This is a genomic window from Acetobacter pasteurianus (assembly GCF_009914215.2).
GTDB lineage: Bacteria > Pseudomonadota > Alphaproteobacteria > Acetobacterales > Acetobacteraceae > Acetobacter > Acetobacter pasteurianus.
Map to the genome: position 1 here is coordinate 2,397,843 of NZ_CP039846.2, position 57,671 is coordinate 2,455,513.

The window sequence follows — 57,671 nt, forward strand, 5'->3', positions numbered from 1 at the left end:
CCGGAACAGCCAAACAGTTCTGGCGCATGATGCTTGATTGTGGCCTACATAACCCCAAGGCAATACCTTACGTAGTTATGACGAGCGCGCTTTATTTACATCTCGGCCCATTTTCACGGCAGGTGGTGCGCGAAATTGATAAAGAAATTAAAGATGTAGATGAAGGGCGTTGGCATGCCCCAGCAGTACAGGTTCCGGCAAAAGTGGCAGAACTAGAGCCTGCTGCATAAACTTGGCGGATACAGGCAGGGCTTAATAAGGCTGATATTCTGGTGTGCTATGGTCAAGCGCACCAGTGCCGAATGCCAACCCAGCCGCTGCAATAAGTGCGGCGTAATAGGCATCGGAATGGCTGAGCGTTGCATCTACCAAGCCATTTTCAGCCATGGATGTTTGTACAATAGACCCAACACCATTGCGGTAGGCAGCATATGCGGCATCAAAAGCCGTTTGTGCGGCTGTTTCCAGCTTGGCGGAAGATGCATAAGCCGTCAGGCTTGTGTGTAACGCGTTTTCAGCTACCACAATTTGTTTGACGGATGAATCAACCGTTTTTTGCAAGGCGGCGTTAGCGCTATCTGCTTGATCCTGCGCCTGCTTAAGTTGTGCAGCACGCATGCCTCCATCAAAAATCGGCACGGAAACACCACCAAGGATCACGCTGCTTAGAGAATTGGAGGAGAGGTTGAGAGTAGGGGAGGAATCACTGCCTACTCCCGGCACAGAAGAAAGTGCTAAATGGCCGGTTGTATAGGCCACGTTTCCGGTTACAAAAATCTTGGGTAGAAATTCGCTTTTAGCGGCCGCAACCTGGCTTCTGGCGGCTTTTGCATGGGCATATGCTGCAAGAACATCTGCGCGCCGAGAAACAGCCTGCTGAATAAAGGCATCACTCAACCGGGTATCATCTAAAGCCAAAGGCCTGCCAGATACGTTTTCTGTTTCAAAATGTGTGCGGGGTGAAATGCCGATTGCGTTAACGAGTTCCAGATACGTGTTTTCAACATCACCTTGTGCCTGAACAAGGCGGAGTTCTGTTTGGGCTGTAGCCTGTTGGGCTTGTGTCACATCTACAATAGTGCCTTGCCCATGTTTAAGGCGCGCTTGCGCAGCTTCTTGCACGCGTTTGGCGTTTTCTAGTGCTTTCTCCAGAAAATGCACGCGGGATACGGCGGCAGCATGTGTATAAAAAGCGATCGTAACGCTGTAGATAATTTTTTGGTGTTCTGCGGTGAATAGAATATTTGCGCCAATCTGGGCTTGCTGAACGGCAGCAAGTATTGCTTCTCGCTTACCAAAATCAAAAAGCAGCCATTCTAACCCTAATGTTTGAATTTCCCCGGCACCTGAGCGCGAATTACGCATACCCCCAATAAGGTTATTAAAATTGGTAACCCCACCATTAAAGATTTCTCCCGCAGCGCCACCATTGCTGATGCTAGGGGTATCCCCATTATTGCGTGCGCGGTTGTAACCGCCCACGACAGTTGCCGTAAGGCGTGGAAGATACGTGCTTTTGGCTATGCCTACGGCTAATGCGGCATCTCGTGCAGTATCCCATGCCCGGCGTGTATCGGGGTTGGTGGATTGGGCGATGTCAATCAGTTCAGCCAGACTGTAAGCATGGCCAGCCTGTGTTGTCATGGCAGTATCAGCCGGGCGTATTTCAATCTGCTTGTTGGATGGTAGCGTATAGCCCGGAGGTAGAACCAGGCCGTGAGCATTTGCACGCCCGGGTTTGATTTCACCATTAGCAGAAAGATTTGGTTCCCATGGTGTGTTGGGCTGGGAAGGGGCTGTTTCCAGTTCCTGCGTTGCACATCCACAAAGCATCATAGCTGCACAACAGGCAACAAGACGGAAAGAGGCATGGGTCATTGTGCGTTGCGTTCCAGTTGTTCGATATGTGCGGTGGTGTGCGCTGGGGTATCTTCCAGCAAGGTGGTAGCTAAATGGTCTGCTTGTATCAATGTGTTATGCCATGTGGCCAATTGGTTCTGGAGTTGCTGGGTATCTGCGCCCGGATTTGCTGGCTCCGTCTGGGTATATTCCAGTGTAAGTTTTGCGGCGTCTAAAGCACTTTGAGCTTGCGCAAACAGGGCCTCTCGTTGCTGGAGTGTGGGAGCTGTTGCCTGTTTGCGTAAAAGCTGGAAGAGAGCTTTCAGCTTTGCGGGCACCATATTGCGGGCACTTGCAGGCCAGAAACTGGTGAAAATGGCGTACGTAATAAAATTACCAATCATAATCCCGACAATGCGGTCTCGCGCTGTTGTCATATCACTTGTTGGGCCATAGCCGTTCAGATCGGTCAGATAGAAGGCAAGGCCGATCTGAAACCCGGCATAAGCAATACGTTGATTGCCTGCTTTGACCCATGCAGCCAGAAGAGACACACTAAAAATAAGAACCAGAAATCCTGTTACGCCATCAAGGTGCGGCATAACCCAAATAATACTTAAAATACCAATAGCCCCACCAATAAGGGCACCGGTAATACGTAGCGTTAATTTAGATATCATCTCGCCCGTAGTGGGGAGGGCAACAATAAAACATGTAATGATACAGGTGTGAATACCTGGCCAGTCCAGCATTTTGAATAAAAGATAACTGCTCATAACCGCTGCTGTGCCTTTCACAGCAAAGCGAATATGGTCAGGATTGCGAAATGCATCAGGAAAGAAAAATCCTGAACTCTTTTCAGGCTTTTCAGATTCTACAGTAACCGGCGTGGTGAAGGTTGGCAGAAACGAGGCCAGGGTTCGCAGTGTTGTGCATTTCTCAGGGTTTGTAGGGGGAGTAATATTGGTAGGATAATCTCCACGCGCGAAGATGGTTGCCATTTCATTAAGCGTGTTCAGCAATTCAGCGGACGCGGTTGCTCTTGACCGTGCCGCGTTGAGTGAGAGAGCCAGCACAGCCACGCTGGCATTTGCGGCTTGTTGCAGGCAGGCCAGATCCTGCGGTGACCAGATTTTTTCCAGCTTGGCCATTTTTACATTGCGCATCATCTCAGAAGCCCCTGTGTTGAGAAGGCTGCTTGCATGATCCAGCAATGTAGGATCTGGGTTTTGTAATAAGGAAATGGAAAGCTTAAGGCGTTCCGTTATGCCTTTTGTAAGAAGCGTTTTGGGTGAGGGGCAGATAAGAAGCCCGAGCACAACCATAACCGCCCCGGGCACAGCCAGAAAAAGGTCTGCATACAGTATGGCGCGGGTAACAATTTCACCTACGGGAACCTGATCAATGGCAATAAGAGCGTAAACAATAATCAGCCCAAGCATATAAGCCACAGGTTTGAGTTTGCTGGCTGAACCTAGAAAGAAAAATCCAAAAGAGAGCAGCGCAATAACAATAATCAGCCAAAGTGGATGATCCAGCGTAAGCCGGATAAGCCCGTAAACAAAGGCCAACAGAAAAAGGATAATGATGTTAAGACCAATTGCCGCCAAAGCATTTGTAACGCGGTCTTTCTGCCACAAGGCCATGGTAACAAGAGCAGGCACAGCCAGATCAGGCACTTGCCAGATTTCCCCAACTAATACCGTGGTTGTGCATCCTGCTGCCATGCGCAGAGCATAACCAAGGCGGCCGGGAGCAGGATTACACACCAGCGCCCATATGCGGGAGAGCGTGAGTTTAGGAAAACTCTTCCTATCTTGCTCACCTTGCTGGGGGGAGGGATCAGTGGCAGGCGGCACCATACCGGATCTCAACATTAGCAGTGGCCCCCATACGCAACACTTCGGGCCGGATATCGTCTATCTGGATACGTACAGGAAAACGCTGGGCAACATGCACCCAATCCATCTGGCGTGGCACAATAGGAAGCGCGCGGGCAAGAATGGTTGTATCGGCAGACATAATGCCCCAGCCAATGCTTTCTACATGTCCACGCAAGGGCGTATGTCGATTGATCATGGAATAAACCGTGACACAATCGCCCGCGTGGATGGAGGAAAGGTTAATTTCACGGATGGGGGCTGTAACGTACCACGCATCGTTTGCAATCAAGGTAAACAGCACTTGTGATGGTGCCAGAACCTCACCGGGTTTGACTTGTAAACTCGTTACATATCCATCTGTAGGGGCGATTACCGTTGTCTGGCGGAGTTCATAACGTGCATGCTCCAGCGCGGCCTGACTTGCCGCCTGTGCCGCCAAAGAACTTTTAAGGTCACCCACCGCCATATCTGCCGCAACAGATTGTTGGTGAGCCTGCGCCAATGAAACTTCAGCATTATGCAGCGCTACTCGTGCCTGATCGTATTCCTGCCACGGAATATAGGCTTTCCCGGCCAATGGTTTCAGGCGTTCTGTGGTGCGGGCGGCAAGATCGCGGTTTGTTTGGGCGCGGGCAATCTGATCTGTAGCTACAGCAGCATGGGCGGTTTTAACACCAACAAGCCGCTTCTGGTTTTCCACCTCAGCGTTTGCCAGTTCCAGATTGGCTTCTGCCTGCCTTACAGTTAGCAAATAAGGCTCCGGATCCAGACGATACAATACGTTGCCTTTATGAACATGTTGGTTGACGTGAACCCGCAGGTCGATCAACCGCCCCCCTACGGTGGAGGCAACATGCACCAGTTCCGCATCAATGCTTGCGCTGTCAGAGCTTGGATATTTATTGCTTTTATGGGCAACAACAACGCCTAATAGGGTTGCTGCTCCAATACAGGTAACCGCAATAAGAATACCTAAGGGCTTTTTGCCTGAAATACGCACGTGCTGCATTAACCCGGCCCAAACACAAAGCCCCATAATGCCAAGGCAGTAAGAACACCCAAAGCAACATAGGTAAAAAGGCGAAAGCTCAAAAGAGCATCAATTCCCGTTAGAAGGAATATAACGCGCAGAATAAGTGCGACCGCAATACCCGTTAACCCGCACATCATCCAAGCAGGAAAATAAGCGCCAACTATAGGGAAGGAAGGCGCCCCCCGAAATGTACACCCGCTCACCAGTGGAACGAGTAAAACAGAGAGAAACCTATGGGAGGGTTTGGGTATCATACGGGCAAGAAGGCTTTTCTATAATCAATGTCAGTGTTTTTCGGTTAGCATGTTTCCAGTGAAAGAATAGGCAGAAAAAACAGATCCACTTCTAAAATCACCCAAACTTAACGGTGTTAAAATGGAGGAAGTGGGAAATAAATGTCAAGGATCAAAACATTTACGCCATGTGCGTAATCGGCATTAATAGAAAGATCAGACGTTTCTGGAATAATTGTATGAAACTGAACGGCTCTGCGCACTGCCTTTAAGAAACAGAGTGCAGAGCCGCTTAAATACTATAGTGACGTATGGAATTAAAAATCAGCAGAAAGAGTAGCCGTTACCACAAATGGTGAACCGATAACGTAAGTGGGCTGTGAGCCAGACAGGCTTTTGCCCGTAAGCACACCATGCTGTGTTTTGGCGTTTGTTGTATAACCATACATTGAAGACAGATAATGGTTATCACCAAGGTTCACGAGGTTCAGCTTGATTTTAGGAGAGACGTGGCCAATCTGCGGCAAACGTCTGCCAAAGCCAAGGTTGGCCGTAACGTAACCGGGAATGCTCTGGTCGTTCATAAGCGTGGCGTATTGGGCGCCAGTATATTGCAGCGTAAAGTTGCCGAACCATTTGCCATCATTATAAGTCAGGCCCAGTGAGCCAGAAAATTGTGGTGCGCCAACTTCCTGTTTGCCTTTTGTTGCAAGATAATCTCCTGCATAGGCAATGTTGTTCCCGTTTTTAGTGTGCATATACTGGCCGGATGCATAAGCACTTACGTGGTGCCAAGGGCGCGTGGCCAGTTCAGCCTGAATACCGTAGGCTTCCATGCCGCCAGCGTTGATCAACTGTGAAATGGTTGATGTTGATCCGGGTTCGTAGCTTACGGCCGAAACCTGATGGTTTGTCACGTTATAATGAAAGCCGGCCAGATTGGCCATAAACAGGCCGCTATAGCGATACCCTATTTCTTCCGTAATCATGTATTCCGGCTTGTAATCAGACATCGGGAGAGATGTCGCTTTGCCGGTGCTATAGCTATAGGAGGCAAGCTGTGAACTCAGGCCTGCAGGTAGGTGGTAACCGGTTGTGCCGTTCACATAGATCTGGTGGTTCGGGTTAAAGCGGTAATTGATAAGCACCTGTGGTGAAGGAACAAACACATTCTTAATGGATTTGCTTGCCGTTACGCCTGGTAGGTCCTGGGTGTATTGGCGGTTAGCCATCACCATTCTAATGCCGCCATCAATAGTCAGGCGGTCATGCAGGAACGACATTTTGTCATCCACTGCAAAGCTATTCAACTGCTGTAAGGCGTTTTCATTATCTTCGTTAATAAGCAGGCCGCCGTTGGCTGTAAGGGGAGCGCCATTGGAATTCCAATGGCCACTGCCATTTACAGGGTAAAACTTCTGGGAGGCTGCTTCCTGAGCGTAAGAATACCAATAAGTAAAGTTAAGCGTATTGAATTTATGCTTCCAATGTCCGGTAAGTGTTAAGCCGGAGGAAATTGTATACCAGTCTGAAACTTCAACAGATGTCAGCTTGCTAACTGATGGGTCATATCCAGGTAGGTTTTTATAATCATCAAGATGCGCGTATTTTTCTGCCCCCGCGTAACCATTGGCAACGGGTACGGTTTCCCCGTAATAATAAGGTCCATGAAATTCAACAGAATAGGCTTGCGCGTCCAGGCTAAGGCCATGGCCAAAGCTGAAATGGTTTTTTAATGTGCCGTAAATAGCCCCGGTATTTTTGCCGTTAAGCCCAACGTAGTGCGTATCGCCATTGTAATACTGGTTGTTCAGGCCATATTTTGTGCCGTAGGTTTTCCAGTTCGCCAAAGATGGATACAGCCATTCTCCCTGAGCGGCATCTGTAAAACCAAAAATGGCTTCTGAATGGCTACCCGGTGCCCAGCTTTTTGTAAGTGCTGCATCTACATGCCATTTGCGGATATCGCCAGCGCCACGCCACATATCACTGCGGGCGTAGGAACCCGAAACAAAGCCCCGCACGCCGGAATGCCCGATTTCTCCCGTATCGTAGCGGATAAAGTCTTTGTTGGTACCGTAAGATCCGCCTGAAGCCGCAACATGCACATTCTGGTGGTCCATCGGGTGGCGGACTGTGGCGGAAACTTCGGCCCCCGTTGCGTTATAGGTTGGTGAATTAATATCCACTGACCCCTGCATTACATTCACCTGGCCCATATTCTCACTATCAACGAGAGAGGGGGTGTAGGTGCTGTACGTAAATGGGTTGGCTGCGGGCATGCCTTCAAGCGTGACACCAATTTCTGCCTGCGCCATGCCGCGAATATGTATGGTGGAAAATGAGGTTGTAAGCGGACCTTCACTGGCAGACACCACGCCGGGCACTGTCTGGATCAGTGACTCGATTGTGGAGGTGGGAGACTGCATTTCGATATAGCTATGGGAAAGTGAGCTTATCGTTTTGGCAGATGTCTGTTTCACCATCATGCCGCCGCCTGCTGTCTTGCGCGAGACGACGTCAACATTCTCATCCTTGGCTTTCGACAATTTAGCCGATTTTTTTGCAGCAAGGGGAGCGTGATTTTTATGTTTATCCGGGTTGCTGCTCGCTTTGGCTACGGTTGCGGTGTTTTGAGCAAATAAACAAACTGTGCTCAGGATAAGGAACTTTTTCATTGCGGTGTCTCATCTCCCCATAAGGCGCCGCAACCTATCTGACTTTTCTTGTACGTTTGATAACTATTGTAAAAATTCATTTATATTACACATAGTATTCACAAAACATTCACAGATTGTGTGAAAAATGGGGATTCTACGTATATGGCAAAATATTGCCTGCTTATGTTTTGCCTTATTTGTGTGCTGGCACGCGCGTGCAGATTACTTTTGTGAGTGGGGTAGGGAGCCAATGGAAGCATCAAGAAATATATCTAGATATATCTTGATATACGATATATCGGAATGTATATCGGAATTATGAAACACAGACATAAACACGCAGGCGGTCGGAACCGCCAGGTTTTCTCCCCTGAAGGAACAGTAGGTTCTGGAGGGAAGCATCGTCACCAACACGGTCGGGGTGGTGGCCGACACGGTGGCCGCAGCAGGCTTTTTGATTATGGCGAAATCCGCCTGCTGGTTCTGAAGATGATTTCAGAAAAACCGACTTACGGTTATGAACTTATCAAGGATATCGAAGAAAAATTTGGGGGAAGTTATACCCCAAGCCCCGGCGTTATTTATCCAACACTCACTTGGCTGGAAGAAGCCGGATATATCCGCCCGGCTGATGGCGAAAGCCGTAAAAACTACCAGATCACACCAGAAGGTGAGGCATTTTTGTCTGCCAATCGGGTAGGTTTAGAGGAAATCCTTTCTCGTACAGCGGCCGCGGAACCTGAAGGAAGAGGTGGGCGTAAGAATATTCCCATGCCTGTGATGCGTGGCATGGAAAACTTGAAAACTGCTTTACGTCTTCGGTTACGTAATGGTGGCCTTGATCCGGCAGCAGAAGAAAAAATTGCAGCACTCTTAGATGAGGCAGCACGGGGTATTGGGCAGGTTTAAAGGCGTAAGCTGCAAAATAATAAGAGGAAAGATGATCATGGATGATAAAATTCAGGAAGTTCTCACCCTCTATCATGAACGTATGCAGCAAGAACGCAGCCAGCCGCGTGTGGAAGCACCCGGCGGCCGTGATGGAGGGCATGACCAGCGCATGCGCTCCATCGGCCCGGAAACAGGGCAATTGCTGAATATTTTGGCCAAGAGCCTCAAAAGCCCAACTATTTTGGAACTCGGCACATCCTTTGGATATTCTGGCATCTGGCTTGCTGAAGCTGCGAGAGCAACAGGCGGCAAGCTGATTACGATGGAATTGCATGACTATAAATCTGCCTATGCTCAACAAATGGCACAGCAGGCCGGTTTGGCGGATTGGATAGATTTTCGCGTAGGTGATGCCGTGCAGATGATTGATGATCTGAGCGGGAAAGTAGATTTCGTTTTTGTTGATCTCTGGAAAGATCTTTATGTGCCTTGCCTAAAGGCGTTTTATCCACGCCTTAACCCCGGTGCAATTATTGTGGCGGATAATATGATCCGCCCCGGCACAGAAGATGTAAAACGCTATGGGCAGGCCATACGCGCATTGCCGGGTATTTCCAGTGTCTTGCTGCCTGTTGGGACGGGCATAGAAGTGAGCCGTTTAGAAGCAGAATAGAAACTTCAGCAAGCAACAGGATAAAATGGAATGACAACTCAGAATGTTTTTTCTGGTGCTCCCAATGCGCCAGAAATCCAGCGCGTGCGGCATGAGCTGCACCGTCGCTCCTTAGAGGTTGTAAAGGTAGAGCGCCTTACTCCGCATATGATCAGGGTGACTCTTGCAGGGCCAGATTTGGCAGGATTTGTCAGTGCGTCTCCTGATGATCATATTAAGATATTCATCCCTGGGTTGGATGGTACCCCAGTTCGTCGGGATTACACGCCGCGTAAATATGATTCAGAAGCAGGCACGCTGGTGTTGGATTTTGTGAATCATGAAGGAGGTCCTGCAGCGGCATGGGCGCGGGCAGCAAAAGTAGGTGACCATCTAGACATTGGTGGCCCAAAAGGGTCTCAAATTATTTCTGGAAATATCGCACATTGGCTCCTGATCGGGGATGAAACAGCTTTGCCGACCATTGGCCGCAGGGTTGAGGAACTTTCCGCTCCAAGCCAAGTAACAACAATTGTTGCTGTGCCAGGGCAGGAAGACGAACAGATATTCAAAACACCTGCGCAACATATAGCGCATTGGGTACATCGTCCCTTGGATAAAGCGGATGATGCACAAGGTATTGTGTCTGTTTTGGCAGGCATGGATATACCAGAGCGTACGTTCGTCTGGGTTGGCGCAGAAGCACGCGTTGCAAAAACAGTACGCCAATATCTTCTTGAAAAACGCGGTATTGCTGCGCAATGGATCAAAGCATCTGGCTATTGGGTTAAAGGGCAGGCAGATGCATCCGTTAAAGATGTGGGTGCATAAGGTAGAGGCCAAGGCATAAGTCGTAGATATTCATCCTGCTTATGTTACCAGCCAGACAATGGCTGAAGGCTTTAACAGGTTTTACATCATGGGCTGCTCATAATACCTGTTATCTTACTTATGATCTGTTTTGATAGTACAGGAACTTTACGTGCAGTCATCCTCTGCGGCGGAATCCTCATCTGCCTATTCTCCAACCACGCGTATCCTTGTGTTCATCGGTCTTATCATGACCATGATTATGGGGGCGCTTGACCAGAGTATTGTTTCAACGGCTCTACCCACCATTGTCAGCGATCTTGGTGGCTTGGCGCGTATGTCGTGGGTGGTTACGGCGTTTATGTTAACCTCCACCATTGCAACGCCCATGTATGGCAAGCTGTCTGACATGTTTGGCAGGCGGCCATTGCTGGCGTTTAGTATTGGGGCCTTTCTGTTTGCGTCGCTTCTGTGTGGTATCGCGCAGAACATGTGGCAGCTTATTTTGTTCAGAGGCTTGCAGGGGGTTGGGGCAGGTGGGCTGATGACCCTGTCGCAAACGGTTATTGGCGATATGGTAACGCCACAGCAACGCGGCCGTTACCAGGGGCTTTTTACCGGCGCTTTTGCTGTAAGCAGTGTTACGGGGCCATTTTTAGGCGGCGTGCTCACAAGCGCACTTTCATGGCGCTGGGTGTTTCTTGTTAACTTGCCCATTGGGTTGCTGGCTTTTGCGTTAATTATGTTCAGCCTGCCTGCGGGGCGGTCCGAAGCCAAACCTCAGATTGATTATCTGGGTGCTGGATTGCTGAGTATTGCAACAGCAGGCTTTCTGCTTCTGTTCAATTCTGTAGGCACATCTCTGGCCTGGACATCTCCGTTAACCTTTCTGCTCTTTGGTTTGAGCCTTGCTGTTTTTTATCTGTTTATCCGGCAGGAGAGGCAGGCCCCTGAACCACTTATAAATCTTGGGTTGTTGCGCATTGCTAATTTTTCCGTTTGCGTTGCTGCAACAGGTATTATGTCCTTCGCCATGATGGGATCACTGGTTTTTCTGCCATTATACTACCAGCTTGTTCTGGGGCAGACACCAGCAACTTCTGGCCTAATGATGTTGCCGCAAGTTGGTACTATGCTCGTGAGTTCCATATTGGGTGGGATAGTTTCCTCCAAAACGCAGCGTTACGAGCTTTTACTTGCGATAGGTGTGGGTATTGAGTTTTCAGCACTCAGTCTCATTGCATATTGTGCGCATCATGGTGCACCTCCTCTGTTCTTTCTCATCAGCCTTGGCTGTCTGGGGGTAGGTATGGGTATTGGCATGCCTAACGCTACCGTTATTATTCAGAACTCGGTGCCAAGTAATGCGCTGGGTATTGCCACGGCTATGATGTCTTTTATCCGTTCATTGGGCGGATCTTTGGGCGTGGCGCTATCTGGAGGGGTTATGGCGCTTACGCTGCAACACCGGCTGCAAGCCATAGCGGACAAGATTGATATTTCTGCGTTTCTGGAAAAAGGCATGGTGGCCATTCAAGCCCTTTCTCCAGCCATGCACGCACAGGTAACCGAAGCATATAAAGGTGCCATTAGTGCCAGCCTAAGCGTAAGCAGCAGCTTTATGTTTTTGGCATTTTTAATGATTGTTGGGCTGATGATACGGAAAGTCCGATCAAGCTAGAAAGCATTATAAACACACAGTAAGGCCCGGAATACACCGGGCCTTTTTTATGCTTATTTACTCTGGCTCTCAGGCGTAATGCAGGTAAAGCTGCTGGCGTCATCCATATTGCCATGTCCATCATACCGGGCAACTTTGGGCCAAGCACAAAGAGGGCGGGTGCGCACAACTTTGCCGTTGCTTACGCGGGAGGCCACAATTGCTTCAGGGGCCTGTTTGTTGCTCACCCAGTTATCAATGGCACCAAGCTTGCTGAATGTGTCACATCCTGCGCCACCGTAGCAATGGCCCATACCGGGAATGGTTATCAGCTTAACATCGTTCTGATATTCTGGCCCGGCATTATGCTGGAGAGACTGATAATAACCAGCCAACTGTTCAGGATTATGGCCATCATTCCAGCCAATATACATCAGCAGTCGACCACCATGTTGGAAGAACGGCGTGAGATTATCATCAACATGCAAAAGTGGGCCTACTTTGCGTGTGGCTTCCTCTATATCGGTATCCCATTTCAGGGTTGTCCAATCCCAATTGGGGTTTTGGAAGGCAGCGTATTTGAAGAGATCCAGCGCGACAGGAAAAGCTTTGCCATCGGCGGAAAAGCCGTCTTCGCTTCCTTTTGCAGGGCCAGGGAAAATCACTTCATGCGTTTGTGGGTTTACCGGGCCCTGATAGATGTTGTTGGCGGCCTGAACTTCATTTGCCGTCAGGCAGGATGAGGTATCATTCCCTTTGCACAAAAGCTGATCTGGCGTGAATGTGCACTTATCCGGCTCATCCAGAAAACCCTGTTTTTTGCCAACGGGAGAAGCACAGGCATTCATGACCGCTGTGTTTAACAGACGAAACTTATCGCGTGATACGCGCAAAGCCGGATTGTGATAGCTCATCCAGCCTGCCCAGAGTTGCTCGGCATTAAAGTTCACAATCGGGTTTGGGGGCGCGCCGGCAACAATGCCATCGTAATCTTCTGGGTATCTCTTTGCTTCAATCAGTCCTTCAAGGCCGCCAAGTGAACAGCCTATCCAGTAAGCATGGCTGGCAGGTTTTTTGTAAAACGCTTCAATCAGAGCTTTGGCTGTTATGGTCATTAAATGATCAGCGCGGTAAGCGTAATCAATCAGTTTTTCTGGGTGGCCAAGCGTAAAGCGCCCACCTTGGCCTTCCGGGGTAGAACTATCATGCCCGGTATCGGTGCTGGCCACGGCGTAACCTTCGCCCACACCTGTAGCCATGCCATAATACATGAGAGAGCCAGCCCAGCCAAAATTGCCAACGCCCAACAATTTACCATTCCAGCCTTTGAGGGGCAGCCAGACTTCCGTTCGGATCTGTGAATCAGCAGAGGGGTGCAGGGTAATCGCCACACGGCAGAAAGCCGGATTTGGGGCCTGCGTAGCGTGCCCCGCTACATTCATGCCCGGAGCAGACATAATGCGGCTGAGCTGATTTTGCGGCGGTTGCCATTTCCCAGCCTCCACAACTTCCACAGTGGTAAATGTTGCATTTGGCAGCGCCTGATGCGCGAGTTCTGCGCAGCTTGTGGCATGGGCCATGTGCGGCAGCATGAGTGCTGCCAGGGTGGCTCCCGTTACACAAAGGGAAAAACGGCGTGGGAGTGCCGTCAACAGCGCTGAAAGTGGTTGCGGATAAGGCATAAGAAAACCTGCAGAAAAAGTGACACAATAATATGGTGCCATGCGCTGGACAGCTTTTAAGCGGCACTCGCGTGGCGATGGATAACATTCTGGACGGGAATAGAGGCAAAAGGAAACCCTCTTGAGCCAAAATCACGGTCCATGCAGTGTTGATGGTAAAAGGCAATTATATTTGACCAAAGAGGCAAAGCAGAAAACGTATGCGAAAATTTTTTGGTATAGTAGGTGGATTGTTAAGCGTAATGCCTGCAATGGCGCAAACTTCTGCACCACCCGTATCGCCAGCTTTGGTGCGTGCGGATGAATCTGCAACAGCCCAGCAGACCTATGCCGTGGCTATGGCTGCGCAGTCTTTTCTGTCTACTCTAGATGCACAGAAACGTGCCGCTGTAGAGTTGCCTTTTACTGTGCAGAAGTCTGGCACACTTGCGCGTTTTCGGCGCAGTGCTCCAGATCAGCCTGTGCAGCCCGTAACAGATGCGCAAGCAAATCAACCAACAGTGCGGGGGCCGGGTATGGGGCCACCAGGTGGTTTTATTGGTGAACGCTATGGTGCATCAGTATGGTCCAACTTTCCGGTCAGTGATGTGCTGCGCCCCGGTTTGCAAATGGGGCAGCTCACAGCCATTCAGCATACAGCCGCGCTGCATTTATTGCAGACAGTTCTAAGCCCTAAAGGTTACCAGAAGGTGCTGGATATTATGGGGGCCGATCAGGCATTGGCCGATAGCGGAACACCGTTTGCTTCTGGCAAGGCGGTTTACACCATGGCTATTTTTGGTGACCCATCAGAAACAAAGCCGTGGATGATTCAGTTTGGTGGGCATCATCTCGGCTTGAATATTGTTATTGATGGTGGGCATGGGGTGATGACACCCACCTTAACAGGTGCACAGCCCGCTGTTTATACAGCCAATGGCAAAGTGGTGCGTGTTCTGGCTGGGGAGAACGACCGTGCTTTTGCGCTTCTGGATGCGCTGGATGTAAAGCAACGTCAGCAAGCTATTTTACCCTACAAAGTAGAAGATCTGGTGCAGGGGCCGGGCCATGATGGTGAAACCATTGTTCCCGAGGGCATAAAAGGCTCTGCTCTTACAAGCGCCCAAAAAGAACTGCTTATGGCGGTGATTGGAGAATGGGCAGGCATTATTAATGATACCTATGCGGCACCTCGGCTGAAGGAGATCAGGGAAGACCTGAACGATACATGGTTTGCCTGGAGCGGCCCAACAACACATGCGCCTGACCGCAACGGCTCATCCTATTATCGTATTCAGGGGCCACGGCTGCTGATTGAGTTTTCACCTCAAGGGGTAGGGGATGACCCGACCATGCATGTGCACACGGTATATCGTGATCCTACCAATAGTTATGGCAGCCGGTACACAGCGCAGTGAAACCAAAAGTCTCTTTTTTGCTTATGCTGGTAGGGCTAACAGCTTTTGTGGCTCCGGCATGGGCGCATCGTCTGGATGAGTATTTGCAGGCCACAGTTATTGATGTCTCGCGGCAAGAGATAGATGTTGCTTTGCGCCTGACGCCGGGAGTAGATGTGGCATCTCAAGTTCTGAATCAAATTGATGCAAATGGAGATGGTGGTCTCTCTGCGCAGGAACAGCAGAAATATGCGCAATACGCCATAAGCCAGCTGTCTTTAACGTTGGATGGCACATCTCTTTCTATCAAGCTGAAGGACTATGTATTTCCGAGTGTTGAAGAATTACGTGCAGGAAGTGGCACGATAAGTTTGCACCTTAGGGCGCAGGCTGTTTTCAAGCCCGGCAGACACAAATTGAGATATAGTAATCAGGGGTCAGGAGCATATACCGTTTATTTGGTGAATGCGCTGCTTCCGCATGATCACACCATTCACATACAGAGCCAAAAACGCTCGCCCAATCAGGCTGTTTATGATCTGGACTTTACTGTTGATCAGTAGGTTTTTTGTAAAAAGGGATATCCTGCGTTTTTAGGTGCATAGCGGAAAATTTCGGCAGGATATCCCAAGTATTATAAGCAGGTTTTAAAAGTCTACGCTTGCTCCACCCATAACCATAAAGGGTGCAGCAATTGAAAAGGTGCTGCTTCCGCTTTTAATGCTGGTGCCATACATGCCGGTAGTAGCCAGAGCATTGGCGGCGGTGCCATTTACATAGCCCAAGTAATGTCTGTCTGTAATGTTACGCAGGTTTAGCTTGAGTGTTGGAGACTTGAAAGCTCCCATATCTGGAAAACGATACCCAACATTGATGTTCATGGTCAGATAACCGGGAATGTGCTGATCATTCACAAAAGTTGAATACTGTTTGGCAACGTATTTCAGGCTGTATCCACCAAATAGATGCCCATCATCGTAATCAAGATTAAGGGCAAATTGATATTTGGGTGTCTGGGGCGCAAATTTACCTTTGCTGAAAACAAAATCTCCCCCGCTGCCTGCGGCAACATTACTATCTGTACGCGCATTTATGTATTCGGCTGAAAAATACGGGCGGATATGGTACAGAATGGGACGGGTGCCAATTTCAAAATCAACACCATCAGCATGAGAATTCCCGCCATTAAAACTGCGGCTATAATAATTGCCGTTCGGCATAACAACGGTTTGCTGATAAAGACGGTTGGTGAAGTTGTAATGGAAATACGAAACAGAGCTCATTACCGTTGGGCCCTGATACCGCCATCCAAATTCTTCTGAAATTGAGATTTCCGGCTTCATATTCGCATTAGCGCGCGTAGAATATCCCACACCAGGCGTGAAAGTTCCTGAATCATACAGGGATGTATTCATCGGAATACGGAAGTTTGTGGTGGAAGAAGCAAAAAGCTGGTTTTCATCATTAATTTTGTAGCGAATAGAAGCAGCCGGCAAAGGTTGTTGCCAGGAACCGTTTATGTATGGGCCAGTGGATGTATCTGGCAGAAAGTTATGGCCTTGGCGGTTTACTACGGCATATTTCAGGCCAGCTTCCAGGTTAAGGCGGTTATTAAGCAAGGAAATGCTATCTACAATAAACATAGTATGGATGCGCGTTTGTGTGAGCGTATCACGATACTGGGCCGTTACCCCATTGGAAAGAATAAGGTTTTGGCCACCACCTAGCAAATCATCCGGTTTGCCTGTCTCATTATCAACCAGGCTAAATGGGCCAGTCTGAAGCTGCTTTGAATACTCAAACCAATACCCAACAGTCAGCCGGTTAATGCCTGTGTGTAAGGTAAGTTTGGTGACAGAGCCCGGGCGGTAAGTTTGGGTGTTGGACGGATTATACAGCAGCAAAGATGAGGTGTTAGAAGCATTATATGGGCCAATGGAACCGGTAAGTGTTTCATTCCCGTATTGCTGAGATGTCAGACTTTCATTGTATGCGCCGCCACCATTACCATTGCCGTACCAAAAATAAGGTGTTTCCGTTAAGGTAAGATGGTCTGTAAGCGTAAAGGTAGAAGGGGCGCTCGCATAAATGTTGGTGAATGGATTACGGTGCAATTGGTAGTAGTTTTTGCTAGGGTTTTTGGGGTCCCATTTTGATTCATAGGCATTATGAATGCCCTGTTGCTGCCATGTATCCATATAAGTGGTGGGGAACAAAACGCCGGTGGACTGGTTGCCAACCAGAGAGAAGGACACAATGTTACCTTGTCCCCATTCACTCATCCATTTTGTTTCACCGTGCATTTTATTCTGACCACCTGGGCCACGCCAGGAATGTTCAGTTGCATCGGAAAATGAAACAAAGCCTTTTACATTTGTATTGCCAACGTAACCTGTATCCAGGCGTCCAAAAATACGGCGTGCATTATAATTGCCGTAAGAACCTACAATTTCGCCGCCCAGTTTATCCTTGGGGTTGCGCAAATACATGTTCACGGCACCCCCAGTAGCATTAAGGTGAGGGCTATCCAGATCTGCAGAACCCTGTTCTACATTGATGGTTCTTAAATTTTCCGGATCAACAATTTCCTGCGGATAAACAGCATAGTTGCCGATATCGTTAATGGGGAAGCCTTCAAGTTCAAAACCAATCTGGTTTTCTGTTAGGCCACGCATGCTCATATGCCCACCCGAAAGTCCCATTGGGTCTGTGGATGTGGTGTTTACGCCGGGCAGAGATTCAATAAGCTGCATGGGGTTTAGGCCGGCAGCCTGTTTTGCAATATATTCCGCCGTAACAGTAGAGCGAGATTTAGGGGCATCTTCCTTAATCATAAGGCCGCCACCTACAGCACGGTGGCGCCCACCATGCACTTCCAGTTTTTCTGCGGCCTGATCTGTTGGGGCCGTAGCTCCCATCATGGAGGGAAGTGTGACAGTAGGTTTTTTTGACGCTGCTTTTGTGTGCTGAGATGCCTTTACTGTAGAGGTTTCTGCCTTGGCTGTAGGAATATTTGCTTCCCATGCATAGGGAATGGCAATTCCGACAAGCGTCGTGCACACGAGAGACTTTCGGAAGCAGGAAGGCATAGAAAGACCTTTTAGTGAATTGAAGACCAGTTGTTGAGAACAGGCCTGTTTCTAAATGGTATTGATGAGGTTTTGGTGTGAAGGTTTTGTTATTTGTATTTTTAATATGTAATATAATATAAACAGTTTAATGTAATTGTTTTGTAACTTTATATACGTATAAAGTTATTCATGCTTTTTGAATTTTTATAAAAAATTAAGGGCGTTTGCATGACTGAATATGCAAACGCCCAGAGATATTATTCTGTATAGAATAATGAACTATATTTATTTTATAAGCCCCATTGATGGATCTGTAATGCTATGGTGCCCATTATCAACATGACCAGCAAAAACATAAGAAAACTCAGGTTCCTTAGGTGTTGTCAGCGTTAAATCATACCACATGCTGGAGTGCGCAAGAGATATTTCCTGCTTAATGCTACCGTGGGCAGGAACGTGCAGAACATGCAAAGATGGATGCTCCGGCACATTACAGTGAACTTCTAACGGATCGTGACCCATGTTTTTTAGGCAGAGAAGAACGCTTTCCTTGCCGGATGGCATATATTTACATTCTGTCAAAAGCTTTATGCCGTTCTTACGCCCGGTGAATTTGCGGTAGAAACCATTGGGTGCATGCACGGATACATCGTAAATATTGTTTTCAGATAAACCACTATCAACATTTACAGCCATATTATCCCCAGCAGCTACAGCGTAGGTGCTGGACCGCATACCGCCTTCTTGTGGCATGTTGTGGATGTAAACATTAAAAGGTGCGCCAGATGAAAGATGTTTGTGCACTTTGGTGCCCGCTTGCAGATGTAAGGATACGGTATGCCCATCTGCGCTTAAGCCGCCATCACAATACAGTTCATAGGGCAGGGCACAGGCAGGCCGTGTTCCTGGTTCTTGTTTTACATACTGCTGTATCTGGCTAGGATTGTTTTTGATCTGCGTAATTTCTGTTTCTTCAAGAGATTTAAATCCACTGGGCATAGGCCGGTAGCGTGCATCTTCAATAATTTCCAGATGCTTGTCTCTTTCAATAAAAGGAAGCTGTGGGGCAGCGCCATCATAGGGGCGGAAGCAGGATGTTAGGTCTCCACTAATGGCACGGCGCCATGGAGAAATATTGGTTTCGGTAATCTTTTTACCAAATTTGCCTTCAATAAACTTTTCAAGAAACTGCAGAGTAGAACTATGCTCGAACAGTTGAGAATTAACCCACCCGCCGCGGCTCCATGGAGATGCAATAATCATGGGAACCCGGAATCCCAGACCAATAGGGCCACTACGGGCCAATGCTGGCGGCACTCCCATAACTTCTTCATCTTTGGCGTAAGTGTATTCCAGGCCATCAGGCCCAATGCTGGGGGAGGATTTACCAGTTTCTGGGCGTTTAGGGTCTGGCGCGGTGAAGGAGCAGCAATGGTCAAAATAGCCATCATTTTCATCATAAGTCATAATGAAAATGGTTTTTTTCCAGACTTCCGGATTTTCAGTAAGAATATCCATAACTTCAGATACAAACCATGCACCATACCAAGGTGAAGCTGGGTGATCAGAAAAATGTTCCGGCGCAGCTAACCACGAAACAGTGGGGAGTTGGCCGTCTTTCACATCCTTACGGAATTGGTAAAGGATATCCCCTTTGGGGGCATCCATGTGGCGTGTGTTGGAGCCATCTGAAAATGTCAGTGTTTCAAGTGTTCTATAATTTTTGTCTGCTTTGTTGGTTACAAAAGCACGTTCAAACAGGCTGCGTTCTGCCGGAGTAAGTTGTTCCACCGTTTTTGTAGCAGAATCGCGGCGGCGTTTCAGAACAGCCAACAAGGCATTGGCTTCAGCCAATTGCTCCTCTCGTTTTTCTGAAACAAGTCTTTCTTCTGTCTGAAGTTTTTCAATATGTTTGGAACAGGCCTTTATGCGTTCATCCACCCATTCATGAAATCTGGGGTTTGCTGATGTATTGTATTTTTCAAAGCATTCCAGAATGTTCAGTGCAAAGTTGGAAAGCCAGGCCCGTTCTTTTTCGTCTAGGCCGCCAACCTGATCTGTTTCATTCTGATAGACTTTCCATGAAACACCAATTTGTTCCAACCTTTCAGGAAAGGTTGTCCATGTCAGGCCGGATTTAAGAATTTCCGGGTTACGCATGTAAACGGTTGAATCAGTGCTTTGTTTGTCACGCACTGTTCCTGTCCAGAACACCAAGCGGTTCGGACAGGTGCTGGTCATCACCCCACAGTAATTTTGGTCACAAACAGTAAAAGCATCTGCTAATGCGTAGTAAAAAGGAAGGTCTTCTCGTGTATAATATCCCATAGTCATGGGGTAATTTTCGTATTTTTTGTAATGAGACTTTTTAACGTCTACCCACCGATCATGGTGTCCGTTGTTCCACGCATCAACCTGACTTTCGCGCGAGTGGGGGATAGAGCCCATCCATGTAATGCGTGTATCATGGATATTCAGGCGCCAAGGCACATAGGTCTGCCCTTCTGTGCTGGACTGCACAAATACCGGGTTGCCGTTGGGCTGCCGCATTGCCCGTGGGTCGTTAAACCCACGAACACCTTGCAATGTGCCGTATAAATGATCGAACGAACGGTTTTCCTGCATCAGAATAACAATATGTTCTGCATCCTGATATGTCGTTCCTGGATCAGGAGAAATCGCAAATGCGCGGCTAATGGCGGAAGGCAGCATGCCTGCCGAACCAGCCGCTCCAGAAAGGAACGCATATTTCAGAAAATTACGACGTGTCGTCATGTCTCGATCCTGTCAGATACGTAAAAACGTCTAATGAGAGGGAATGGTATTTTCGTAATGGTCCCAGTGTGTTGCTATTTCTTTTACAACAACACTTCCTGCCTGATACGCGGCATCCAAGGCAGGTAGAAAACCAGAAAAACCAGATTCTTCAGTTTCAGCCTTGAGTAAATCTGCCGCAGTCTGTCCCGGCGGGGGCATGTCAAAATTGCTGCCAGCGCGTAAAACCAGAATACGGTTCATATCAACACGGCCAGCACGTGCTTGCAGGGAAAACGCCTGAAGCATGCCAATTTCTTCTTCTGCCGTGGTTGCAAAAGTGCCTTGGTTCTCTGTCCAATATTTTACCCAGCGTTCTGCCCACGCATTCATGCGCTTGCCAACCCAGAAGGTTTCAGACGCCAAGGTATCTCCCACCATGACCTGTGGAGGCATTTGTGCGTGTGAGTATCCCTTGTAGCGGCGACGGTTGGCTTGCAGAGCAGGCGTATCCATTAAGGGCAGTGAGCGCGTAAGTTGGTATGCCCATGCAACCAAATTGGGGTTAAGCGTATAAACCATATCACCCCACTGGGAATGTAGAGCGGGGAGGGGATGGATATTTGGGCCAGCACCTTGAATGGGCACCAGTTCATCTTGCCAGTCTTTGGGCATTTCACGGGCATCAATCATATGGGCCAAGCCGCCATTTACGGCGTATCGCGCCCATACGGCAGATCCGGCGGAGCCAAAATTGGGGTTTATGCCGCCAATACCGGCCAGAATAAAATAGGCTTTGCGTAGGTCAAACCTTGGATCAAGCACAAGGCCTGTCATGGCAGAGGCCATATGTTCCGGGCCTTCTCCTGCAACAATTCCCAGAACCTGAAGGTTTGGATTATAGCGCATAACGCCATGATCTGTCGCAGGGGCAGAAATTTCCTGATTAAGGGGCAGTTTTTCTACCCAATTCTGAAATTCGCCGGGCGTATCGCCTGTATCCTGACCGAGTTCAAAAGTGGTTACAACAACCACCCTAACCGGAATTTTCTGTTCCTCTGCTTTTGCTGGTACAATCGTTCCCAGAAAAGAAGCGAGTAGAGAAAACGTAATTCCAGCAGAAATTAACGAACGGATACCATGTTTGTTAGGAAAAGAGTTGTGCATTTTAAGGTGCAGCCTTTGTTGGGGTGGAACTTGCTGTTCCTTTTATAGTATCCCAATTTGGCAGCAGAAAATGCGTAGGGCAGTTATCTTGTTCCCACGGGCTGCTTATAAAGGATGAGGCATGAGGGAACTCCCCAAGTTTTTCAGGCTTAAGCGTAAACCATAGTTGCGCTAAAACCATGCGCCCGGTTGAATCTTTATTGCATTGAAACTGCAAGCCTTTTTCTGGCAGCGGCCCTGTATCGGTTTGTATAAATGCTTGCAGTTCGGATTTGGAAATAACCTGTCCAATTTTGGCTGTTATCTGGGTAGATGCTGGTAAAGCTGCAAATCTGTCGCGCAATGTAGCGGCTACGGTAAAAAACTGTTCGGCGTTCATGCCAAAACAGCTCGCATGTTTGGTATATTCATGCGCCACCAGATCTGATGGAAGATGCGCAACAACGCTGGAAAGCCGTGTAGATAGGCCAGAACTTAAGGCTGGCACCGTGGGCGCAGGGATTGCATCCGCATAGATGCTACATCCTTTTTTCCACCAGATTGTCACATCCTGATGGTTTTTGATCAGATCAGATGGGCGAGAGGCCCACAAACCATGCAAACCGATAAGTGGCGTTTCTGGTTGGTCTGGTTTGCATGTGTTTTGGCCATGTAGAAGGCAAAATCCCGGCTGCCATGTTAGTGCCAGCGTATAATGTTTGAAATCTCCATGATACGGGGCCTGAATAGTTAGGGGCGCTGGTGCTTGAGCCGTGATTGGCAAGGAGTGTTGTGCGCAACCTGCCAGTGCCAATAGCAGCAGGAAAGGCAGCGCAGGTAACCGGCAACTCATGAATATCCAGACCCCAGAAGTAAAAAATGTAAGTTATTAAAAAGCGTCTTGCGCAGCCTGCTGTTCTACCGCGCAAGTTTTTGCGTCTGGTGCTGTTTTTGCATCACGCAGGGCAAGTAGTTCCTGGCGAACTTTTGCCATTTGCTCTGTAAATGCGGGTTGTTCCTGAAGTGCCGCAAACATGGCGCTTCCGTTCATGTAACCAGCCTGTACGTCGCTTTTCCAGTGCACGCCGCAGACAATACGGCTTTCACCAAATATACGGCCGCGCTGCATAATCTGTGTTGCACGATCTGGCAGAGCGCTGGCAAGAATGGATGCCGTGAGCCATCCCCATGTTGTATGTCCAGAGGGATAGGCATAGCTGTTATCAAGCCCATCTGAATGTGCTGTGCAGATGTCTTTATTTGTTCCGACAAAAGGCCTGCGCCGCTTCCAGAAGTCTTTTTCGTTTGAAACATCTTGCTCTACAGGCTGCGCGAGCGATGTGAGAAGATTAACCATTGCGGGAAGTTTTTCTGGGGCCAGATTAAACCCGGCTGCACATGAAAAATCCTTGATGACATGGGATGGGTTAAGGTTGGCGTCATTCTGGGCCAATTTCCAGCGCGCCTTATCTTTTAATCCTCGTGTTTTTTCAAAAGCCCGCAAGTCTGCCTGTTGTGCGGGTTCTTCTGCCTGTGGTGGCGGGGGCAAAAATGCACGTCCATCAGGTAGGGTAAACTGTTGTGCCTGTGCGGTATATCCAAAAAGGCTGCTCGCTAAGGAAAGGCTTGCGGCATAAAAAAAGGCGTTACGAAAACGCATAGTAACTTATTCCCACATCAATCGTCATACTGGCGCATAATTTACCTGCATTTCACAGTTTAAACTGTGACGATTGCATGAAGATCGTGAAGAATGTGTTTTGTAAAATACAGTGCCATGCTGCAAAAAAGAATAGAAAGATAAATAGATGCCAAATGACACATTTGTTGAGCAGTTAGGGCTTATCTTACCAGTTGTTCAGGCCCCTATGGCAGGAATAAGCACTGCGGAGATGGTTGTTGCCGCCAGTAATGCAGGTTTTTTAGGCTCTCTTGGTGCAGGCATGATGTCTCCAGAAGAAATGGGGGCGTCTCTTCGTCAGATTAAATCTGAAACAACAGCAGCTTTTAACGTTAACCTTTTTATTATTGATCACCTGCCTGACTATCAGCTTGATCCTGAAGATATTTTGTTTTTGCGCAATATTTATGAAAAATTGGAATTAGATTTTATATTGCCACATCAATATGCTCCATCATTTCAGGAGCAATTTGAAGTTCTGCTTCACGCCAAGCCTCCTGTTGCAAGCTTTACATTTGGCATTCTCACGCAAGAACAGGTTTCCAAGCTGCATGCCCAAGGCATTCTGGTCTGTGGCACGGCAACAACCAGTGCGGAGGCACGTGCATGGGCAGACGTTGGGGCAGATGCTGTGTGTGCTCAGGGTATAGAAGCAGGAGGGCACCGCGGCAGCTTTCTCTCTGATGGTGGAAATGGTGTAGGATTGCTTCCTCTTGTGCGGGAGATTGTAAAAGATATCTCAATTCCAGTTATTGCCGCCGGGGGCATTATGGATGGAGAAGGCATAGTAGCGGCCATAAGCATGGGCGCTGAAGCTGTGCAGATGGGTACAGCATTTCTTGGTTGTTTAGATGCAGTATTGGCTCCGGCGTATAGAAAAGCTCTTGCTCAGCATTTGCCGGCAGAAAGCACCGTGTTGACCAATATTTTTTCAGGCAGATTAGCGCGCGGCATATGCAATCAATTTATTGAAGAATATGGAAGTTCTCAGCCGCTTCCTTATCCCGTCCAGAATGCCTTAACCCAAGCGTTACGCAAGAAAGCTGCACGAGATGGCAACGCTGAGAACATGTCTTTGTGGGCTGGGCAGGGGCTTAGGCTGATACGAGATGTCTCTTTCAAAGAGTTGGCGCATATTTTACAGGATGAAATCCGTACAGCGGTGGAAAAAGTAAATGCGGCCGTATCAGTTACAATGCACTGTGGGCGTAGCGGATCATAACGGAAAATGGCAGGCTACTTCATGCCCATTGGGATGAATGGCGTGTAAAGCCGGGTCTTCCTGCTTGCAGCGTGTTTGCACGTAAGGGCAGCGTGTGTGAAAACGGCAGCCACTGGGGCGGTTAATGGGGCTGGGAACATCCCCCTGCAAAGGCACCGGGCGTGCCAACCCGGTAACAGGCCGAGGGATGGCCGCCGTAAGGGCGGCTGTATAGGGGTGCGCAGGCGTATGTAGCACGCTATCGGTATCACCAATTTCCACAATGCGCCCCAGATACATAACAGCCACTCGGTTTGATATCTGGCGCACAACAGCCAGATCATGCGCTACAAAAATGTAAGTAAGGCCCAGTTGTTTTTGTAAATCAGCAAACAGATTGATGATCTGGGCCTGAACAGAAACATCCAAAGCGGAAACCGGCTCATCTGCAATAATTAGCCGAGGGGAAAGGGCTAACGCGCGTGCAATGTTAATGCGTTGGCGTTGGCCGCCAGAAAATTCATGCGGATACCGTGCCAGTGCTGTGATGGGCAGGCTGACCAGTTCCATAAGTTCATGCAAGCGTGCCGTAATTTCGGCAGAGGAACGCTTGCGGCCTTGGGTATCCAGGTGAACCTTAAGCGGTTCTGCCAGTAAATCTCCTATTCTTCTGCGTGGATTCAGGCTGGCGTAGGAATCCTGAAAAACCATCTGCATGCGCTGGCGTAAAGGGCGCAGGGTGCGTTCAGGTAGATGCGTAATGTCACGTCCTTCAAATACAATCTGGCCGCTTGTAGCTGGTGCCAGTCTGAGCAGGCAGCGGCCTAGGGATGATTTGCCGCACCCAGATTCACCCACAACGCCCAGCACTTCCCCCGGCATCACGGAAAAGGAAACACCATCCACAGCCTTCAGTTCCTGCCTGCGGGGGAGGCGATATGTTTTATACAGATCGCGCACCTCCAGAATGGGAGATGATGTTGCAGACGTTTTCATGGTTGGAAGTGTTCCTGCGCAGTTGCATCACTCAGGCGTGGAGGCAAAGGTTTACCTTCCTGCGGCAGAACACAGGCCGCAAAATGGTCCGCCCCTGTTTGAACGTATGGTGGCAATGCTATTGTGCAGGCTGTGTGTGCGTATTGGCAGCGTGGTGAAAAAGCACATCCTGCCGGGCGGTTTTGCGGAAGTGGCGGAGAGCCCGCAATAGCTGGTAAGCGTAATGGCCGAGGACCATCCAAAGGCGGAATAGAAGCCAGAAGCCCGGCTGTATAAGGGTGAGAAGGAGATGCAAATAGGGCAGGTGTCGGCCCATATTCTGCAACACGGCCAGAATAGAGCACCATAGTATTATCGCAGGTTTCTGCCACTACGCCCATGTCATGCGTAATTAGTAAAACGGATGAGTGATGCGTATCTCGCAGGCTGCGTATCAGTTCCAGTATCTGAGCCTGCACGGTTACATCCAGCGCCGTTGTGGGTTCGTCTGCAATCAGAAGGGAAGGGTTGCACGAAAGGGCCATGGCAATCATGGCGCGCTGGCGTAAGCCTCCGGATAGTTGGTGCGGGTAGCGATTGGCTGTGCGTTCTGGGTCTGGTACCCCCATATCACCCAGTAGTTTTACAGTCCGGGCACGGGCTTGTTTGCGCGAAACACGTTCGTGGGCACGTATCTGCTCATCAATCTGCCAGCCTATTGTGTAAACAGGGGTAAAAGCTGTCATGGGATCTTGAAAGATCATGGCAATTTCTTTGCCACGCAGGCGTCGCAGCTTTTTTTGCGGCATTGCTATCAATTCCTGCCCCTGAAAGCGGACAGATCCTGTTACCTGCACACCGGGAGCATCAATCAGGCCCATAAGTGCTAAAGCCGTGACAGATTTACCCGATCCGGATTCACCCACCAGCCCCAGAATTTCCTGATGGTTCAGGGTGAAGGAAACGCCATCTACAATTGGAATCATCTGCCCACGGGCCGGAAAACTCACGCGTAGGTCGCGCACATCCAGCAGGGCTTGGGAGGACATGTCAGCGGGCATCGCGCACTCGGGGGTCAAGCAGAAGGTAGATCATATCAACTGCTGCGTTTGCCAGCACAACAAACACGGCAGAATACATGACGGTCGCCATAATAAGGGGCAGATCCAGATTGGTAAGGGCCTGATAGGTCAGGCGTCCAACGCCGGGCAGGCCAAAAACCACTTCTGTCAGCAATGCGCCCCCTCCGACCAACTGAGCAAAATCCATACCGAATAGGGATACAAAGGTGACCATAGCGGTGCGCAGTCCGTGCCGGATAAGGATACGTGCAGGCGAAAGTCCTTTGGCACGGGCCGTGCGTATAAAATCTTCTCCCGATAGTGCAACCAGGTCAGCCCGCAGCACGCGGCTGTAAACACCGATAAACAAAACCGCCAGCACAACCCACGGAATAACCAAGGCTTTGAACCAGCCCCAGGGGTTTTGGGTAAGCGGTACATAGCCCAGAGCCGGAACCCACGAAAAAAGCCAGGTATCGTGGTAACGGTTCTGCGTTATCAGGTTTGCGACTTGCCCAAGCCAGAAAACGGGTATGGAAATACCAATTAGCCCTAGCATCATCAGCGTGCGATCAATCCATGACCCTTTCAGGGCAGCGGCTAATGTGCCCATGGCAATGGAAAGCACAACCCAGATCACGGCTGCACCACATACCAAGGAAACCGTAACCGGGGCAGCGCGTGTAATTTCGGGCACCACCAGTTCGCCTCTATCTGCGTAAGAGGCCAGATCCTGCGTGATGAACAGCTTTTTCATCATAATGGCATATTGAACGGGCAAAGGGCGATCAAACCCGTATTCCTGCCGCACTTTCTGCATGGTCTGGGGTGATGCGTTTTTACCAGCAATACGGGCGGTAGGGTCTGCACCCGGTGTGGCAAAAAACACAGCAAATACTAATGCGGAAATACCAAACAGCACAAAAACTGTTTGTCCCAAGCGGCGGAGGGCGGCCATCAACATGCGGTGGGCCTCCTATTGTTCGCGGTGGCTGGCATCACGCACATCCAGCGCATCTCGCAGGCCATCGCCCAGAATGTTCAGGGCCAGCACTACGGCAATAATAGCCAGCCCCGGTGCAATGGCTACCATGGGACGCGTGTAAATAAGTCCTTCACCATCCTGAATAAGCGTACCCCAAGATGCCGCAGGGGCCTGTACGCCAATGGATAGAAACGAGAGTGCACTTTCTGCCAGCAGCGACATAGCCATGATAAGCGGCCCAAGCACAACTAGGGTGGACGTAACGTTGGGGAGAATATCTTGCAGCACAATACGCCAGCGGGGCACGCCAAGACAGCGCGCAGCCATCACAAACTCAGCCTCCCGCAACGCCATGACCCGGCCACGAATAGGGCGTGCAGCATAAGGGATATAAACCAGCGCGATAATGCAGATAGGCAGCAGCAGGTTATCAGATTCAATAACAAACGGCCCCAGATGCAACCCATCACTGACAGTGACAATGGAAAGAGAAATAGCAAATAGATATACGGGCACAGACCACATGATATCCATCATGCGGGAGAGAATAGTATCTACAATGCCACCGCAAAAACCAGCCGCTATTCCCACAGCCGCAGCCATTATGAGGCACAGAACAGCAGAACAGAATGAAATGAGCAAAGAGTTCCGGCCGCCATATAATAGCCGCGCGGCAACATCACGCCCTTGGCTATCGGCTCCCAGCATGTAGCTTCCGTGCCATGTGGGGCCAATGGGGCTAAGGCCAAGGTGCAGTGGGTTATCATTGGGCTGCATGATATCCACTTCCTGCCCACCCACCATGATGGAGCCTGCCACGTTGGAAATAAACGGATCTGTATGTGCAACGTACCGTGCGTAATAGGGTGCAAGCACGCTGGCTACAGCCAGAAACACCAAAACGGCAAAAGAAAACAGCGCAGAGCGATTGTGGCTGAGGGACCGTAGCGCCATGCGCCAAGGGCCAGGTGGTTTGGTGTCTTGCACAGGAGAGGGGGCTGGATCAGTCATGGAACCTGTAGCTGAGAAAGCAGGATTTCATCATTAAGCGTGATTATGACATTTCGTGTGCGTTTAGAAACCAGCACAACCCTTTTGGTTTGCACCAAAGGCACGGCGGGGGCTTGTGCCATCAGGGCTTTATCAGCTTGTGCCCATGCCGCATTGCTGGCTGCGCGATCTGTTAAGGCAAGTTGGGCGGCGTGGTGCATGATGTCATCAATATGTGGGTCACAAAAGCCGGACATATTGGGCGAATTGTCGGAATGTGGGTGAAAGTTGGAGCACGCAAAAAGCGTGTCCAGAAAGCTGGCGGCAGAGGGATAATCTGCATTCCATCCCCCAATGGAAATTTGCACATGGTTGTCTGAGTTCTGCACAAATGTGAAATGGATGGCAGGGCTAATGCTATGGACCGAAGCCTTGTAACCCAGATCTTCCAATATGCTCCGCAAATCCAGTGCGGTGTTATCCGATTTGCCGCCTGAAGGGGTTACAATCGTCACCCGCATGCCTTTGGTGCCACTTTCCTGCACAAGCTGGCGGGCCTTTTCCATATCCGGTTTAGCCCATTCTGGTGCCGGGTTTTGTGGAGATGCGCCAGCAGTATAGGCACAAAAGCGCTCATACCCCGGAGTGCCTTCTGGCAGAAGCTGGCACTGAGGAGATGCAACAGCGCTGCCACCATCATAAATCACCATTGCATGCCGGTTGACCGCGTAATTGAGTGCCTGCCGCACCTTGAGGGAGGTAAACGGCGGTTCATTTACATTCAGTGTCGCGTAGTAATATAGCAACGGGGTAAAGATATGCACTTGGGCCGCATATTTACTGCCAACTTCCCCTAACCGATCTAGTGGTACGTTTTCATACATCAGATCGGCTTGGCCGTTTTCCACCGCCGTTACGGAGGCTTCTGGCTCTAGCCCAAATGTTACTTCTATGTGGTCGGGAAAGCCCGCGGGCTGCGCGTCGTGCGACCATTCATGAAAGTATGGGTTGCGTTCAAAACGCATATGCGTTGTGGGGTCGTAATCTGTAATCTGATAAGGCCCCGTGCCCGGAGGGGCTGTGTTGCCCATATCATGAGGAGGCGTACTGGCGGGTAGAATGCTTGCGTGAAGCCATGCCAGATGTTCCAGAAATTCAGGATCTGGGCGGCTGAGGTGAAACGTAATGGTATTTGTTGCTGCATCTGTTTCAATACCCTCGGCCAAAGTGCAGTGGGCAGGGTCTTTCAAGCAGATATCAGCCCCTTTGATTGCACTGTAATATGGCCCTGCAGTGGGACTGCCAGCAGCAAAAATTCGCCGGAAAGAAGAGGCCACATCCGCCACGGTTAAAAGTTGCCCATTGGAGAAATGAACGCCTTTGCGCAGGGTGAGCCTATATGTCAGCCCATTATCTTCTGGCTGAGGGACGTTTTCTGCCAGATTAGGGATAACTGGCTGTGCATCAGGTCCAGCAAATTTGGGGTAGGTTAAAAGCGTGTCGTAAACAGGTGTTTCAAAAAATTTGGTGAGGCCAATATAGGATATCTGCGGGTCAAGCGTGCCTGCCGCGCTGGAAACCAGAATGCGCAGCGTACCTCCCGTTTTTGGGGCTTCTGCTGCATGCGCTGCAACAGGGGTCAGCATAAAACCCAACAGAAGAGGAAGAACACGTTTCATCCATTGTGTTATGGCCTGTATGCGGGTGTCTTTCAAACTTTCAAGCTCTGCTTTTTTACATTCACATTAAAAAAACAGACAGAAGGCGCGTGTAATGCTTGCCTTTATGCGTGCATCATCATAAGAGGGAGCGCCAATGGTCGGGTGACCTGCGGCGTAGCGTATGCTTCAGGGTAACCTGCCTTTTTGTATTTCAGCAAGGGTGCCCGCAGCATGACCTCTTCTCCCTATAGCCGTGTTACGGAAGCTCTGGCGTTTGACGATGTGCTGGTTGTGCCGGCTGCATCTGACGTTGTGCCCAGCCAGACAACCGTTCGCACGCATCTCACGCGCTCTATTGAACTTAATATCCCGCTGGTTTCCGCAGCTATGGATACGGTTACGGAAGACCAGATGGCTATTGCCATGGCCCAGCAAGGCGGCCTTGGTGTGATTCATAAAAACCTGCAGCCGGAAGAGCAGGCCGAGCAGGTTCGTCGCGTTAAGCGCTTTGAATCCGGCATGGTGGTGAACCCGGTTACCGTTGGCCCGGATCAGACACTGGCCGAAGTGCGTGATATCATGCACCGCCACGGCATTAGCGGCCTGCCCGTGGTTGAACCCGGCACGCAGAAGCTGGTGGGTATTCTTACCAACCGTGATGCTCGCTTTGCCGTAGACCCCAACCAGCCTGTTTCCGAGTTGATGACCAAGGATCGGCTGATCACGGTTAAAAACGGTGTGGATGCAGATACGGCCCGCCAGTTACTACACAAGCACCGCATTGAAAAACTGCTGGTGGTTGATGATGCAGACCGTTGCGTAGGTATCATCACTGTTAAGGATATGGATAAAGCTGTTGCCCATCCGCTGGCTATCAAGGATAGCCTGGGCCGCCTGCGCTGTGCAGCAGCAACAGGTGTGGGCGAAGATGGCTTTAACCGCGCCAAAATGCTGATTGAAGCTGGCGTGGACGTGCTGGTGGTAGATACGGCTCACGGCCATTCCGCTGGTGTTCTGGGCGCAGTTGAACGCCTGAAAGCCTTTGATGCCAATGTGCAGATTGTGGCTGGTAACGTTGCAACGCCAGAAGCCGCTCATGCTCTGATTGAAGCAGGGGCAGACTGTGTGAAAATTGGTATTGGTCCGGGTTCCATCTGCACCACACGTATTGTGGCTGGTGTGGGTGTGCCTCAGTTCTCTGCCGTTCTTGAAACCTCTCTGGCATGTAAGGAAAAAGGTATTCCTTGCATTGCAGATGGCGGTATTCGTACATCGGGAGACATCGTAAAGGCCATTGGTGCCGGTGCCGATGTGGTGATGGTGGGTTCCTTGCTTGCAGGTACGGAAGAAGCGCCGGGTGAGGTATTCCTGTATCAGGGGCGTTCCTATAAATCCTACCGCGGTATGGGCAGCCTTGGTGCTATGGCGCGTGGTTCGGCTGACCGGTATTTCCAGCAGGAAGTCAAGGATGCGCTCAAGCTGGTGCCAGAAGGTATTGAAGGCCGCGTGCCTTACAAAGGCAGCATGGCTGCTGTTATTCATCAGCTTGTGGGCGGCCTTAAAGCCGGTATGGGTTACACAGGCTCCCACGTGCTGAAGGAACTGCAAGAAGGTGCCCAGTTCCGCCGTATTACGGGTGCCGGCCTGCGTGAAAGCCATGTGCATGATGTTTCCATCACGCGTGAAGCTCCTAATTACCGTCGGGATTGATAACCACATATGACACCTTCAGCCAGGCTTGCGGCCGCCATTGATCTGCTTGCAGCAATGGAAGCCGCCCCGCGCAAACCCGCCGATGCTGTTGCCAACAGCTTTTTTAGAGAGCGGCGCTACATGGGCGGTGGAGACCGCAGAGCCATATCCGGCCTTGTGTGGGATGTTATGCGGGCGTGGCGTCGGCTTGGCTGGTGGCTGGAGCAAAAAGGGCAGGTAGCATCTGCCCGGCTCCGGGCCGGGGCGCGTCTGTTGTTCGATGGTTTCTCTCTGGCCGAAGTAGAGGAAATGTTCGAGCAGGGGCGCTTTGCCGCTGGTGCTTTAACGCGTGGGGAACTTTCTATCCTTACACCGCTTGCAGGTAAAACTCTGGATAACCCGGAAATGCCTCGGGCTGTTCGGTTGGAGCTGCCCGATTGGCTGTTGCCGCATTTGGAAGCAACGTTTGGCGACAAGCTGGAAGACGAGCTTGCAGCCATGTCTACTCCAGCACCGCTGGATTTGCGGGTGAATATTCTGCGCGGCCCCCGTAAGGAGGCGCAGCGTAGTTTGGCCTGTGAAGGCCTGCATGCTGAACCCACACCACTTTCTCCGTGGGGGCTGCGTTTGCCTGCGCGTTTGCCGGTTACAACCAGTGTGGCGTTCCGTGATGGGTTGGTGGAAATTCAGGATGAAGGCAGCCAGCTTGTTGCGGCTATAAGCGGCGTTGAGCCCCAGATGCGTGTGCTGGATTATTGCGCAGGCGCAGGAGGTAAAACGCTTGCCATGGCCATGATGATGGAAAACAAAGGCCATATTGTTGCATGCGATGTTTCTGCACCCCGGTTGGAAGGTGCTGTTAAACGCTTGCGGCGTGCAGGCGTGCATAATGTGGAACGGCACCTGCTGGTTCCCGGAGATAAGTGGGCCAAGCGTCGTGCCGGATCGTTTGATCGGGTGTTGGTAGATGCCCCGTGTAGTGGCACGGGTACATGGCGCCGGAACCCAGACGCACGTTTTCGTACTACAGAACAGGATCTGACTGAACTGCTGGAAAAACAGGCCGCCATTATGGATCGGGCTGCAGCGCTCGTTCGTGCCGGAGGGCGGATGGTGTATGCAACCTGTTCTTTGCTTCGTGCAGAAAATATGGAGCAGGTTGCGGCATTCTTGGCGCGCCATCCTGATTTCAAGCTTGTGCCTTCAGATAGCCCGGATATGCCAGAGGCATTGCGTAACGAAAGTTCCATCAGTTTAACGCCTCTGCGCGATGGCACGGATGGCTTTTTTGCTGTCGTAATGGAGCGAGCCGCACCAGAACCTGAAGCTGGTATAGAATAGGAAAATATTTTTAACTGTTCATCTTATTGGTCTTACGCATAATACTGATGCCTGGTTCATCAGGTCCTACAGACCAATAAGATAAATGGCCCCGCATGACTGAAAGCGTAATCCTTTTTGTTTTTCTCGTGCTGGGCGGCGGTATGCTGGCACAATGGACGGCTTGGCGTTTTAGGTTACCTGCCATTGTCCTGCTTTTTTCTTTAGGTTTGCTTTTGGGGCCGGGGTTGCAGATCATGCACCCCTCCGAGGTTGCAGGTAGTGCTTTCCACCAAATGGTTTCTTTGGCGGTGGCGCTTATTGTGTTTGAAGGCGGCCTCGCGCTTGATTTTCGCCAGTTAAAAGAAGCGGGTGAAGGCGTTTTGCGCCTTACGCTAGTGGCATTGCCGATCAACCTGATTTTAGGCAGCATTGCAGCCCATTATGTTGGGCGCATGGGCTGGGGACCGGCCTTTCTGTTTGGTGCCATTATTGTGGTGACGGGGCCAACGGTTGTTCTGCCCTTGTTGCGCCACGCTAAGCTCAAACCCCGTATTGCCGCTTTTCTACGGTGGGAAGCTATTCTGAATGACCCCGTAGGCGCCATTCTGGCCACATTAGTGCTGGAAGTGCTGCTCATGCAGCCGGGTGAGGGGTCCGGCACATTTTTTGTATCCATCATCCCGCATATGCTGATGAGTGCGACATTGATGATCGCTCTTGGTATTGGCACGGCATGGTGTGTGCGGTGGTTGTGTATACGGGATTTAATGCCCGACCTCCTGAAAATGCCGATACTGCTTAGCCTTGCGCTGATTTTGTACGTAATAGGCACTTTAACCATGGATGGTGCGGGGCTGATTGCCTCTACCGTATTTGGCATGGCGTTGGTTAATCTGCGTATTCCCGGCATGGCAGAAATCCAACGGATGAAAGAAGCACTGGTGGTGCTGATTGTCTCCATCCTGTTCATCATGCTGACTGCCGATCTTACACGGAGTGAGCTTGCTGGTTTGTCGTGGTCTATTGGGGCCTTAACATTGGCCGTGCTGTTTGTCGTGCGGCCTTTGGGCATTTGGTTGGCGACCATAGGTTCTAGTCTGAGCCGGGCGGAACGGCTGTTTATGGGATGGATTGCACCGCGTGGTATTGTGGCGGCAGCAGTTGCAGGTGCCGCTGGTATACGCTTGCAGGATGCGGGTTACCCCGGAGCTTCTCAGGTTATGCCGGCTGTTTTTGCCGTTATTGCCTCCACCATGATTTTGCATGGTTTTTCCCTTATTCCGCTGGGTCGGCGGTTGCATCTTACGCTTTCCAACCAACCGGCATTGGCTATTGTGGGGGCGAATGACTGGTCCACTCAGTTGGCTATGGCAGTACATGCTGTGGGCACGCCTGTTTTGTTGGTGGATAGTTCTTTGAGTGATCTGCGCGCAGCCGAGCGCGCCGGTGTGCCTGTTTTGTGTGCCGAAGTTTTATCGGAAGAAGGCACGGAAAACTTGGAGGAACGCCCGGCTGATTATCTGATTTCAGCTACGCCGGATGCCATTTACAATGGATTGGTCTGTGCGCATCTGGCGCCACACTTTGGGCGGCAGAGGGTTTATCAGGTGAGCCCGGGCATAGCGCGGCTGGACCAGTATCGTGGTTTTAGCCGGGAAGCGCGCGGAAAGGTTTTGGGGCAGCCCGCCTGGAATTTTACCGTGCTGGAAGCACTGGTGAGCCAAGGCTGGCATTTTGTTGCGATAGAAGTTTCAGAAGATAATCAGGATTACCTTCTGAGTGAAAGCAGCCATTTCCTGTTATTTCTGGTGCTTCAGAAAGGTGCGGGTATTACGATTGTTTCGGCTGAGGATGAGCCACAACCAACCCTGACACCGGGTTACGTAGCAATAGGGTTGGTTGCGCCGGAACAGATAGCCAAGCCAGCTTAACGAGGCGGATGAATGGTTATTTCTGTAGCGCCAGAGGCCAGAACAAAGCGTAGGTCGGCTTCTGTTAGCGCAACACATCCTTCAGTCGGCGTTTTGTTGGGGCGTTGCAGGTGCATGAAAATGGCAGACCCTTTGCCGGGTTCTGCCGGGCTGTCATTATAACCAATCACAACAATCAGATCATACACGCTATCTTCACGCCATAGTGTCTCATGGCGAAAGGAAGATGGCAGTTGAATGTGCTGGTTGTAGCTGAGTGATGAAGGATCATCGCACCAGCCATCCTGTGTGCTTAATGGGATCACGGGCAGGGCGGCCTGAGGCTTTATAACCCGATCAGCCCGGTAAAAGACCTGCCTGAGGGGAAAGGTGCCTAGCGGCGTTGCCAGATCTCCTTCGCGCTTATGGTGGGTTACGCCATTCTTGCCGATAATGGCGCTCATGCTTTTGTGTCTGCAATGCAGTTGTGCATCCATATTGCTGTTTACTGTTGGCCAGACGTGTATCATCATAAACAATCTTACCCCTGCTTTATGGCTTTCGCGTGAGGTTGACGTATCATGCCGGAAATTGGTTTCGATACGATTCGTTGTGTGATCGGTAAAGAAGTAGGCCAAGGCAGCCGAGCCAGAGGGCTGACATAAGGAGACGATGTTCCATGACGGGTGCGCGCCCAATTTTGGTTGTAGATGACGATCAGGTCATTCGCAGAACACTGGCAGAGCAGTTGCAGCTGGACGGAGAATTTCAGGTTCTGGAGGCGGCAACATTGGCCGAAGCTCGCCAGAAGCTGAAGGAACCAGATGCACGGTGTGATGCTATTCTGCTGGACGTAACCCTGCCGGATGGAGATGGGCGCGATTTTTGTGCAGAACTGCGCAAGGATGGCCTGCGTATGCCCGTTATCATGCTTACAGGATCAGATGATGAATCTGATATTGTGAAGGGGCTTGATGCTGGTGCCAATGATTACGTTGCCAAGCCTTTCCGTATTGCAGAGCTTCTGGCCAGATTGCGGGCACAGCTAAGACTGTTTGAAAACAGTGAAGATGCTGTGTTTTCCATTGGTCCATATACGTTCCGTCCTTCTGCCAAACTTTTGCAGGAACCAGCCAAAAACCGTCGTATTCGTTTGACGGAAAAAGAGACGGCTATTCTGAAGTTTCTTTATCGCGCAGGAACGCGCCCAGTACCCCGGCAGGTTTTGCTGAATGAGGTGTGGGGGTATAATGCAGCGGTAACAACGCATACACTGGAAACACACATTTACCGCCTGCGTCAGAAGATTGAGCCAGATCCAGCTCATGCCTCTTTGCTGGTTACAGAAGGTGGGGGGTATCGCCTTAACCCTGAACCAGAGGTTGCGACAACAGCCGTTTGATTTTTGGTAAGCTGAAGTCGTTTTAAATCCTAACGGTTTTCGTGATTTAAATGATACGAAAAAAGCCCTCCACATTGGAGGGCTTTTTTGTAGTTCAAGACACCATAATAGCGTTTATTATTTCATTATACGCAGGATTTGTTGAACAGTGGTTCAATACGGCATAATGCTATGGTGTGGGTGCGATAAGTATAGGGCATAAGAAGTATTTGATAAAATGTCTTTTTAGGTTGGGATAATAAAAGAGCGGATTTTAGAATTGTATTTTCGATAATTTCTGCCAAGGTTATTACCAAAAAGCTCTAGATCTTTGCCAAATGAAGCTACAACCAAGATAAGTTAGGCGCGGAAACGTGCTGAGAATGTCATGATTGGAACAATCTGACAGTATGGACATAATAGGTTATGCTATCGTGTGCTTTTTTGATAATGGATTATTAATTTTAGGGGAAGTCAATCGAGCTAACCCAGAATACAAGAGGTGAGCATAAATGCTCTAAAATCCGCAGAAATCTAGGAAAAACCGTGGTGGGTGCGACAGGGATTGAACCTGTGACCCCCGCCGTGTGAAGGCGATGCTCTACCGCTGAGCTACGCACCCGGTTTATGGGAGCTTAATATCTGTCCCCGAGATATTTGGCAAGGGGCTTCTCACGTAAAAAGTGTAAAAAAAACAGCGCAATGGCATTGCTTTGCATCATTAAAGCGGAGAAATTCTAGATCATGCTTTTGCGAGAAAACAGTCAGCGCAGTTTTCAGATGAACCGGCAACTTGGTAGTTCTCTTGCCGTGGTGGCTGGAGCTGTAAATGTGCTGGGCTTTCTGCAATTTGGATATTATTGCGCCAATATGACAGGCAACGCATCCAGCCTGGCCTTAAAAATAAATGGTTTAGATGTTAGAGCTGCTTTTTTGTGTTTGGCGTTAATCACAAGTTTTGTTTTGGGCGCTATTGTCTGCACCGTTTTAGTGAATATGGGGCGGCGCAAAGGGTGGGGTGCTGTATATGCTTTTAGCTTGGTGTTAGAAGCAGTTATCCTTGTGACTTTAGGTGTTAAATCTATTTGGTTTACGCAGGCTGGCGTGCCAGACGGTGCTGCTGCATTAGTTCTAAGCTTTGTTATGGGGTTACAAAACGCCACAGTAACGCGTATTTCAGGCTCCGTTGTGCGTACAACTCACGTTACCGGAATGTTGACGGACCTTGGTATAGAAATATCAGATTGGCTCGAATCTTTTTACCATCAAGTTGATGATGAATATTTGGATATTATTAAAAAACGTTTATGGCTACATGCACAAATTGTATTTTGTTTTGTTGTGGGAGGTATTCTTGGTGCCGTAGGCTACATGCATTGCCAAAAATATATTTTATTTATAGTGGCAATTATTCTTGTTGCTTTGGCAGCGCCGGGCATTTTTGAAAATGCCCGGACATCTGCTCATAAAAAGTAGTGTCAATTTTCGTTTATTTTAGAAAACCAACAAGCTTTTCAGCTTCGGCAACAATAGGCTCTGCAATGCTTTGTGCCCGTTGCGCGCCAGAATGCAGAGTTTTCAGCAAGTAGCTTTCATCCTGTAAGAGCCGTGTGGTTTCTTGTCCGATAGGAGCAATGGCGTTGACAACAACTTCCGTCAGCGCGGCTTTAAACGGGCCAAAACCTTGGCCTGCATGCTCTTTCAGTACCTGCTCAACAGGAATATCGGCCAAGGCAGCGTAAATGGAAACAAGGTTTTTTGCTTCCGGGCGTTCAGCAAGGCCTGCGATATCTTCAGGCAGGGGATCAGAATCTGTTTTTGCGCGGCGGATTTTTAAGGCAATCGCATCGGCATCGTCTGTTAATTCAATCCGGCTTTGTGCAGAAGGGTCGGATTTAGACATTTTTTTGGTGCCATCACGTAGGCTCATAATACGTGCAGCTGTAGGTGGAATAAGTGGTTCTACCTGCGGAAAAAACTCTACCTTGTAATCATGGTTGAATTTTTGGGCGATATCATTGGTAAGTTCCAGATGTTGTTTCTGGTCTTCCCCTACAGGCACATGCGTAGCCTTATATGCTAAAATATCGGCTGCCATAAGGTTGGGATAAACATATAGACCAGCTGAATGATTTTCGCGGTCTTTTCCTGCTTTATCTTTAAATTGCGTCATACGGTTCAGCCAACCTATCCGAGCAACGCAATTAAAAATCCATGCTAGCCGGGCATGGGCAGAAACAGCAGACTGGTTAAAGAGAATGTGCTTATCAGCATCAATGCCTGCTGCAAGCAGGATAGCAGCCTGTGTTAAGGTATGTTCGCGTAGTTTTTCCGGGTTTTGCCACACGGTAATAGCGTGCATGTCTACAAGGCAGAAAATGCACTCATAGTTTGCCTGTAAATTAACCCAGTTTCGAATTGCCCCAAGGTAATTACCTAGTTGAGGAATGCCAGAGGGCTGAATACCAGAAAAAATACGCTGCATAAGAAAAGTATCACCACATGTTATGGGAACAGATTATGGGATTGGATGTGTGCGATCCAGCTCTTCCCGTTCGCCTGCCACTTTGCCAGCTGATTTTCTATCAGCCCGCGCAGTTGCAATATCTGCCGCGCTTATTGTTGGGGCAGGTTTTAGGTTTCCACGCTGTGAAAGCCAAGTCAGAATAGCCGCTACTTCTTCATCTTTAAGGTAGCGGAAAGGGGGCATTTCTGCGCTATAAGCCGCGCCATTGGCTTTGATCGGCCCGCTTACGCCATTCATAAGTACATCAGCCAGATATTTGCGGCCCTCTGGGGTGCTGGCAATCTGGTCAATACGGTTTACAAGTGGAGGAACAGAGCCCGGCATGCCATCGCCTCCATGATGGCAAATGCCACAATTGGTGCCGTAAAGGCTGGAGCCGCTTTTAGGTGAACATGCAGCTACAAAAAGCAACATGCCGCCACATAAAAGGCGATACGCAAAGCGTGAAGAAAGCATGGGCAGAAACCCAAGCGGGTTCCTGAACTTCAAGAACCCGCATTATCAGGAGAGTTTATATCAGGGCGAATTATGTGCGTGTTCTACACCCAAAAGCTGGATGCGGAAAATCAGCGGACTATCTGAAGGGATAATACCCATGGATTTATGCCCATACCCAAGTTCTGGGGGAACATACAGCATCCATGTATCGCCTACATGCATCAGGGGCAGAGCTTCCATCCAGCCCTGAATCAGGCCAGCAAGAGGCATTTGCATATAAGCGCCGCTGCCATGCTGGTCTGAGCTATCAAAGATGGAACCGTCTGGCAGGCGCCCTTCATAAATAAGCATCATGCCATCACCCGGGCGTGGCTGTTCACCATCCTTGGGGCCAGATTCCAGCACTTTATAGGCCAAGCCATCTTTCAGAACAGTTACGCCAGGTGCAGAGCGCAGCTTTTCCATCTGCTGAGCAGGCGTAAGTTCCTGTTCTTCCTTGTGAGAGCCACAGGCCGTAAGAGATACGGCCAGGCTGGCCGCAAGCATGCAGGGGATAAGAGAAAAGCGACGGATCATGATCTTCTTCAACACCTTCTGATGGATGGTGGAAAAGTGGTACCCTTATAGGGCACCACCTTTACGCCCGATCTGCGCACCCAGACGCAGGCGCAGAGCATTCAGCTTAATAAAGCCTTGAGCATCCTGCTGGTTGTATGCGCCTTCATCATCTTCAAACGTCACAACGCGGGCATCATACAGGCTGTTCGGGCTTTCACGCCCAACGCAGATAACGTTGCCCTTGTATAGTTTGAGGCGAACACGCCCTGTAACAGAATGCTGGGAGGCATCGATAAGAGCCTGCAGCATCCGCCGTTCTGGGGAGAACCAGAGGCCATTATACAGAATGGAAGCGTAGCGCGGCATCAGGCTATCTTTAAGATGCATGGCTTCGCGATCCAGCGTGATGGATTCCATGCTGCGATGGGCTGTCAGCAGGATAGTGCCACCGGGTGTTTCATAAATCCCGCGGGATTTCATGCCAACAAAGCGGTTTTCAACCATATCTAAACGGCCAATGCCGTTTTCTTTGCCCAACTCGTTCAGGCGGGTCAGCAATGTCGCTGGAGACATAGCCACGCCGTTAATGGCAACGGGATCACCGCTTACAAAATCAATGGTGATTTCTGTGGGCTTATCCGGCGCTGCTTCTGGAGAGATTGTGCGCTGAAACACAATTTCTTCTGGAGCAACAGCAGGATCTTCCAGAACTTTCCCTTCGGACGAAGAATGCAGCAGATTGGCATCTACAGAGAAGGGGGCTTCACCACGCTTGTCTTTGGCAATCGGGATCTGATTTTCTTCAGCAAATGCAAGCAGACGTGTGCGGGATGTCAGATCCCATTCCCGCCAAGGAGCAATAACCGTGATGTCTGGTTTGAGGGCATAATAAGCCAGCTCAAAACGAACCTGATCGTTGCCTTTGCCGGTTGCGCCATGTGCCACGGCATCTGCGCCAACAGCTTCTGCAATTTCAATCTGGCGCTGTGCAATCAATGGGCGCGCAATGGATGTGCCCAGAAGATACTGGCCTTCATACAGGGTATTGGCCCGGAACATGGGAAAGACAAAGTCCTTCACAAATGTTTCGCGCAGATCTTCAACGAAGATTTCTTTTACGCCAAACATTTCCGCTTTTTTGCGGGCTGGTTCCAGTTCTTCCCCCTGGCCCAGATCAGCCGTAAAGGTAACAACCTCGCAACCATAGGTGTTCTGGAGCCAGCGGAGGATAACAGATGTATCCAACCCACCGGAGTAAGCCAGAACAACCTTTTTGACGTCTTTTCGGGCGGAAGTCGGGCCCATGAGGCAGATCTCCTGATATATAAATCTGTAACTATGGCTTTCCTCCTATCACTGCAGGAGGCGCGTAACCAGAGTGCATTCGCCCACCAAGGGCTGTTTATGCGGAAAAATTATTCCGAAACAGGTACAGAACTTGCGCGTGCGCGTTCACTTGCCGTTTTCAACTGCCCGCAGGCAGCCAGAATATCTCGTCCACGAGGTGTGCGGATGGGGGAGGCAAATCCTGCATTCATAACAATTTCTGCAAACCGGTTTTGCTGCTCCCGCGTGGAAGGTTTGTAATCGCTACCCGGCCACGGATTGAACGGAATAAGGTTCACTTTTGCCGGAATGCCAGAAATCAGGCGCACAAGCTCGCGCGCATCGGCTTCGCTATCGTTTATGCCGCGCAGCATAATGTATTCAAATGTAATGCGGCGGGCATTGCTGGCAGCAGGGTAGCGCCTGCACGCTGCCAGCACTTCCTCAATCGGGTACTTTCTGTTTAGCGGCACAATTTCATCACGCAGATCATTCCTTACTGCGTGCAGGGAAACCGCCAGATTGATCCCGAGTTCATCGCCACACCGATCCATGAGCGGCACAACGCCGGACGTAGAAAGTGTGATGCGCCGACGAGAAAGCCCAATGCCTTCACCATCCATGATAATTTTCATGGCTTTGGCGACATTTTCATAATTGTAAAGAGGTTCTCCCATCCCCATCAGCACGATGGTAGAGAGAAGGCGAGGCGTTTCGCCTTTGGGGCTGGGCCATTCTCCGTAGGAATCTCGTGCAGCCATGAACTGACTGACAATTTCTGCCGCCCCGAGGTTGCGCACCAATTTTTGCGTGCCTGTATGGCAAAAGGTGCAGGAAAGTGTGCACCCTACTTGCGATGAAATGCAGACGGCGCCACGGTCTTCCCGCCGATCAGGGATGTAAACAGTTTCGGCTTCCTGCCCATCACGAAAACGGAACAGAAATTTACGTGTTTCATCCGATGATGTCTGAACTGTAGCAGCTTCTGGGCGACCAATAATAAACCGTTCAGCCAATTTTTGCTGAAGCGGCTTGGCTATTGTGCTCATCCGAGAAAAATCTGTCACACCCTGATGATAAATCCAGTGCCAGAGCTGTTTGGTGCGGAAGGGTTTTTCACCAATTTCTGTCAGAATATCCGTGAGTTCATCGCGTGAAAGCCCAACCAGGTCTCTTCGTCCATCGGATAGAGTGGCGGATGGGGGGCTAAAAAGCGCAGCCTTCGCCAAAATGCGTGAACGTTCTTCCGCGTTCAGATCGGTAAGGGCTGAACTGTTAGCGTCAGCTGATGTGGAAGTATAAGTGCGGGAAGACATTGCGGATATGCTGCTACATAAAGGGAAAGGAAGGCGGGTATAACAAAAAAAGAGGCTGATAGATACCAGCCTCTTTTATATATGCGCATAAGTATGCTGTCTGAGCGGTGGCCCTTACACGTTAATTGCTTTCTTTCAGGGCGGTCCGCAGCCATGGTGCAATGGTAATTTTGGAAGCGTCCATGCCATCCAAAATCATGCCAATGGTTTGCGCGGAATATGAATCCGGCTTGGTATCAGCAGAAATCGGGAAGGCTGGCCGTGCAATTTCCAAAGTCATGGCAGGTTCTGCTGTATCTGCGGAGCTTGCGCTCGCAGGTGTAAAGCCATCTGTCTGGATATTGGCAGATACAGTAACTTCCCGCGCATCAGGGTTTTGTCCAAAATACAGATACGCATATGTTGCCGCGGCAGAAAGAACATCTTTCATGGCCAGCCGATAACGATTGTTCGTATTGGAATCATGCGCTTGTAGTGTTGCTGGGTCTGCCTGGATCGAAAGCGTGCCTGCGCGTACATCATCATGCAGGATCAAACCGTCCTGCTCGTACCCGCGTAAAAGCGTATTACCAACTTCCGTTGCCTGCATGCTTTGGGCAGAAGCAGAAGCGTGAGATGCAGAATGAAAAACTGGAGCTGCCAGTGCATGGCCGCTTGTAAATGCAAGGCAGGCGACGCCAAACAGACCTGCAATTTTGCGCATGAGATGCTTGCCCTTCTTCTTGGTGATAACTGATGGAATGATCACAAAGAAATGTGGCAAAAAAATTGATGTGCTGCCATGCAAAAAAGGCAGGGAAACCTGAAAATTTAATTTAGTGTTACAATCCGTAGCATCCGCTAGATGCGTTGAGCCGCGATAAGGAACTCTCTATTTCCTTCTGGCCCGGTAATAGGGCTGGGCTCAATTCCCAGCACTTTCCAGCCGGGAAGGCTACTCCACCAAGAAAAAATGGTTTCGCAAACGGCGTCATGCACCGCAGGATCACGCACAACGCCCTTGGCTCCTATCTGATCACGCCCAGCTTCAAATTGGGGTTTGATCAACGCAACAGCCCAAGCATTTTCTGTGGTAAGAGCTAGCGCGGCGGGAAGCACCGTGCGTAGGCCGATAAAGCTGGCATCACACACAACCACAGAAGGGGCTTCTGGTATGGTTGTATTATCCAGATATCGGGCGTTGCACTTTTCCAGCACAGTTACGCGCGGGTCAGACCGCAATTTCCATGCTAATTGTCCGTGCCCAACATCAACAGCGTAAACATGTTTAGCACCGTTGGTAAGAAGTACATCTGTAAACCCACCGGTTGAAGCGCCAACATCCAAGCAAATCCGCCCTTCCGGGGAAAAACTAAAATGCTCAATGGCATGGGCTAGTTTGCAACCACCACGAGACACCCAAGGATGTTCCTGCCCACGCACTTGCAATGGGGCATCTTCCGGAACCTGATCTCCAGCCTTGGCTACGCGTTTTTCACCAGAAAACACAAGCCCAGCCATAATGAGAGCTTGTGCTTTTGTGCGGCTTTCAATCAGCCCCCTGTCTACAAGGAGCTGGTCAACACGACGTCGTGCCATATCAAATCAGGCCATCTGTTCCGTAATATCAACGCCCAACGCGCTTAGAGCGGTTCCGACGATGTGCGGAGCGGAGAGACCGGCCTCGGCGTATTGGGCGGCCTGGGTGTTATGGTCGATGAAGCGGTCTGGCAGGGTGAGGGGGCGGAAGCGCACGTTATCAAGCAGGCCGGTGCGGGCCAGATGGTGCCCGACAAGGGAGCCAAAGCCACCTTCCGAACCTTCCTCAATGGTAATCAGCACCGCATGGTTGCGGGCCAGATTTTCCACCAGTTCCGTATCAAACGGCTTGGCAAAGCGGGCATCAGCCACCGTGGGCGGCAGGCCATGAGCGGCCAGCATGTCCGCAGCTTTCAGACACTCGGCCAGACGCGGGCCAAGCGAGAGAATGGCCACGCCACCTTTTTCGGGGCCAGACTGCCCACCCATTTCACGGATGATGCGGCCCTTGCCAATTTCCAGCGGTGTGCCTTCTGCGGGCAGGTCCAGCCCAAGGCCGCTGCCACGTGGGTAGCGCAGGGCAATCGGGCCTTCATCAAACAGGGCGGCAGTTGCTGTCATGTGCAGCAGTTCCAGCTCGTCCGATGGGGCCATGATGGTCATGCCCGGCAGGCAGCCCAGATAGGCGATGTCGAAGGAGCCAGCATGGGTGGCGCCATCGGCCCCCACCAGACCGGCGCGGTCAATGGCAAAGCGCACGGGCAGCTTTTGCAGCACCACATCGTGCATCACCTGATCATAGGCGCGCTGGAGGAAGGTGGAATAGATGGCGCAGAACGGGCGCAGCCCTTCGGTGGCCATACCGGCGGCAAAGGTGACGGCATGCTGCTCGGCAATGCCCACATCAAAAAACCGGTCCGGGTAAGCCTTGGCAAAGGCATCCAGCCCCGTGCCAGAAGGCATGGCGGCGGTGATGGCGGCAATCTTGTTGTCGGTAGCAGCACGGCGTGTGAGTTCGCGCGAGAACACGGAGGTGTAGCTCGGCGGGCCTGCGGGGCCTTTTTTCTGCTCACCGGTAACCACGTTGAACTTGGCAACGGCGTGATACTTGTCTCCGGCTTTTTCGGCTGGCTGATAGCCGTGGCCTTTTTCCGTGATGACATGCAGCATGATGGGGCCGTTATCCGTATCGCGCAGGTTGCGCAGGATAGAGACCAGTTGCGGCAGGTCATGCCCATCTACGGGGCCAACATAGTAGAAACCCAGTTCTTCAAACAGCGTGCCGCCGGTGATCATGCCGCGGGCATATTCATCGGCCTTGCGGGCCGTGCGTTCCACGGGGGCGGGCAGTTTTTTGACGAACTTGCCAGCCAGTTCGCGCAGTCCCATGAATTTGCGCGAAGACATCAGGCGCGACAGGTAGTTCGACATCGCCCCCACAGGCGGGGCAATGGACATCTCGTTGTCGTTCAGGATGACAATCAGCCGTTCCGCACCGGGGCCAGCCACGGCGGCGTTGTTCATGGCCTCATACGCCATACCGGCGGAAATGGAGCCATCACCGATCACGGCAATCACATTGCGTTCGCGGTAGCTGGGGTCTTCCTCCGCCCGCAGGTGGTGGGCCACGGCCATGCCGAGTCCGGCGGAAATGGAGGTGGAGGAATGGGCTGCGCCAAACGGATCGTATTTGCTTTCTGCGCGGCGGGTAAAGCCGGACAGGCCACCCGGCTGGCGCAGGGTGCGGATACGGTCACGCCGCCCGGTCAGAATCTTGTGAGGGTAGGCCTGGTGGCCCACATCCCAGATCACCTTGTCATCCGGGGTGTCAAACACCGCATGCAGGGCAACCGTCAGCTCCACAACACCCAAGGAGGCGCCAAGGTGCCCCCCCGTGGTGGAAACCGCGTCCACCGTTTCGGCCCGCAGCTCATCCGCAACCTGCTTGAGCTGCTCAACCGAGAGATTGCGCAGGTCCGCCGGATACTCAACCCGGTCCAGCGCAGGAAAACGCCCTAACGTCGGAATCGGTGAAGTGTGGGGCTGATTGGTCATGAGTTCAGTTTTTCCGTTCGATCACATAATAGGCCAGATCACGCAGACGATCTGCCTGTGCACCAAAGGGTTCCAGATCGGCAATGGCTTCTTCTGTTACGCGCAGAGCTTCTGCTTTGGCGCCTTCAATGCCCAGCAGGGCCACAAAGGTAGACTTGCCTGAAGCTTCATCCTTACCTGCGGTCTTGCCCAGCTCTTCTGCCGTGGCTGTTGCATCCAGCACGTCATCTGCAATCTGGAAGGCTGCGCCAATATTTGCACCATAGGAACGCAGACGGCGGCGCAGATCAGGGGACGCCTGACCCAGAATGGCACCGGATTCTGCGGAGTAACGGATCAGGCAACCGGTTTTCAGTGCGTGAAGATGGCGGACTTCTTCAAGCGGAAGGGCACGTCCTTCGCCTTCCATATCGATCATCTGGCCGCCAACCATGCCAGCTGCGCCTGAGGCTTCAGCAAAGGCGGAAATCAGATCAATACGCACATTTGCATCTGTATGGGTCTGGCTGGTAGCCAGAATTTCAAATGATTTGGTTTGAAGGGCATCTCCGGCCAGAATGGCTGTGGCCTCATCAAATTTGCGATGCGTGGAAGGCTGGCCCCGGCGCATATCATCATCGTCCATGGCAGGGAGATCATCATGCACCAAAGAGTAAGCGTGCAGCATTTCAACTGAAGCAGCAACGCGTGCGGACTGACTTTCTGGAACACCAAAAAGGCTGGCCGTTACAATGGCAAGATAACCACGTAACCGCTTGCCGCCCCCAAGTGTTGCGTAGCGCATGGCTTCGATCAGCCGCGCATCGCCTCCGGTTGTGAGGGGGAGCAAGGTATCAATCGTGTGTTCAATAACGCGGGCGCGGGCCCCCATATCCTGCTTGAGCAGGGCGCCATTATCTGATGCACGATTGATAGAGGGGTGTGTCGGGTTTGTCATCGACATCTCAGTCCATAGGTTTCATGTTCAGCGTTCCATCAGACCGCTGCACGATCGCCTGCACGCGGGCCTCAGCCTCGCTAAGCTTGGCCTCACAATGTTGCCGTAGGGCAGCCCCGCGTTCATAGGCCGTAATTGCATCTTCCAGCTTTAGCTGCCCACCTTCCAAGCCGCGCACAATTTTTTCCAGCTCGGAAAGCGCATCTTCGAAAGACAGTGATTTGATGTTGTCCGACATGGCGCGGGGGTTCCTATCCGTCATGAGGGGCAGGCAATAGCCCGATATGCAGGGGTCTGCCAAGTCTTGGATGGTGTGTGGCTGGCAGGATTTTTTTAGTTTGGCTTATTTGCAGGCGCGCTGGCGCGGCATTTTACGGTAAAACAGAATACACTGTTTTCATCCGTAAAGGCGATCAGGGCGTGACCTGTTTCACGGCAGAACACCTGAAAATCGGTTATGGAAGCGCGGTCTGTTGCTAATATTCGAAGACGTTCCCCCGGCTGCATGGTGCGGAGAACGCGGTTGGCCTTGAGCACAGGAAGTGGACAATTAAGCCCGCGTGCGTCAAGAACAGTTTCATTCATCTTGGCTGGTTCCTGGCGTAGGAGGTTGTGGCATGTTGTTTGCAAAGTGTGCCACTTTCTTTTGCGGCAGGAAACGTTCTGTTAAAAGTTTAATAAAAACAGCAGGTTAAAAGTATGTCGGACTACCGTCTGGGAATCGATATTGGGGGCACCAAGATCGAAATAGTCGCTCTTGATGCCGAAGGGCAGGTGGTTTTGCGGCATCGTGTTGGCAACCCTGGCACGTATAAGGGCCTGCTGAGTGACGTGAAAAAACTGGTTGATGATGCGCATGCCCGCACAAACCCATATGCCACTGTTGGGGTGGGTATTCCTGGTGCGGTGGATGCGCATACCCGCCTTGTAAAAAATGCGAATGCGACATGGCTGAACGGCCAGCCCTTTGCTGATGATTTGCAGGATGTTTTGGGTTTTCCCGTTCGTGTTGAAAATGATGCCAACTGCTTTGCGCTGTCAGAAGCAACCGATGGAGCAGCGGCCGGATGCCATGTGGTATTCGGTGTGATTCTTGGTTCTGGTATGGGTGGCGGCATTATTGTTGAGGGCAAACCTTTAAAAGGCTTGCATGACATTGCTGGGGAATTGGGACACACACCCTTGCCGTGGGTGAGGGAAGATGAATTCCCTATGCCAAAATGTTTTTGCGGTAATTCTGGCTGTCTGGAGCGGTTTTTGTGTGGCCCGGCTTTGGCTGAATCATGGAAAGGTCCTGGGAACCGTAGTGTGCAGGGCATTGAGGATGCCGCGGCATCTGGTGATGCAGCGGCCCAGCGCGCTTTGGATTTGTATGTAGATAGGCTAGGCCGCGCTTGCGCGCTTATCGTGAATATTCTTGATCCAGATGCAATTGTTCTGGGTGGCGGGGTATCAAACCTCAATTGCCTTTATGAACGCGTGCCGGATGTGATGAAACGCTACGTCATTACGCCTGAGTGCAATACCAAATTGTTGAAAAACAAGCATGGTGACAGTTCAGGCGTAAGAGGCGCAGCTTGGCTTTGGGGCTAAGATAAAAAGCGGCAGACCGCGTAGATTCTACGCGGTCGGTGTGTTGATGCGGTCTGGACGAAATCCGGTTGCAACCACGTAAAGCTCACTGGAATCTTTACGGCTTGCAGGCGGTTTGGCGTGGCGAACCTGTGTGAAAGCTTGCTTCATAGTGTTGAGCATGGCTTTTTCGGAGCCCCCCTGAAACACTTTGGCAACAAAGCCACCGCCTTCTGCCAGAATATCAAAGGCAAAGTGCAAGGCTTCTTCTGCTAACCCAATAATCCGCACATGGTCTGTTGGAGCATGGCCTGTTGTGTTGGGGGCCATGTCAGAGACAACCAGATCAGCTTTACCGCCCAGCATCGAAATAAGGCGCGCATCCATTTCTGGGTCCGTAAAATCGCCTTCAATAATTTCTGCGCCAGCTACAGGTTCTACGGGCAGAAGATCTACCCCGACCACCTGTGAAGCGCCGCGTTTGACCAGAACCTGCGTCCACCCACCAGGAGCAGCGCCAAGGTCTACAATACGCATACCGGGACGGATAAGGTGGAAGCGATCATCAAGTTCAATCAGCTTGAACGCCGCGCGTGAACGCCAGCCCTGTTTGTGTGCTGCCTGCACGTAAGGGTCATTCAATTGCCGGGAGAGCCAGCGTTGCTGGGCGGTTGTGCGCCCACGTGCGGTGCGTAATGAAACTGATTGTGCCCGCATTTTTTGCGGGGCATCAGAATCATTTTGCACCAAGCGGCTGCCTGGCGTTGCGCTGCTTTTGCGGGCACGGCCAGGTACGCGCAACGTGGAACTGCCTGTGGGGCGGTTTTTCTTTTCAGTCATAAGCCTGTTGCCTGCATGGAGTGGCGAAGGTGAGGGGGAATGGATAAAGACGCACGATTGCGGCGAGAAGCCATGCCCGATTTTCCGCGGATCATACGCAAAACCATGCCATCGCGCAGCCCTCTGTCTGCAACAATAATATCTTCTACAGGCCAGACATCGTGAATGGCCTCAAAAATGGCACAGCCAGGCAAAACAAAAGGTGCCCGATCTGGGCCAATACAGGGGTGTCGGGCAATGCCATCAGCCCCCATTTTTTGTAAAGTGCGCACAGCCAGTCTGGCGCTGGATGCTGGAAGCAGGGAACCATCTACGGCTGCACGTGCATAGCGCGGCAGGTTTAGGATAAGGCTGGCAAGCGTTGTAACTGTGCCACTAGTGCCGATCAGCCGTGTTTGCTTACGCCGGATTTCCGGCCTGATCCGATAGACGTTCTCGAACTCACGCAAGTGATGGCGCGTGTGCTCCACCATTTTTCGGTAAGCGCGATCATCCGTGCTGTATGCGTGCCCAAACTGCTCGGAAAGCGTGATGACACCAACCGGCAGACTGAGATAGCCAATCAGTTCTTCTGTCAGGCGCGTGGAATCCGTGCGCACCCACGCAATTTCGGTTGAGCCTCCACCAATATCAAACAGCAAGGCCCGATTGCGCGGCGGTCCAAAGCGCGGGTTGTGCAGCAGATTGGCGCAGCTTTCTACCGCAAGGCTGGCTTCTTCCCGCCCGGAAATAATCTTGATATCAAAACCCGTACGCTGGTGGACCTGTTGAAGAAAGGTTTTTCCGTTTTCTGCACGCCGACAGGCTTCCGTTGCCACGGCACGGATTTCTCTCACCGGCCATCTGCTTAAACGATCTGCACATGTCTGTAGTGCTTCCATGGTACGTTCCATGGCAGCTTTATGCAGTTTTCCGGTATGGTGCAGACCTTCTCCAAGTCGCACCATACGACTATAACTATCTACAACCCTAAATCCACCCGCGGTTTGGGTTGCAACCATTAAGCGGCAGTTATTTGTTCCCAGATCGAGCGCGGCAAAAAGATCTTCCTCTCCACTAAAGGGTGGAGAGGCCGACACAAATCTGCCAGACCGGCCGGTCCAGGAGGGGGGACGATCCATCTGTCCGGTCCTTAAACAAGGGGTTAAACCATATTGTTTCTTATTTTGGGCTCTCACGCGCAGGGAGCAAGACAAATATGTGACAAAATGAAAATTCTTTTGGAAAAAGGGGTTGCGCACTCCAAAACAGAATGCTAGATGAGCCTCACCGAACGGGAACGCTCTTTAAGAGCTTCTGTAAGGCCCAGTTTGCTGGGGGATAGTTTAGCGGTAGAACTACCGGCTCTGACCCGGTCAGCCCTGGTTCGAATCCAGGTCCCCCAGCCAATTTTTCCTTATAAAATATTATTCTAACGTGAACGTAGTATTTCTCGGCGTCATCTTTTGTTGGTGCGGTGGGATGGTGTGTTTTCTACGTTAAGTTTTGAGTATAGACACACAATATCATTTAGAAATCGAAATTATTTTTCTGTTTCTATGCATGATGCTCTGCCTGTATTTTTATCACTGCTTATATTCTGTTTTTAATTTAATGTTTTAATTTAAGTATTCAGTGCCCTGTGCAGTGTTCATTCAAGTTGTTGTGTGTCTGTATATTTATAAATATAGTTAAAATCTAAAATAATGTGATCCGGATCAAAGACGCTTCATTAAGGAAAATGTAGATAACCTTCATTCTGTTTTTTAATAAAACATCAGGGTGGTTTACATGGCCTTGGGGCGCAGAGAGTTTTTGCGGAATACTGGCGCGTGTGTGGCGGGTGCCAGTGCGGTTGCGCTTGGTTTTGTGCCGCCAGTTAAAGCTTTGGCGCAGGAAACGCGCCAATACAAACTGCTGCGCGCCAAGGAAACCCGCAATAACTGTACTTATTGTTCTGTTGGGTGCGGTTTACTTATGTATTCTCTGGGGGACGGCGCTAAAAATGCTAAGCCCAGTATTTTCCATATTGAAGGTGATCCAGACCATCCAGTCAGCCGAGGCTCTTTGTGCCCAAAGGGCGCGGGGTTGGTGGATTTCATTCACAGTGAAACGCGCCTGCAATATCCTTCTTATCGCGCACCCGGCAGCCGAGAATGGAAGCGTATAAGCTGGGAAGAGGCGACTGACCGTATTGCGCGCCTTTTGAAGGATGATCGGGATAAAAACTTTATCCAGCGGAATGAAAAAGGCGAGCTGGTTAATCGCTGGCTGAGTACAGGTATGCTGGCATCTTCTGCGGCCAGTAATGAAACCGGGCTGCTGGATTTTAAGTTTGCGCGGGCGTTGGGTATTCTGGGGCTAGATTGTCAGGCGCGGCTCTGTCATGCCCCTACGGTTTCTGCGCTGGGTGCCAGCTTTGGTCGTGGCGCAATGACCAACAATTGGGTGGATATCAAAAACGCCAACGTTGTTCTGATTATGGGTGGTAACCCGGCAGAAGCACATCCTGTTGGTTTTAAATGGGTTATGGAAGCCAAAACCCGTAATGCCGCACAGGTTATGGTGGTTGACCCTCGGTTTAACCGAAGCGCAGCCGTTGCAGATTTTTATGCGCCAATTCGTGCCGGTTCTGATGCCGCTTTTATGCTGGGCGTTATTAACTATCTGCTGACGCACGATAAAATTCAGCATGAATATGTAAAAGCCTACACAAATGCCGCGCTGATAGTGCGCGAAGACTTTGATTTTCATGAAGGTTTGTTCTCGGGGTACGATGCCACTACGCGCAGCTACACGACAACCTCATGGGATTATGAGCGTGATGAACAGGGCTTCGCCAAGCAGGACCCTACATTCCAGAATCCACGTTGCGTTCTAAATCTTTTGCGCGATTATACTAGCCGCTACACACCAGAGCTTGTTTCTCAGATTACAGGCACACCGGAAAAAGATTTCCTGCATGTGTGTGAAACTCTGGCATCCACCAGTGTGCCAGATCGTACATCTACATTCCTGTTTGCGTTGGGCTGGACACACCATACCAATGGATCTCAGATCATCCGTGCAGCATCTATGGTGCAAATGTTGCTGGGTAATGTGGGGATGCCCGGTGGCGGCCTGAATGCTCTACGCGGGCATTCGAACATTCAGGGTTATACAGACCTCGGGCTGCTTTCAACGCGTCTGCCTGGATATATGAATCTGCCTAAAGACAGCCAGCAAACATTGGATGCTTACCTGCAGGCAGTCACTCCGAAGGCAGATGAGCCCAAGGAAGTAAATTACTGGCATAATGCGCCCAAGTTTTTTGTAAGCCTGATGAAAACCCTATGGGGAGATCACGCCACAGCTTCCAATAACTGGGGTTATGATTGGCTGCCAAAGTGGGACCGCAGTTACGATATGCTGGCCTATTTTGAGCGTATGCAGCAAGGCAAGGTCAACGGTTACATTGCACAGGGTTTTAACCCGCTGGCGGCCATGCCCGATAAAAACCGTATGCGCGATGGCTTGGCCAAGTTGCGTTTCCTCGTCACCATAGATCCGCTAGATACAGAAACATCCAATTTCTGGCAGAACGAGGGCGTTTATAATGATGTAAGGCCCGAAGATATCCAGACAGAAGTGTTCCGTCTGCCTTCTTCCTGTTTTGCAGAAGAAAACGGCTCGGTCGTCAATTCCGCACGTTGGCTGCAGTGGCATTATGCTGGCACCCAGCCACCGGGAGAGGCTTGGAACGACGGGCGTATTCTGGGCACCATCTTTACCAAGCTACGCGCCCTGTATGCGAAGGAGGGTGGCGTATGCCCAGAACCTGTTCTGAACATGCAGTGGAACTATCGGGACCCGGAAGATCCCATGCCAGAGGAAGTGGCGAAGGAAGCCAATGGTTATGCCTTGGCGGATATTCAGGATGCCACAGGTAAGGTGGTTGTAAAAAAAGGGGAGTTGCTGCCTGATTTCTCCGTGCTGAAAGATGATGGCACAACAGCCAGCTATTGCTGGGTGTTCGCGGGTTCTTGGACAGAAGCCGGCAACCAGATGGCACGGCGCGATAATACGGATACAGGGCTTGGTAATACGCCGGGTTGGGCATGGGCGTGGCCTGCAAACAGGCGCTTGCTTTACAATCGTGCATCGTTGGATCCACAGGGCCATCCGTGGGATCCGCGCCGCAAGATTATTGAATGGAATGGCCAGCGTTGGGGTGGGGCGGATGTGCCTGATTACCCACTTACATCGCCGCCAGGCAGCGGTGTTGGGCCGTTTATTATGCAAAGTGAAGGTGTGGGCCGTCTGTTTGCAGGGGCATCGTTGGTGGATGGGCCTTTCCCTGAACATTACGAACCCACAGAAAGCCCGGTATTGGCCCCTGCGTTGGGCAGCAAAGTAAGGCACAACCCGGTGGCCCGGCAGTTTGCAGATGAAATACCGCGTATGGGTAATCCTTCAGAGTTTCCATATGTAGCCACAACGTACTCCATTACGGAGCTGTTCCGGCACTGGACAAAGCATTCGCACCTTAACGCCATTATGCAGCCAGAGCAGTTTGTAGAAATTGGTGAACGTCTGGCGGGCAAGCTTGGTGTTTCCGCCGGTGACACGGTGCGGGTCTCTTCCCGCCGAGGGTATATCGAGGCCAAGGCCGTAGTTACCAAGCGGCTCAAACGCCTGAATGTGATGGGGCAGGAAGTCGATCAGGTTGGGGTGCCCTGCCATTGGGGCTTTAAGGGCGCCACGCGTAAAGGCTTTTTAGCCAATACGCTGACACCAGCCATGGGCGATGCAAATTCTCAAACGCCAGAATTCAAGGCCTTCCTTGTTAATGTTGAAAAAGTCTGAGGTGCGCTGATGAGCATGCAGTCACAGGACATCATTCGCCGTTCCGCCACCAATGGGCTTACACCGTCACCTCAGGCACGGCGGCATGAGCAGGAAGTTGCCAAGCTGATAGACGTTTCTCTCTGCACAGGGTGCAAGGGATGCCAGGTTGCCTGTTCGGAATGGAATGATCTGCGAGATGAGGTAGGTCACAACGTAGGGGTATATGATAACCCCGCAGACCTGACAGCAGAAACATGGACCGTCATCCGCTTTGATGAGGTGGAGGATGAAGGTGGCAAGCTGGAATGGTTGCTGCGCAAAGAAGGCTGCATGCATTGCGAGGACCCGGGCTGCCTGAAGGCTTGCCCAAGCCCCGGTGCTATTTTGCAGTTTGCCAATGGTATTGTGGATTTTCAGTCTGAACAGTGCATTGGCTGTGGGTACTGCATTGCTGGCTGCCCGTTTGATATTCCGCGCATCAACTCAAAAGATAACAAGGCGTATAAATGCACCTTGTGTGCAGATAGGGTTGCCGTAGGGCAGGAGCCCGCTTGCGTAAAAACCTGCCCGACTGGCGCTATATCCTTTGGTTCCAAAGCGGAAATGAAGGATCTGGCACAAACCCGGGTGGAAGACCTGAAAAGCCGCGGGCATGAAGGCGCAGGATTATATGATCCACCGGGTGTAGGCGGCACGCACGTTATGTATGTGCTGACGCATGCCGATAATCCAACTCTTTACCACAGGCTGCCAGCCGAACCTCATATCAGCCCGGTTGTGCGTGGTTGGAAGGAATGGCTGAAACCGGTAGGGGCGCTTGGGTTTATTGCCACATTGGCAGGGGCCTTTGCGCATTACATGGCTGTCGGCCCCAATAGCACGGATGAAACAGCACCAGAGGTTCCTGAAAAGGAATTGGTAGAGGTTGGCGAAAAGCCGGACCAAAACCGGAGGGATGCGTAATGGATACTAAAAATCTTGTTCTGCGCACAAAGTTTATGGACCGGCTCTGCCATTGGACAATGGTTGCCTGTTTTTTTCTGGTCGCGCTTTCTGGAATCTCGTGGTTTTTTCCTAGCCTGAACTGGCTTGGTTATGTGCTTGGGCCACCGCAGATGGCGCGGCTGCTGCACCCGTTTCTGGGTATCACAGTTTTTGTATTGCTAATGTGCATGTGCGTGCGCTTTGTGCACCATAATCTGTTTGTGCGCACGGATATCACGTGGTTTCGTCATATTGTTGATGTGCTGATGAACAAGCATGGCGAGAAACTGCAGATTGGCAAATACAATGCCGGGCAGAAGATACTGTTCTGGGGCATTATGTCACTGATCAGCCTGCTGCTTGTAAGTGGGTTAATGATCTGGCGTGCCTATTTTGCCATGTATTTTCCCATTCCCGTGGTGCGGCTGGCTTTGCTGGCGCATTCTGTTGCCGGGCTTGGGCTCATTTTGCTGGTGCTTGGGCATATCTATATGGGCATATGGGTGCGGGGTTCCATTGGTGGCATGGTCACGGGTTATGTATCCCGAGCATGGGCGCGGCAGCATCATGATCGGTGGTATGAAGAGGAAGTATTGCCTGCTGAAACATCTTCTGCAAAACGGCCACACTAATGCGTTCTGAAACTGATATTGTTCCGCTGGATAAACGCATACCCGGCGTGCAGGCTATTGAGCCACTGATTTTTCCGGTGCTGGAAGCTGTATATACACGCAGGGAAAAACGGCTCTGCTTGCTGGCAGAACAACTGGGTGAAGCGAAGGGGGGGTATTTTAAGTTCCTCTCTTGTCTTGTTGAAGCGCAGCAGATTTTGAAACATATGCCACTTGGTGCAGCAGATGTTTCTGCTATTCGTGCTGTGCCAAAACAGGGGTGTGATCAAGATCACCTTGAAAAACTGTTGCTGAAAATACCATCATGGCAACAGGCATTTTTATTTTTGGTGCAACAGGTGGGCTGTATTGTGCCAGAAACAACGTGCACAATGTTGGAAGAGTGTGGGCAGAATATTCCAGCATTAACAAAGCAGGCTGCCAGCTTGTTGTGTGGAGAGTATGCTCAGGTTGATGCCGGGTTGGCTGTTGTACTCTGGGCTGCTCTGTCTGTTTGTTGGGCACAGGCTGTGGAGCAGGATCAGGAACATATTCAGCAGGCACAACCTGCTGGAGAGGCCAGATTGTGCCCATGTTGTGGTGCCCAACCGGTAGCCAGCCTTGTATTGGGGGGAGACCGTGAAGGCCTGCGTTACCTTCAGTGCAGTTTGTGTGAGACACGTTGGCACAGAGTGCGTGGTATCTGTGTGGAATGTGGTGCATCTGCTCATCTTGAACACTGGACATTTGAAGATTTGAGAGCCTCGGTTCAGGCGGAAAGCTGCGGAGATTGCAAAACATATCTGAAGGTTTTTCGGTTGGATTATGATCCAGAACTAGACGCCCTTGCAGATGATCTGGGTAGCTTTGCTTTGGATACCGCCGTGGAGCAGCAGGGGTTTGCGCGCGCTGGCTTAAATCCATTCTCATTTCCGGGGTAATGGCTGTATGGTTGGTTCTTTATTAGCCTCAGCTGTTTCAGAACAAACATACAGGGCACCAGACATGGTGGCGTATGATGAAGCGCAGGCGCTTCTTGCGGCCTGTATGCAAAATATACCATTACTTGCAACAGAATTTGTATCTATCGCGCAGGCATCTGGGCGCGTTCTTGCTGAGGATATAAGGGCGGTGATGCCTCGCCCAGAAGCTGATATTTCAGCAATGGATGGATATGCATTCCGTTGTGCAGATATGGAAAAGGCGGGCAGCGTTGGCTTGCCTCTTGCCGGACGGGTCGCTGCGGGTGATGCCCCGCCACCCTTGGAAAAAGGTGTTGCTTACAGCATTCTTACTGGAGCGCGTATTCCTGCAGGGGCAGATTGCGTTGTGGCTCAGGAGCGCACATCCATAACGGGTGGACATGTGCATTTACTGGAACAGAATGCCAGAAATGGTTTGAACATTCGCCGGAGTGGGGAGGAGTTCTGTAAAGGCGATATGTTGCTTGAGCATGGCCAAAAGCTGGATTGGCGGCATCTGCCTCTATTGGCGCACCAAGGTAAAGAACAGGTATCTGTCTATAAACGTCCGAAGATTTGTGTTGTGGCCAATGGAGCAGAGTTTGGTGCAACAGCAACAGATGCACGAACGGAACTGAATACGCAGCTATTGGCAACAATGCTGCAAAGCG

49 protein-coding genes and 2 tRNA genes (2 of these 51 cut by a window edge) are annotated in these 57,671 nt (G+C 50.7%); 20 read left to right on the forward strand and 31 right to left on the reverse strand.

Annotated elements, in window-relative coordinates:
- Positions 1-230, forward strand: the 3' portion of a protein-coding gene (locus FCN51_RS24635) for a B12-binding domain-containing radical SAM protein (protein ID WP_201762578.1). The gene continues 1,378 nt to the left of window position 1, outside the view; 230 of the gene's 1,608 nt are visible here — the last part of the coding sequence; its start codon lies beyond the left edge, outside the window; its stop codon occupies positions 228-230.
- Between the two features lie 22 nt (positions 231-252).
- Here the strand turns inward: FCN51_RS24635 and FCN51_RS24640 are convergent, their stop codons facing one another.
- From FCN51_RS24640 to FCN51_RS24660, 5 genes are all read right to left on the reverse strand, one after another.
- The gene (locus tag FCN51_RS24640; protein WP_160257114.1) at positions 253-1,878 is read right to left on the reverse strand and encodes a TolC family protein; all 1,626 of its coding nucleotides are present in this window, start codon (positions 1,876-1,878) and stop codon (positions 253-255) included.
- Positions 1,875-3,701: an FUSC family protein gene (locus FCN51_RS24645; RefSeq protein ID WP_201762636.1), complete on the reverse strand. Its 1,827-nt coding sequence runs from the start codon at positions 3,699-3,701 to the stop codon at positions 1,875-1,877. The genes FCN51_RS24640 and FCN51_RS24645 overlap by 4 nt, the downstream gene beginning before the upstream one ends.
- Positions 3,682-4,758, reverse strand: a complete 1,077-nt coding sequence (gene mdtN, locus FCN51_RS24650; RefSeq protein ID WP_201762579.1) for a multidrug transporter subunit MdtN — start codon at positions 4,756-4,758, stop codon at positions 3,682-3,684. The genes FCN51_RS24645 and mdtN overlap by 20 nt, the downstream gene beginning before the upstream one ends.
- Entirely contained in the window at positions 4,731-5,009 is a 279-nt protein-coding gene (locus FCN51_RS24655; protein ID WP_160257116.1) for a YtcA family lipoprotein, read from the reverse strand. The genes mdtN and FCN51_RS24655 overlap by 28 nt, the downstream gene beginning before the upstream one ends.
- A 296-nt stretch (positions 5,010-5,305) precedes the next feature.
- On the reverse strand, positions 5,306-7,666 hold the full coding sequence (locus tag FCN51_RS24660; protein ID WP_004449288.1) for a TonB-dependent receptor: 2,361 nt from the start codon (positions 7,664-7,666) through the stop codon (positions 5,306-5,308).
- A gap of 300 nt (positions 7,667-7,966) precedes the next feature.
- Between FCN51_RS24660 and FCN51_RS24665 the strand changes: the two genes are divergently transcribed.
- From FCN51_RS24665 to FCN51_RS24680, 4 genes are all read left to right on the forward strand, one after another.
- Positions 7,967-8,557 (forward strand): PadR family transcriptional regulator, encoded by a 591-nt coding sequence (locus tag FCN51_RS24665; RefSeq protein WP_160257117.1) that lies wholly within the window; start codon positions 7,967-7,969, stop codon positions 8,555-8,557.
- A 31-nt stretch (positions 8,558-8,588) separates the two neighbouring features.
- Positions 8,589-9,212, forward strand: coding sequence for an O-methyltransferase (locus tag FCN51_RS24670; RefSeq protein ID WP_003623914.1), 624 nt, complete (start codon positions 8,589-8,591; stop codon positions 9,210-9,212).
- Positions 9,213-9,242: 30 nt separating this feature from the next.
- Positions 9,243-10,022: a siderophore-interacting protein gene (locus FCN51_RS24675; RefSeq protein WP_160257118.1), complete on the forward strand. Its 780-nt coding sequence runs from the start codon at positions 9,243-9,245 to the stop codon at positions 10,020-10,022.
- 151 nt (positions 10,023-10,173) lie between these two features.
- Entirely contained in the window at positions 10,174-11,682 is a 1,509-nt protein-coding gene (locus tag FCN51_RS24680; protein WP_160257119.1) for an MDR family MFS transporter, read from the forward strand.
- Between the two features lie 53 nt (positions 11,683-11,735).
- Here FCN51_RS24680 and FCN51_RS24685 read toward each other — a convergent pair whose 3' ends face one another.
- Complete coding sequence (locus FCN51_RS24685) at positions 11,736-13,385, reverse strand: tannase/feruloyl esterase family alpha/beta hydrolase (RefSeq protein ID WP_160257120.1); 1,650 nt, start codon at positions 13,383-13,385, stop codon at positions 11,736-11,738.
- A 158-nt stretch (positions 13,386-13,543) separates the two neighbouring features.
- Between FCN51_RS24685 and FCN51_RS24690 the strand changes: the two genes are divergently transcribed.
- Both FCN51_RS24690 and FCN51_RS24695 read left to right on the forward strand, forming a co-directional pair.
- Complete coding sequence (locus FCN51_RS24690) at positions 13,544-14,740, forward strand: DUF3500 domain-containing protein (protein ID WP_160257121.1); 1,197 nt, start codon at positions 13,544-13,546, stop codon at positions 14,738-14,740.
- A gap of 23 nt (positions 14,741-14,763) precedes the next feature.
- On the forward strand, positions 14,764-15,282 hold the full coding sequence (locus tag FCN51_RS24695; RefSeq protein WP_160257195.1) for a hypothetical protein: 519 nt from the start codon (positions 14,764-14,766) through the stop codon (positions 15,280-15,282).
- An 84-nt stretch (positions 15,283-15,366) separates the two neighbouring features.
- Here the strand turns inward: FCN51_RS24695 and FCN51_RS24700 are convergent, their stop codons facing one another.
- From FCN51_RS24700 to FCN51_RS24720, 5 genes are all read right to left on the reverse strand, one after another.
- Entirely contained in the window at positions 15,367-17,808 is a 2,442-nt protein-coding gene (locus FCN51_RS24700; RefSeq protein ID WP_160257122.1) for a TonB-dependent receptor, read from the reverse strand.
- Positions 17,809-18,075: 267 nt separating this feature from the next.
- Positions 18,076-20,565: a phosphocholine-specific phospholipase C gene (locus FCN51_RS24705; RefSeq protein ID WP_160257123.1), complete on the reverse strand. Its 2,490-nt coding sequence runs from the start codon at positions 20,563-20,565 to the stop codon at positions 18,076-18,078.
- Positions 20,566-20,595: 30 nt separating this feature from the next.
- Complete coding sequence (locus FCN51_RS24710; RefSeq protein ID WP_160257124.1) at positions 20,596-21,711, reverse strand: purine nucleoside permease; 1,116 nt, start codon at positions 21,709-21,711, stop codon at positions 20,596-20,598.
- 1 nt (position 21,712) lies between these two features.
- The gene (locus FCN51_RS24715; RefSeq protein WP_160257125.1) at positions 21,713-22,543 is read right to left on the reverse strand and encodes a ribonuclease T2 family protein; all 831 of its coding nucleotides are present in this window, start codon (positions 22,541-22,543) and stop codon (positions 21,713-21,715) included.
- Positions 22,544-22,579: 36 nt separating this feature from the next.
- Positions 22,580-23,350 carry an acid phosphatase gene (locus FCN51_RS24720; RefSeq protein ID WP_160257126.1) on the reverse strand — a complete coding sequence of 257 codons (771 nt, stop codon included), beginning with the start codon at positions 23,348-23,350 and terminating at the stop codon, positions 22,580-22,582.
- A gap of 148 nt (positions 23,351-23,498) precedes the next feature.
- Between FCN51_RS24720 and FCN51_RS24725 the strand changes: the two genes are divergently transcribed.
- Positions 23,499-24,593, forward strand: a complete 1,095-nt coding sequence (locus tag FCN51_RS24725; RefSeq protein ID WP_160257127.1) for an NAD(P)H-dependent flavin oxidoreductase — start codon at positions 23,499-23,501, stop codon at positions 24,591-24,593.
- Here FCN51_RS24725 and FCN51_RS24730 read toward each other — a convergent pair.
- From FCN51_RS24730 to FCN51_RS24750, 5 genes are read right to left on the reverse strand one after another with little or no spacing between them, the layout of a single operon-like run.
- Positions 24,588-25,568 (reverse strand): ABC transporter ATP-binding protein, encoded by a 981-nt coding sequence (locus FCN51_RS24730; RefSeq protein ID WP_160257128.1) that lies wholly within the window; start codon positions 25,566-25,568, stop codon positions 24,588-24,590. The two genes, FCN51_RS24725 and FCN51_RS24730, sit on opposite strands and share 6 nt — an antisense overlap.
- Complete coding sequence (locus FCN51_RS24735; RefSeq protein ID WP_201762580.1) at positions 25,565-26,608, reverse strand: ABC transporter ATP-binding protein; 1,044 nt, start codon at positions 26,606-26,608, stop codon at positions 25,565-25,567. The genes FCN51_RS24730 and FCN51_RS24735 overlap by 4 nt, the downstream gene beginning before the upstream one ends.
- Positions 26,598-27,572, reverse strand: a complete 975-nt coding sequence (locus FCN51_RS24740; RefSeq protein ID WP_124306125.1) for an ABC transporter permease — start codon at positions 27,570-27,572, stop codon at positions 26,598-26,600. Before FCN51_RS24740 ends, FCN51_RS24735 begins: the two co-directional genes overlap by 11 nt.
- Before the next feature lie 12 nt (positions 27,573-27,584).
- Positions 27,585-28,604 carry an ABC transporter permease gene (locus FCN51_RS24745; RefSeq protein ID WP_310256443.1) on the reverse strand — a complete coding sequence of 340 codons (1,020 nt, stop codon included), beginning with the start codon at positions 28,602-28,604 and terminating at the stop codon, positions 27,585-27,587.
- Positions 28,601-30,262 carry an ABC transporter substrate-binding protein gene (locus tag FCN51_RS24750; RefSeq protein ID WP_310256446.1) on the reverse strand — a complete coding sequence of 554 codons (1,662 nt, stop codon included), beginning with the start codon at positions 30,260-30,262 and terminating at the stop codon, positions 28,601-28,603. The genes FCN51_RS24745 and FCN51_RS24750 overlap by 4 nt, the downstream gene beginning before the upstream one ends.
- A gap of 213 nt (positions 30,263-30,475) precedes the next feature.
- Here FCN51_RS24750 and guaB point away from each other — a divergent pair, with 213 nt between their 5' ends.
- From guaB to FCN51_RS24765, 3 genes are all read left to right on the forward strand, one after another.
- On the forward strand, positions 30,476-31,954 hold the full coding sequence (gene guaB / locus FCN51_RS24755; RefSeq protein WP_012813073.1) for an IMP dehydrogenase: 1,479 nt from the start codon (positions 30,476-30,478) through the stop codon (positions 31,952-31,954).
- Positions 31,955-31,963: 9 nt separating this feature from the next.
- Positions 31,964-33,277: an RsmB/NOP family class I SAM-dependent RNA methyltransferase gene (locus tag FCN51_RS24760; RefSeq protein WP_310256452.1), complete on the forward strand. Its 1,314-nt coding sequence runs from the start codon at positions 31,964-31,966 to the stop codon at positions 33,275-33,277.
- A 95-nt stretch (positions 33,278-33,372) separates the two neighbouring features.
- A complete protein-coding gene (locus FCN51_RS24765) occupies positions 33,373-35,190 on the forward strand; it encodes a cation:proton antiporter (RefSeq protein WP_124295566.1) in 1,818 nt (605 codons plus the stop codon).
- Here FCN51_RS24765 and FCN51_RS24770 read toward each other — a convergent pair.
- Entirely contained in the window at positions 35,187-35,702 is a 516-nt protein-coding gene (locus FCN51_RS24770) for a L,D-transpeptidase family protein (protein ID WP_185332847.1), read from the reverse strand. The two genes, FCN51_RS24765 and FCN51_RS24770, sit on opposite strands and share 4 nt — an antisense overlap.
- Positions 35,703-35,848: 146 nt before the next feature.
- On the opposite strand from FCN51_RS24770, the gene FCN51_RS24775 reads away from it, so the two are divergent.
- Positions 35,849-36,571, forward strand: coding sequence for a response regulator transcription factor (locus tag FCN51_RS24775; protein ID WP_003623877.1), 723 nt, complete (start codon positions 35,849-35,851; stop codon positions 36,569-36,571).
- Positions 36,572-37,097: 526 nt separating this feature from the next.
- Here the strand turns inward: FCN51_RS24775 and FCN51_RS24780 are convergent.
- Positions 37,098-37,172, reverse strand: a tRNA-Val gene (locus FCN51_RS24780).
- 122 nt (positions 37,173-37,294) lie between these two features.
- On the opposite strand from FCN51_RS24780, the gene FCN51_RS24785 reads away from it, so the two are divergent.
- Entirely contained in the window at positions 37,295-38,026 is a 732-nt protein-coding gene (locus tag FCN51_RS24785) for a YoaK family protein (protein WP_310256470.1), read from the forward strand.
- Between the two features lie 13 nt (positions 38,027-38,039).
- Here the strand turns inward: FCN51_RS24785 and trpS are convergent, their stop codons facing one another.
- The 11 genes from trpS to FCN51_RS24840 form a co-directional block, all read right to left on the reverse strand.
- On the reverse strand, positions 38,040-39,035 hold the full coding sequence (gene trpS / locus FCN51_RS24790) for a tryptophan--tRNA ligase (RefSeq protein WP_310256473.1): 996 nt from the start codon (positions 39,033-39,035) through the stop codon (positions 38,040-38,042).
- A gap of 33 nt (positions 39,036-39,068) precedes the next feature.
- Complete coding sequence (locus FCN51_RS24795) at positions 39,069-39,533, reverse strand: c-type cytochrome (RefSeq protein WP_003623872.1); 465 nt, start codon at positions 39,531-39,533, stop codon at positions 39,069-39,071.
- A gap of 60 nt (positions 39,534-39,593) precedes the next feature.
- The gene (locus FCN51_RS24800; protein ID WP_012813070.1) at positions 39,594-40,091 is read right to left on the reverse strand and encodes an FKBP-type peptidyl-prolyl cis-trans isomerase; all 498 of its coding nucleotides are present in this window, start codon (positions 40,089-40,091) and stop codon (positions 39,594-39,596) included.
- A gap of 45 nt (positions 40,092-40,136) precedes the next feature.
- The gene (locus FCN51_RS24805) at positions 40,137-41,378 is read right to left on the reverse strand and encodes an argininosuccinate synthase (RefSeq protein WP_003623870.1); all 1,242 of its coding nucleotides are present in this window, start codon (positions 41,376-41,378) and stop codon (positions 40,137-40,139) included.
- Between the two features lie 110 nt (positions 41,379-41,488).
- Positions 41,489-42,715 (reverse strand): 23S rRNA (adenine(2503)-C(2))-methyltransferase RlmN, encoded by a 1,227-nt coding sequence (gene rlmN, locus FCN51_RS24810; RefSeq protein WP_003623869.1) that lies wholly within the window; start codon positions 42,713-42,715, stop codon positions 41,489-41,491.
- Positions 42,716-42,836: 121 nt separating this feature from the next.
- Positions 42,837-43,418, reverse strand: coding sequence for a hypothetical protein (locus FCN51_RS24815; RefSeq protein ID WP_020943965.1), 582 nt, complete (start codon positions 43,416-43,418; stop codon positions 42,837-42,839).
- 137 nt (positions 43,419-43,555) lie between these two features.
- A complete protein-coding gene (locus FCN51_RS24820; protein WP_310256482.1) occupies positions 43,556-44,293 on the reverse strand; it encodes a TlyA family RNA methyltransferase in 738 nt (245 codons plus the stop codon).
- Positions 44,294-44,299: 6 nt separating this feature from the next.
- Complete coding sequence (gene dxs, locus FCN51_RS24825; protein ID WP_310256484.1) at positions 44,300-46,288, reverse strand: 1-deoxy-D-xylulose-5-phosphate synthase; 1,989 nt, start codon at positions 46,286-46,288, stop codon at positions 44,300-44,302.
- A 4-nt stretch (positions 46,289-46,292) separates the two neighbouring features.
- Positions 46,293-47,231: a polyprenyl synthetase family protein gene (locus FCN51_RS24830; RefSeq protein ID WP_124297021.1), complete on the reverse strand. Its 939-nt coding sequence runs from the start codon at positions 47,229-47,231 to the stop codon at positions 46,293-46,295.
- Between the two features lies 1 nt (position 47,232).
- Positions 47,233-47,487, reverse strand: a complete 255-nt coding sequence (locus FCN51_RS24835; protein ID WP_003630879.1) for an exodeoxyribonuclease VII small subunit — start codon at positions 47,485-47,487, stop codon at positions 47,233-47,235.
- A 71-nt stretch (positions 47,488-47,558) separates the two neighbouring features.
- Complete coding sequence (locus FCN51_RS24840; protein WP_003625422.1) at positions 47,559-47,810, reverse strand: sulfurtransferase TusA family protein; 252 nt, start codon at positions 47,808-47,810, stop codon at positions 47,559-47,561.
- A gap of 114 nt (positions 47,811-47,924) precedes the next feature.
- On the opposite strand from FCN51_RS24840, the gene FCN51_RS24845 reads away from it, so the two are divergent.
- Positions 47,925-48,818: an ROK family protein gene (locus FCN51_RS24845; protein WP_310256496.1), complete on the forward strand. Its 894-nt coding sequence runs from the start codon at positions 47,925-47,927 to the stop codon at positions 48,816-48,818.
- Between the two features lie 27 nt (positions 48,819-48,845).
- On the opposite strand, the gene FCN51_RS24850 is transcribed toward FCN51_RS24845, so the two are convergent.
- Positions 48,846-49,637, reverse strand: coding sequence for an RlmE family RNA methyltransferase (locus FCN51_RS24850; protein ID WP_310256499.1), 792 nt, complete (start codon positions 49,635-49,637; stop codon positions 48,846-48,848).
- Complete coding sequence (locus FCN51_RS24855) at positions 49,634-50,878, reverse strand: Ppx/GppA phosphatase family protein (protein WP_310256502.1); 1,245 nt, start codon at positions 50,876-50,878, stop codon at positions 49,634-49,636. The genes FCN51_RS24850 and FCN51_RS24855 overlap by 4 nt, the downstream gene beginning before the upstream one ends.
- Before the next feature lie 73 nt (positions 50,879-50,951).
- Here FCN51_RS24855 and FCN51_RS24860 point away from each other — a divergent pair.
- The 6 genes from FCN51_RS24860 to FCN51_RS24885 all read left to right on the forward strand — a co-directional run.
- Positions 50,952-51,025: transfer RNA gene (locus FCN51_RS24860), tRNA-Gln, on the forward strand.
- A 382-nt stretch (positions 51,026-51,407) separates the two neighbouring features.
- Positions 51,408-54,461, forward strand: coding sequence for a formate dehydrogenase-N subunit alpha (gene fdnG, locus FCN51_RS24865; protein WP_310256505.1), 3,054 nt, complete (start codon positions 51,408-51,410; stop codon positions 54,459-54,461).
- A gap of 9 nt (positions 54,462-54,470) precedes the next feature.
- Positions 54,471-55,406, forward strand: a complete 936-nt coding sequence (fdxH, locus tag FCN51_RS24870; RefSeq protein ID WP_124297018.1) for a formate dehydrogenase subunit beta — start codon at positions 54,471-54,473, stop codon at positions 55,404-55,406.
- Complete coding sequence (locus FCN51_RS24875) at positions 55,406-56,059, forward strand: formate dehydrogenase subunit gamma (protein ID WP_050819897.1); 654 nt, start codon at positions 55,406-55,408, stop codon at positions 56,057-56,059. The genes fdxH and FCN51_RS24875 overlap by 1 nt, the downstream gene beginning before the upstream one ends.
- The gene (gene fdhE / locus FCN51_RS24880) at positions 56,059-56,979 is read left to right on the forward strand and encodes a formate dehydrogenase accessory protein FdhE (protein ID WP_310256510.1); all 921 of its coding nucleotides are present in this window, start codon (positions 56,059-56,061) and stop codon (positions 56,977-56,979) included. The genes FCN51_RS24875 and fdhE overlap by 1 nt, the downstream gene beginning before the upstream one ends.
- 7 nt (positions 56,980-56,986) lie before the next feature.
- A protein-coding gene (locus FCN51_RS24885; protein ID WP_310256512.1) for a molybdopterin molybdotransferase MoeA crosses the window boundary here: on the forward strand, positions 56,987-57,671 show its 5' portion. Its footprint extends 575 nt past the window's final position; the window shows 685 of its 1,260 coding nt (coding positions 1-685); it begins with the start codon at positions 56,987-56,989; its stop codon lies beyond the right edge, outside the window.

Bases quoted from the DNA above. Each gene is read 5' to 3' on its own strand.
- FCN51_RS24730 (WP_160257128.1), bottom strand. From the start codon at position 25,568: ATGAAAACGTCTGCAACATCATCTCCCATTCTGGAGGTGCGCGATCTG.
- FCN51_RS24775 (WP_003623877.1), top strand. From the start codon at position 35,849: ATGACGGGTGCGCGCCCAATTTTGGTTGTAGATGACGATCAGGTCATT.
- FCN51_RS24640 (WP_160257114.1), bottom strand. From the start codon at position 1,878: ATGACCCATGCCTCTTTCCGTCTTGTTGCCTGTTGTGCAGCTATGATG.
- FCN51_RS24655 (WP_160257116.1), bottom strand. From the start codon at position 5,009: ATGATACCCAAACCCTCCCATAGGTTTCTCTCTGTTTTACTCGTTCCA.
- rlmN (WP_003623869.1), bottom strand. From the start codon at position 42,715: ATGTCTTCCCGCACTTATACTTCCACATCAGCTGACGCTAACAGTTCA.
- FCN51_RS24785 (WP_310256470.1), top strand. From the start codon at position 37,295: ATGCTTTTGCGAGAAAACAGTCAGCGCAGTTTTCAGATGAACCGGCAA.
- FCN51_RS24670 (WP_003623914.1), top strand. From the start codon at position 8,589: ATGATCATGGATGATAAAATTCAGGAAGTTCTCACCCTCTATCATGAA.
- trpS (WP_310256473.1), bottom strand. From the start codon at position 39,035: ATGCAGCGTATTTTTTCTGGTATTCAGCCCTCTGGCATTCCTCAACTA.
- FCN51_RS24700 (WP_160257122.1), bottom strand. From the start codon at position 17,808: ATGCCTTCCTGCTTCCGAAAGTCTCTCGTGTGCACGACGCTTGTCGGA.
- FCN51_RS24850 (WP_310256499.1), bottom strand. From the start codon at position 49,637: ATGACTGAAAAGAAAAACCGCCCCACAGGCAGTTCCACGTTGCGCGTA.
- FCN51_RS24875 (WP_050819897.1), top strand. From the start codon at position 55,406: ATGGATACTAAAAATCTTGTTCTGCGCACAAAGTTTATGGACCGGCTC.
- fdhE (WP_310256510.1), top strand. From the start codon at position 56,059: ATGCGTTCTGAAACTGATATTGTTCCGCTGGATAAACGCATACCCGGC.
- mdtN (WP_201762579.1), bottom strand. From the start codon at position 4,758: ATGGGGCTTTGTGTTTGGGCCGGGTTAATGCAGCACGTGCGTATTTCA.
- FCN51_RS24735 (WP_201762580.1), bottom strand. From the start codon at position 26,608: ATGCCCGCTGACATGTCCTCCCAAGCCCTGCTGGATGTGCGCGACCTA.
- FCN51_RS24720 (WP_160257126.1), bottom strand. From the start codon at position 23,350: ATGCGTTTTCGTAACGCCTTTTTTTATGCCGCAAGCCTTTCCTTAGCG.
- FCN51_RS24760 (WP_310256452.1), top strand. From the start codon at position 31,964: ATGACACCTTCAGCCAGGCTTGCGGCCGCCATTGATCTGCTTGCAGCA.
- FCN51_RS24675 (WP_160257118.1), top strand. From the start codon at position 9,243: ATGACAACTCAGAATGTTTTTTCTGGTGCTCCCAATGCGCCAGAAATC.
- FCN51_RS24685 (WP_160257120.1), bottom strand. From the start codon at position 13,385: ATGGCACCATATTATTGTGTCACTTTTTCTGCAGGTTTTCTTATGCCT.
- FCN51_RS24750 (WP_310256446.1), bottom strand. From the start codon at position 30,262: ATGAAACGTGTTCTTCCTCTTCTGTTGGGTTTTATGCTGACCCCTGTT.
- FCN51_RS24815 (WP_020943965.1), bottom strand. From the start codon at position 43,418: ATGCGCAAAATTGCAGGTCTGTTTGGCGTCGCCTGCCTTGCATTTACA.
- FCN51_RS24725 (WP_160257127.1), top strand. From the start codon at position 23,499: ATGCCAAATGACACATTTGTTGAGCAGTTAGGGCTTATCTTACCAGTT.
- FCN51_RS24705 (WP_160257123.1), bottom strand. From the start codon at position 20,565: ATGACGACACGTCGTAATTTTCTGAAATATGCGTTCCTTTCTGGAGCG.
- FCN51_RS24800 (WP_012813070.1), bottom strand. From the start codon at position 40,091: ATGATCCGTCGCTTTTCTCTTATCCCCTGCATGCTTGCGGCCAGCCTG.
- FCN51_RS24835 (WP_003630879.1), bottom strand. From the start codon at position 47,487: ATGACGGATAGGAACCCCCGCGCCATGTCGGACAACATCAAATCACTG.
- FCN51_RS24715 (WP_160257125.1), bottom strand. From the start codon at position 22,543: ATGAGTTGCCGGTTACCTGCGCTGCCTTTCCTGCTGCTATTGGCACTG.
- FCN51_RS24645 (WP_201762636.1), bottom strand. From the start codon at position 3,701: ATGGTGCCGCCTGCCACTGATCCCTCCCCCCAGCAAGGTGAGCAAGAT.
- FCN51_RS24660 (WP_004449288.1), bottom strand. From the start codon at position 7,666: ATGAAAAAGTTCCTTATCCTGAGCACAGTTTGTTTATTTGCTCAAAAC.
- FCN51_RS24665 (WP_160257117.1), top strand. From the start codon at position 7,967: ATGAAACACAGACATAAACACGCAGGCGGTCGGAACCGCCAGGTTTTC.
- FCN51_RS24690 (WP_160257121.1), top strand. From the start codon at position 13,544: ATGCGAAAATTTTTTGGTATAGTAGGTGGATTGTTAAGCGTAATGCCT.
- dxs (WP_310256484.1), bottom strand. From the start codon at position 46,288: ATGACCAATCAGCCCCACACTTCACCGATTCCGACGTTAGGGCGTTTT.
- guaB (WP_012813073.1), top strand. From the start codon at position 30,476: ATGACCTCTTCTCCCTATAGCCGTGTTACGGAAGCTCTGGCGTTTGAC.
- fdxH (WP_124297018.1), top strand. From the start codon at position 54,471: ATGAGCATGCAGTCACAGGACATCATTCGCCGTTCCGCCACCAATGGG.
- FCN51_RS24745 (WP_310256443.1), bottom strand. From the start codon at position 28,604: ATGACTGATCCAGCCCCCTCTCCTGTGCAAGACACCAAACCACCTGGC.
- FCN51_RS24795 (WP_003623872.1), bottom strand. From the start codon at position 39,533: ATGCTTTCTTCACGCTTTGCGTATCGCCTTTTATGTGGCGGCATGTTG.
- FCN51_RS24840 (WP_003625422.1), bottom strand. From the start codon at position 47,810: ATGAATGAAACTGTTCTTGACGCACGCGGGCTTAATTGTCCACTTCCT.
- FCN51_RS24845 (WP_310256496.1), top strand. From the start codon at position 47,925: ATGTCGGACTACCGTCTGGGAATCGATATTGGGGGCACCAAGATCGAA.
- fdnG (WP_310256505.1), top strand. From the start codon at position 51,408: ATGGCCTTGGGGCGCAGAGAGTTTTTGCGGAATACTGGCGCGTGTGTG.
- FCN51_RS24695 (WP_160257195.1), top strand. From the start codon at position 14,764: ATGCTGGTAGGGCTAACAGCTTTTGTGGCTCCGGCATGGGCGCATCGT.
- FCN51_RS24740 (WP_124306125.1), bottom strand. From the start codon at position 27,572: ATGTTGATGGCCGCCCTCCGCCGCTTGGGACAAACAGTTTTTGTGCTG.
- FCN51_RS24805 (WP_003623870.1), bottom strand. From the start codon at position 41,378: ATGGGCCCGACTTCCGCCCGAAAAGACGTCAAAAAGGTTGTTCTGGCT.
- FCN51_RS24765 (WP_124295566.1), top strand. From the start codon at position 33,373: ATGACTGAAAGCGTAATCCTTTTTGTTTTTCTCGTGCTGGGCGGCGGT.
- FCN51_RS24770 (WP_185332847.1), bottom strand. From the start codon at position 35,702: ATGATGATACACGTCTGGCCAACAGTAAACAGCAATATGGATGCACAA.
- FCN51_RS24820 (WP_310256482.1), bottom strand. From the start codon at position 44,293: ATGGCACGACGTCGTGTTGACCAGCTCCTTGTAGACAGGGGGCTGATT.
- FCN51_RS24830 (WP_124297021.1), bottom strand. From the start codon at position 47,231: ATGTCGATGACAAACCCGACACACCCCTCTATCAATCGTGCATCAGAT.
- FCN51_RS24710 (WP_160257124.1), bottom strand. From the start codon at position 21,711: ATGCACAACTCTTTTCCTAACAAACATGGTATCCGTTCGTTAATTTCT.